55 protein-coding genes (2 of these 55 cut by a window edge) are annotated in these 57,671 nt (G+C 40.9%); 47 read left to right on the forward strand and 8 right to left on the reverse strand.

The genetic code is table 11. From position 1 onward, the window contains the following. The 3 genes from LC091_RS05410 to LC091_RS05420 all read left to right on the forward strand — a co-directional run. Nucleotides 1-179 carry the 3' portion of an STAS domain-containing protein gene (locus LC091_RS05410; RefSeq protein ID WP_226680907.1) on the forward strand. It extends 679 nt beyond the left edge of the window, so the window shows 179 of its 858 coding nt (coding positions 680-858); its start codon lies beyond the left edge, outside the window; its stop codon occupies nt 177-179. Between the two features lie 36 nt (nt 180-215). Further along, nucleotides 216-1,103: a TIGR01777 family oxidoreductase gene (locus LC091_RS05415; protein ID WP_226680908.1), complete on the forward strand. Its 888-nt coding sequence runs from the start codon at nt 216-218 to the stop codon at nt 1,101-1,103. 67 nt (nt 1,104-1,170) lie between these two features. Further along, nucleotides 1,171-1,545, forward strand: a complete 375-nt coding sequence (locus LC091_RS05420; protein WP_226680910.1) for a TraR/DksA family transcriptional regulator — start codon at nt 1,171-1,173, stop codon at nt 1,543-1,545. 139 nt (nt 1,546-1,684) lie between these two features. Here the strand turns inward: LC091_RS05420 and LC091_RS05425 are convergent, their stop codons facing one another. Beyond that, complete coding sequence (locus LC091_RS05425) at nt 1,685-3,046, reverse strand: MFS transporter (protein ID WP_226681322.1); 1,362 nt, start codon at nt 3,044-3,046, stop codon at nt 1,685-1,687. A gap of 20 nt (nt 3,047-3,066) precedes the next feature. After that, a complete protein-coding gene (locus tag LC091_RS05430; RefSeq protein WP_226680911.1) occupies nt 3,067-3,912 on the reverse strand; it encodes a patatin-like phospholipase family protein in 846 nt (281 codons plus the stop codon). 230 nt (nt 3,913-4,142) lie between these two features. On the opposite strand from LC091_RS05430, the gene LC091_RS05435 reads away from it, so the two are divergent. The 13 genes from LC091_RS05435 to LC091_RS05495 all read left to right on the forward strand — a co-directional run bounded on the left by LC091_RS05435 (nt 4,143) and on the right by LC091_RS05495 (nt 20,456). After that, nucleotides 4,143-5,123, forward strand: coding sequence for an ABC transporter substrate-binding protein (locus tag LC091_RS05435; protein ID WP_226680914.1), 981 nt, complete (start codon nt 4,143-4,145; stop codon nt 5,121-5,123). Nucleotides 5,124-5,189: 66 nt separating this feature from the next. After that, nucleotides 5,190-5,984, forward strand: coding sequence for a (2Fe-2S)-binding protein (locus tag LC091_RS05440; protein ID WP_226680916.1), 795 nt, complete (start codon nt 5,190-5,192; stop codon nt 5,982-5,984). 117 nt (nt 5,985-6,101) lie between these two features. Then, a complete protein-coding gene (gene ilvA / locus LC091_RS05445) occupies nt 6,102-7,364 on the forward strand; it encodes a threonine ammonia-lyase IlvA (protein WP_226680918.1) in 1,263 nt (420 codons plus the stop codon). A 530-nt stretch (nt 7,365-7,894) separates the two neighbouring features. Then, nucleotides 7,895-8,839 (forward strand): branched-chain-amino-acid transaminase, encoded by a 945-nt coding sequence (gene ilvE / locus LC091_RS05450; RefSeq protein WP_226680921.1) that lies wholly within the window; start codon nt 7,895-7,897, stop codon nt 8,837-8,839. 149 nt (nt 8,840-8,988) lie between these two features. Further along, entirely contained in the window at nt 8,989-10,656 is a 1,668-nt protein-coding gene (ilvD, locus tag LC091_RS05455) for a dihydroxy-acid dehydratase (RefSeq protein WP_226680923.1), read from the forward strand. A 28-nt stretch (nt 10,657-10,684) separates the two neighbouring features. Then, nucleotides 10,685-12,400 carry an acetolactate synthase large subunit gene (ilvB, locus tag LC091_RS05460; RefSeq protein ID WP_226680925.1) on the forward strand — a complete coding sequence of 572 codons (1,716 nt, stop codon included), beginning with the start codon at nt 10,685-10,687 and terminating at the stop codon, nt 12,398-12,400. Beyond that, on the forward strand, nt 12,397-12,654 hold the full coding sequence (ilvN, locus tag LC091_RS05465) for an acetolactate synthase small subunit (protein ID WP_010192589.1): 258 nt from the start codon (nt 12,397-12,399) through the stop codon (nt 12,652-12,654). The genes ilvB and ilvN overlap by 4 nt, the downstream gene beginning before the upstream one ends. Before the next feature lie 201 nt (nt 12,655-12,855). Beyond that, the gene (gene ilvC / locus LC091_RS05470; RefSeq protein WP_226680927.1) at nt 12,856-13,881 is read left to right on the forward strand and encodes a ketol-acid reductoisomerase; all 1,026 of its coding nucleotides are present in this window, start codon (nt 12,856-12,858) and stop codon (nt 13,879-13,881) included. After that, nucleotides 13,868-15,418: a 2-isopropylmalate synthase gene (locus tag LC091_RS05475; protein WP_226680929.1), complete on the forward strand. Its 1,551-nt coding sequence runs from the start codon at nt 13,868-13,870 to the stop codon at nt 15,416-15,418. Before ilvC ends, LC091_RS05475 begins: the two co-directional genes overlap by 14 nt. After that, nucleotides 15,415-16,506 (forward strand): 3-isopropylmalate dehydrogenase, encoded by a 1,092-nt coding sequence (leuB, locus tag LC091_RS05480; protein ID WP_226680932.1) that lies wholly within the window; start codon nt 15,415-15,417, stop codon nt 16,504-16,506. The genes LC091_RS05475 and leuB overlap by 4 nt, the downstream gene beginning before the upstream one ends. Nucleotides 16,507-16,713: 207 nt before the next feature. Next, nucleotides 16,714-18,135, forward strand: a complete 1,422-nt coding sequence (gene leuC / locus LC091_RS05485; RefSeq protein WP_226680933.1) for a 3-isopropylmalate dehydratase large subunit — start codon at nt 16,714-16,716, stop codon at nt 18,133-18,135. Continuing rightward, nucleotides 18,135-18,725: a 3-isopropylmalate dehydratase small subunit gene (gene leuD, locus LC091_RS05490; protein WP_226680935.1), complete on the forward strand. Its 591-nt coding sequence runs from the start codon at nt 18,135-18,137 to the stop codon at nt 18,723-18,725. The genes leuC and leuD overlap by 1 nt, the downstream gene beginning before the upstream one ends. A 777-nt stretch (nt 18,726-19,502) precedes the next feature. Further along, complete coding sequence (locus LC091_RS05495) at nt 19,503-20,456, forward strand: DUF6612 family protein (RefSeq protein WP_226680937.1); 954 nt, start codon at nt 19,503-19,505, stop codon at nt 20,454-20,456. Nucleotides 20,457-20,499: 43 nt separating this feature from the next. On the opposite strand, the gene LC091_RS05500 is transcribed toward LC091_RS05495, so the two are convergent. Beyond that, entirely contained in the window at nt 20,500-21,054 is a 555-nt protein-coding gene (locus tag LC091_RS05500) for a C40 family peptidase (RefSeq protein WP_226681323.1), read from the reverse strand. A gap of 104 nt (nt 21,055-21,158) precedes the next feature. Here LC091_RS05500 and LC091_RS05505 point away from each other — a divergent pair, with 104 nt between their 5' ends. The 4 genes from LC091_RS05505 (at nt 21,159) to LC091_RS05520 (ending at nt 24,225) form a co-directional block, all read left to right on the forward strand. Then, nucleotides 21,159-22,085, forward strand: a complete 927-nt coding sequence (locus LC091_RS05505; RefSeq protein WP_226680938.1) for a phosphatidate cytidylyltransferase — start codon at nt 21,159-21,161, stop codon at nt 22,083-22,085. A gap of 83 nt (nt 22,086-22,168) precedes the next feature. Next, complete coding sequence (locus tag LC091_RS05510; RefSeq protein ID WP_226680940.1) at nt 22,169-23,101, forward strand: nucleoside hydrolase; 933 nt, start codon at nt 22,169-22,171, stop codon at nt 23,099-23,101. A gap of 35 nt (nt 23,102-23,136) precedes the next feature. After that, nucleotides 23,137-23,700, forward strand: coding sequence for a sugar O-acetyltransferase (locus tag LC091_RS05515; RefSeq protein WP_226680942.1), 564 nt, complete (start codon nt 23,137-23,139; stop codon nt 23,698-23,700). 132 nt (nt 23,701-23,832) lie between these two features. Further along, nucleotides 23,833-24,225, forward strand: coding sequence for a hypothetical protein (locus LC091_RS05520; RefSeq protein ID WP_148986730.1), 393 nt, complete (start codon nt 23,833-23,835; stop codon nt 24,223-24,225). 17 nt (nt 24,226-24,242) lie between these two features. Here LC091_RS05520 and LC091_RS05525 read toward each other — a convergent pair whose 3' ends face one another. Both LC091_RS05525 and LC091_RS05530 read right to left on the reverse strand, forming a co-directional pair. Next, nucleotides 24,243-25,388 (reverse strand): glycosyltransferase, encoded by a 1,146-nt coding sequence (locus LC091_RS05525; protein ID WP_226680943.1) that lies wholly within the window; start codon nt 25,386-25,388, stop codon nt 24,243-24,245. 83 nt (nt 25,389-25,471) lie between these two features. After that, entirely contained in the window at nt 25,472-26,674 is a 1,203-nt protein-coding gene (locus LC091_RS05530) for a GTP-binding protein (RefSeq protein WP_226681324.1), read from the reverse strand. Nucleotides 26,675-27,177: 503 nt separating this feature from the next. On the opposite strand from LC091_RS05530, the gene spoIIP reads away from it, so the two are divergent. The 8 genes from spoIIP to safA all read left to right on the forward strand — a co-directional run bounded on the left by spoIIP (nt 27,178) and on the right by safA (nt 33,361). Beyond that, the gene (gene spoIIP, locus LC091_RS05535) at nt 27,178-28,269 is read left to right on the forward strand and encodes a stage II sporulation protein P (protein WP_226680945.1); all 1,092 of its coding nucleotides are present in this window, start codon (nt 27,178-27,180) and stop codon (nt 28,267-28,269) included. A gap of 7 nt (nt 28,270-28,276) precedes the next feature. Further along, a complete protein-coding gene (locus LC091_RS05540) occupies nt 28,277-28,438 on the forward strand; it encodes a hypothetical protein (RefSeq protein WP_226680947.1) in 162 nt (53 codons plus the stop codon). 278 nt (nt 28,439-28,716) lie between these two features. Then, a complete protein-coding gene (locus tag LC091_RS05545; RefSeq protein WP_226680949.1) occupies nt 28,717-29,553 on the forward strand; it encodes a hypothetical protein in 837 nt (278 codons plus the stop codon). Nucleotides 29,554-29,684: 131 nt separating this feature from the next. Further along, complete coding sequence (locus tag LC091_RS05550) at nt 29,685-30,329, forward strand: SDR family oxidoreductase (RefSeq protein ID WP_226680951.1); 645 nt, start codon at nt 29,685-29,687, stop codon at nt 30,327-30,329. 378 nt (nt 30,330-30,707) lie between these two features. Continuing rightward, nucleotides 30,708-31,286 carry a YdcF family protein gene (locus LC091_RS05555; RefSeq protein WP_226680953.1) on the forward strand — a complete coding sequence of 193 codons (579 nt, stop codon included), beginning with the start codon at nt 30,708-30,710 and terminating at the stop codon, nt 31,284-31,286. A gap of 89 nt (nt 31,287-31,375) precedes the next feature. Next, on the forward strand, nt 31,376-31,843 hold the full coding sequence (locus LC091_RS05560) for a threonine/serine exporter family protein (protein ID WP_226680954.1): 468 nt from the start codon (nt 31,376-31,378) through the stop codon (nt 31,841-31,843). Beyond that, complete coding sequence (locus LC091_RS05565) at nt 31,844-32,599, forward strand: threonine/serine exporter family protein (RefSeq protein ID WP_226680956.1); 756 nt, start codon at nt 31,844-31,846, stop codon at nt 32,597-32,599. Between the two features lie 141 nt (nt 32,600-32,740). After that, nucleotides 32,741-33,361, forward strand: a complete 621-nt coding sequence (gene safA / locus LC091_RS05570) for a SafA/ExsA family spore coat assembly protein (protein ID WP_226680958.1) — start codon at nt 32,741-32,743, stop codon at nt 33,359-33,361. A 52-nt stretch (nt 33,362-33,413) separates the two neighbouring features. Here safA and LC091_RS05575 read toward each other — a convergent pair whose 3' ends face one another. The 3 genes from LC091_RS05575 to nagA are packed head-to-tail and all read right to left on the reverse strand — an operon-like array spanning nt 33,414 to nt 36,091. After that, a complete protein-coding gene (locus LC091_RS05575; RefSeq protein ID WP_226680960.1) occupies nt 33,414-34,139 on the reverse strand; it encodes a GntR family transcriptional regulator in 726 nt (241 codons plus the stop codon). Between the two features lie 19 nt (nt 34,140-34,158). Further along, complete coding sequence (gene nagB / locus LC091_RS05580; RefSeq protein ID WP_226680962.1) at nt 34,159-34,896, reverse strand: glucosamine-6-phosphate deaminase; 738 nt, start codon at nt 34,894-34,896, stop codon at nt 34,159-34,161. A 4-nt stretch (nt 34,897-34,900) separates the two neighbouring features. Further along, nucleotides 34,901-36,091: an N-acetylglucosamine-6-phosphate deacetylase gene (gene nagA / locus LC091_RS05585; protein WP_226680964.1), complete on the reverse strand. Its 1,191-nt coding sequence runs from the start codon at nt 36,089-36,091 to the stop codon at nt 34,901-34,903. A 191-nt stretch (nt 36,092-36,282) separates the two neighbouring features. Between nagA and LC091_RS05590 the strand changes: the two genes are divergently transcribed. The 19 genes from LC091_RS05590 to treC form a co-directional block, all read left to right on the forward strand. Next, a complete protein-coding gene (locus LC091_RS05590) occupies nt 36,283-36,789 on the forward strand; it encodes a GNAT family N-acetyltransferase (RefSeq protein ID WP_226680965.1) in 507 nt (168 codons plus the stop codon). 11 nt (nt 36,790-36,800) lie between these two features. Next, nucleotides 36,801-37,139: a hypothetical protein gene (locus tag LC091_RS05595; protein WP_226680968.1), complete on the forward strand. Its 339-nt coding sequence runs from the start codon at nt 36,801-36,803 to the stop codon at nt 37,137-37,139. Nucleotides 37,140-37,146: 7 nt separating this feature from the next. Continuing rightward, nucleotides 37,147-37,689: a GNAT family N-acetyltransferase gene (locus tag LC091_RS05600; protein WP_226680970.1), complete on the forward strand. Its 543-nt coding sequence runs from the start codon at nt 37,147-37,149 to the stop codon at nt 37,687-37,689. A gap of 560 nt (nt 37,690-38,249) precedes the next feature. Further along, nucleotides 38,250-39,146: a GNAT family N-acetyltransferase gene (locus tag LC091_RS05605; RefSeq protein ID WP_226680972.1), complete on the forward strand. Its 897-nt coding sequence runs from the start codon at nt 38,250-38,252 to the stop codon at nt 39,144-39,146. 50 nt (nt 39,147-39,196) lie between these two features. After that, nucleotides 39,197-40,789 (forward strand): M2 family metallopeptidase, encoded by a 1,593-nt coding sequence (locus LC091_RS05610; RefSeq protein ID WP_226680974.1) that lies wholly within the window; start codon nt 39,197-39,199, stop codon nt 40,787-40,789. A gap of 198 nt (nt 40,790-40,987) precedes the next feature. Further along, complete coding sequence (locus LC091_RS05615; RefSeq protein WP_226680975.1) at nt 40,988-42,232, forward strand: D-alanyl-D-alanine carboxypeptidase family protein; 1,245 nt, start codon at nt 40,988-40,990, stop codon at nt 42,230-42,232. A gap of 144 nt (nt 42,233-42,376) precedes the next feature. After that, entirely contained in the window at nt 42,377-42,823 is a 447-nt protein-coding gene (locus LC091_RS05620; RefSeq protein WP_226680977.1) for a pyridoxamine 5'-phosphate oxidase family protein, read from the forward strand. A gap of 150 nt (nt 42,824-42,973) precedes the next feature. After that, entirely contained in the window at nt 42,974-43,507 is a 534-nt protein-coding gene (locus tag LC091_RS05625) for a DUF6241 domain-containing protein (protein ID WP_226680979.1), read from the forward strand. A gap of 67 nt (nt 43,508-43,574) precedes the next feature. Then, the gene (locus tag LC091_RS05630; protein ID WP_226680981.1) at nt 43,575-44,741 is read left to right on the forward strand and encodes an acyl-CoA dehydrogenase family protein; all 1,167 of its coding nucleotides are present in this window, start codon (nt 43,575-43,577) and stop codon (nt 44,739-44,741) included. A 633-nt stretch (nt 44,742-45,374) separates the two neighbouring features. Continuing rightward, nucleotides 45,375-45,668, forward strand: a complete 294-nt coding sequence (locus LC091_RS05635) for a YhdT family protein (protein WP_226680983.1) — start codon at nt 45,375-45,377, stop codon at nt 45,666-45,668. Further along, entirely contained in the window at nt 45,665-47,128 is a 1,464-nt protein-coding gene (gene panF, locus LC091_RS05640) for a sodium/pantothenate symporter (protein WP_226680985.1), read from the forward strand. Before LC091_RS05635 ends, panF begins: the two co-directional genes overlap by 4 nt. Nucleotides 47,129-47,144: 16 nt before the next feature. Beyond that, nucleotides 47,145-49,352, forward strand: coding sequence for a hypothetical protein (locus LC091_RS05645; protein ID WP_226680987.1), 2,208 nt, complete (start codon nt 47,145-47,147; stop codon nt 49,350-49,352). 74 nt (nt 49,353-49,426) lie between these two features. Beyond that, nucleotides 49,427-50,689 (forward strand): MBL fold metallo-hydrolase, encoded by a 1,263-nt coding sequence (locus LC091_RS05650; protein ID WP_226681325.1) that lies wholly within the window; start codon nt 49,427-49,429, stop codon nt 50,687-50,689. Nucleotides 50,690-50,767: 78 nt separating this feature from the next. Beyond that, on the forward strand, nt 50,768-51,250 hold the full coding sequence (locus tag LC091_RS05655; RefSeq protein ID WP_226680989.1) for a hypothetical protein: 483 nt from the start codon (nt 50,768-50,770) through the stop codon (nt 51,248-51,250). A gap of 883 nt (nt 51,251-52,133) precedes the next feature. Continuing rightward, entirely contained in the window at nt 52,134-52,514 is a 381-nt protein-coding gene (locus tag LC091_RS05660) for a CBO0543 family protein (RefSeq protein ID WP_226680991.1), read from the forward strand. Nucleotides 52,515-52,657: 143 nt separating this feature from the next. Beyond that, on the forward strand, nt 52,658-53,167 hold the full coding sequence (locus LC091_RS05665) for a PTS sugar transporter subunit IIA (protein WP_226680993.1): 510 nt from the start codon (nt 52,658-52,660) through the stop codon (nt 53,165-53,167). Nucleotides 53,168-53,227: 60 nt separating this feature from the next. After that, nucleotides 53,228-54,643, forward strand: a complete 1,416-nt coding sequence (gene treP, locus LC091_RS05670) for a PTS system trehalose-specific EIIBC component (protein ID WP_226680994.1) — start codon at nt 53,228-53,230, stop codon at nt 54,641-54,643. 66 nt (nt 54,644-54,709) lie between these two features. Further along, on the forward strand, nt 54,710-56,389 hold the full coding sequence (locus LC091_RS05675) for a glycoside hydrolase family 13 protein (protein WP_226680996.1): 1,680 nt from the start codon (nt 54,710-54,712) through the stop codon (nt 56,387-56,389). A 34-nt stretch (nt 56,390-56,423) separates the two neighbouring features. After that, nucleotides 56,424-57,671 carry the 5' portion of an alpha,alpha-phosphotrehalase gene (gene treC, locus LC091_RS05680; protein ID WP_226680998.1) on the forward strand. The gene runs 453 nt beyond the window's last position, so only the first 1,248 of its 1,701 coding nucleotides appear in the window; it begins with the start codon at nt 56,424-56,426; its stop codon lies off the right edge, out of view.

Here is a 57,671-nt window from a genome sequence, read left to right on the forward strand (position 1 = left end):
TTATCGTTGTCACCGCTTTAGAGCTCATTGGTGTGAAAAGCATTATTACAGGTGTTCGCCCTGAAGTAGCGCAGACAGCCATCCAACTGGGACTTGATTTCTCCCATATCACTATCTACTCTACTCTTCAAAAAGCACTGGAGAAATGGGAGTTTCGTAAAAAAAGAATTTTAAAATGAGGCCATTTAAATAAGAATTAGAAAAGAGGTACACCCTTGAAGAAAAAAGTTGTCCTCGCAGGAGGAACCGGATTTATTGGGAAATACCTAGAAAAGCAGTTCACTCAACAAAACTATGAAGTTATCATTATTTCAAGACAGCCTCAACACGTTGCCTGGACAGATACGAAGGGAATTGCCGCAGCGGTCGACAATGCAGAGCTGGTCATCAATCTGGCTGGAAAATCGGTTGATTGCCGTTATAATGAAAAAAATAAACAGGAAATTTTTGATTCTAGGACGGATACGACAAGAATTCTTGGGGAAGCAATCGAATCTGCTGTAAACCCTCCTGAACTATGGATCAACTCCAGTACAGCGACAATTTATAGACATGCTGAGGACAGACCGATGACGGAAGCAACTGGTGAAATAGGTGAGGGCTTTTCCGTAGAAGTTGCAAAAGCGTGGGAGAAATCATTTTTTGATTTTAACTTTCCACATACAAGACAGGCTGCATTGCGAATTGCGATTGTACTAGGAAAAGACGGAGGAGTTATGACTCCATTTAAAAATTTGGTCACATTTGGGCTGGGTGGAGTTCAGGGGCCTGGAACTCAAATGTTCAGCTGGGTACATATAGAGGATGTTTATCGAATCATGCTTTTCATTAGAGATAGGAAAGACTTACAGGGGGTGTTCAACTGCTCAGCTCCTAATCCTATCTCTAACAAGCAATTCATGGCTCAGATGAGAGAAAAAATGAATAGAAAGATTGGGTTGCCATCACCAAGATGGATGCTCGAGATTGGGGCTGTCGTCATTCGGACCGAAACAGAGTTAATCTTAAAGAGCAGGTGGGTCATTCCAGAAAGGTTGGAAAAAGAAGGCTATCACTTCAGGTATCCAGAGATAGATGAAGCATTAGCAGATATTTTATCGTAGAAAATTGGTTTGTTTTATTCCGTGTTTCAAAGGGTATACCTTCACTAGATGAAGGGAGTAGATAGAAATGACTTTAACCAAAGACAAGCAGAAAACACTTCAAACCAAACTTGAAAAGATGAAAGAAAGCATAGAGAAAAAGCAGGAAAGCAGTATATTGGACGAGTCCATGCGCGAATCTACAGGAGAAATTACTACGGGAATCGGCAACCACTTGGCTGAAGGCAACGCGGAGAGAGTGGAGCGAGAGCAGGAACAGACCTTTGAACAGATTGATGAGAAATTGCTAGGTGAGATTGACGAAGCATTAGCTAGGATAGAAGAAGGAACATATGGTACTTGTGTCGATACTGGGGAAGAAATTCCTTATGAGAGGCTTGAAGCATTGCCTTATGCAAAGAGAACTGCTCAAGCTCAGGAGAAGTTTGATAAAGGTGAATAAATAATAAAAAGCCAGAAACAAACGCTTTTCAGCGTATGGTTTCTGGCTTTTATTACGATGCCAGACTTGTTCAATACGGAGGAGTTTTGGCACTGGAGAAACGTAACGATACTTGATTTAATTTAGCTAGTGACAATTATCAAGACTGTCTCCCTTTACTTCTTCTATACTGATAAAACACAACAGAAGTCAGTAACAATAACCCTGTAACCCCAAGGAATATATTGCGGTATATCTCTTCTACTGGTAAGTCCCCTTGCCACACAATCAACAATCCAGTCAATGCCACTCCAAAAGCACCGCCGAAGAACTGAACAAGCTGGGCAATCCCCATGCCGGCACCAAGCTCCGACTTATCCAAAATCCTTGATATCTCATTGGAGATGCTTGAAGTGAGTGCTGAAAATCCTGTACTCATGAACATATAGGTAACCAAAATCACATACGGGGAAAGGTTCCCGAGCAGCCCGAATGATAATGTGGAGATGATTAAAAACACCTGACCGAACAAAATCAGTGGCATATTGCCAAAGCGGTCGATGAATCTGCCGATAAATTGAGCGGCGATAGCAGAAAGAATCGCCCCGGGAAAGATAAGCAAGCCAATGGTAGCCGGTTCCTTGTTAAATATCACTGCCAGCATAATCGGCATTAAAAACAATGCCGAGAAATGCGAGATAAATGCACCGAATCCAATACCTAGCAGTTTCACAAACTGCCCATTTTTTAACAGTGCAGGCTGAATGAACGGTGTAGAAACCTTGTGTATATGGCGCCATAGCCACAATAGTGCAGCAATACTGACCAGTAAAATTGGTATCTTAAAAGTGGAAAGGTAAAGTAAAAGTCCTGTTACGCCAATACCAATTAACAGACCACCAAGGTAGTCAAATTTTATTTTCTCTGTTTCTTCGTGTGGCAGTAGTTTTCGAAACAAGGGCAGGAGCAGTAAGACGAATCCTGTTATGACGAAAAGATAATGCCAGCCCAAGTATTGGGTGATTAGTCCCCCGATTACCGGGCCAAGTCCAAATCCAAGGGAGGCTGCAGAAGAGATGAACGCCATCGCTTTTCCTCTTCTTGAAATAGGGATGTATCTACCCGCCAACACCATGGCGAGCCCCGGGACAGCCCCTGCACCTGCCGCTTGTAATAGTCTTGCGGCTAATAACCAGACGAAATCCTGCGAAAAGAAACCGATAATCGAAGAAATGGCCAACAAGCCAAGTCCTATGCTCAGCAACTTTCTAATCGGTAAAAAATCTGACAATCTGCTATAGGTCAAGGTTGAAATCGCGAAAACGATGGAATAGCCAGATACAATCCAAGAAGCGGTGGAAGAGGATAGGCTCAGCTCACTCAATACACTTGGCAAGGCAACATTGAACATGGTCGTATTCATGACAACAAGCCAGACGGTGGCACTCCAGATAAGGATGATTTTATTTTCTTGTATTACGGGTTGTTCTAGATCTTTAAGATCGGCAGCGTGTGATGCCATTTTTCTCACCAGTTTCTATCTTAGTTTTGTAAAAATTCTTGTAGTGCCTTGTAGTTGTTTTTCGCATCCTCATACCCCAGTTCATAAAGGGCTTGAAGACGTTCCCTTTTCCGTTCCATTCTGCCTACAGGTAAAGGCTTGCTCGGCTGGAATACAAAAGTGGAACCAGATTCCTTCGCTTCTTCAACATAGTCCAATGTCTCATTATAAAGCTTGTAACGTGTCTGAAGGCGGTCTGAAATAATTGGAAATTGCTTGTATTTGAAAAGTGAAGAGAATCGGCTAGCTTTCTTTTTGTAACCAACAGGCTTTGTCAAAATCACAACATTTTTTTCAAAGCCGTCTTTCTGAGCTTTTTTTAATGGGATTGGATCAATGATTCCACCGTCTAAAAGCATTCTGTCCTGATAAGCGACACTTGGCGCAACAAATGGAAGGGAACTTGATGCTCGAATTAACTGAAGCATATCTTCTCCATGCTGGTCCATGTTGTAGTAGACAGGTTCGCCTGTCAGACAATCCGTCGTCACGACAACAAACTGCTCCGTTCTGTTCAAAAATGTCTCATAATCATAAGGAACAAGCTTATTCGGAATTTCATCAAATAAGAAGTCCATGTCGAACATCTGCCGTTTTTTCCAAAAGTTACGATAGGAAAGATATCTAGGGTCTCCAACGAAGTCGATGTTGACCTTTTTGTTCCTACCCGGCTGTCTGGATAGATAGGAAGCTGCCATGCAAGCTCCTGCAGAAACACCAATCACATATGGAAAGTATAAGTCCTTTTCCATAAAATATTCTAAAATTCCGGCAGTATATACTCCGCGCATACCTCCGCCTTCCAGTACTAATCCACTGTTCAACAACTTCTATCCCTCATTTCATATCATTAACAATTCCATTCTTTTCATAAAGCATATTGTAACAAACGACTACAGCCTTTGTCCGCAACGGTGCCTGAAAATATCTGTGTGACAAAAAGTCCATGTAAAATGTTCAAAAAGTGCATAGCTTTCCTAGTCTTCGCGACCTATAATAATGAAAATCATTATCAATTATAAAGACTGATCAACAGTCAGAAGAAAGGGAGATATAAATGAGAAAGAACAAAGGGTTTATTCAATTACTGCTTACTTTCAGTTTACTGGCATTAATTTTAGCTGGATGCGGAGCAAATAATACAGGAACAGGTGAAAACAGTTCCAAAAATGATGATGAAGTAAAAACGGAAGAGTTTCCACAATACACGGTTCAACATGCAATGGGAGAAACAACGATGGAAGAAACACCGAAAAAAGTCGTGGTACTGACAAACGAGGGAACAGAAGCTGTATTGGAACTTGGTGTAACACCGGTGGGTGCTGCCAGCCCCGGTATAGGAACAGAGTGGTATGCTCATATCAAAGAAGAAATGCAAAGGGTAACGGAGCTGGGAGAAGAAACAGCACCAAACCTTGAGACGATTGCAAGCCTGCAACCTGACTTGATCATTGGAAACCAGATCCGTCCTGAAGAAATTTATGAACAATTAGAAGCGATTGCACCAACTGTATTCTCTGAAGATTTAGCAGGAGACTGGAAGCAAAACTTTGAATTATATGCAAAAGCATTGAACAAAGAGGCAGAAGGCAAAGAAGCATTGGCAAACTATGATGAGCATGTGGAAGAAGTAAAAGGGAAGCTCGCAGATGAATTGAATATGGAAGTTTCCGTTGTCCGTTTCTTGCCAACAACGGTTCGTATCTATCAAAAAGATACATTTGCAGGAACGATCCTTTCTGACTTAGGGTTTGCATGCCCAGAAGCACAAGATAAAGACAATTTCATGGAAGTCATTACAGAAGAACAGATGAGTAGCATGGATGGAGACGTTATGTTCTATTACAACGCCGACTATGATGAGGAAAAAGGCGGAACCAAAATGCAAGAAGCTTGGATGCAGCATCCTCTATATGAAAAACTGAATGTTGCTCAAACAGATTCTGCTTATAAAGTAGATGAAATCATTTGGAACCTTTCTGGTGGCATTAAAGCGGCAAATCTTCTATTAGAAGACATCGTAAAGTATATGGAATAAATGTAATAGAAAATAAGGAAGGTTGGCATCTGCTGTCAGCCTTCTTTTAGTAAAAGGAGGGAGACTATGGAGCTGCAAAATAAGACGTGGACATGGGAACAGATGGAGAATTTCTTTTATATGACGAACCAAGAGAAAGAGGATGTTGTCTGGGATTGTCGGATAAGGGAGCTGGTGAAACCCGAAATTCTACAAAAGCTCCTAGAACTTTATGGAGAGGGAATCAAGGCAACAACAAAGGACGTTACAGTCATGTATTTTGCAGGCTGGTTTGGATATTTATGTGGAGCAATGCATTTCTTATCTTCAGACGGATGGAAGGTCAACGCTGAAAAAATTAAACTTCAACTATACAAAAATCAGCGTGGAACGATGTTGGTTTCATTTATCGTTCACTCGGAAAACTTCATTAAAATCGAATGCAGTGGGTGGGTAGAGGAATTTTATAAAGCAAACATGAAGCCCGTATTTATGCTGATGCAAGCTATGTCTACTAACAATAACCTTCTACATATTTGGTACCAGGCGAGCCATAGTCTATACTGGATTTCAGATCGAATGAACCATTCAGGTCTTTCTGAAAGGTACATATTGCAATACGAAAAAAATGTGGAGTTGTTTAAAAAGGTAACTCCTTCTTCCTGCATGGGAGTGATGGGGCAACAACATCCCTATGCAAAGAAACTAATATTTATCGAAAATCCATGGGATTTACAAGACCCGATGCCTTTAAAACCTTCATGCTGTCTTGCTTATCAAACAGAAGGAGGACACTTATGTTATACCTGTCCGAGAATGAAAAAGTCGGAACGGCAAGAGAAATTTAATAAAGTTTTAGCAGAGCATTCGACAATGAGTTAAACCTGTCGAATGCTTATTTTAGTGGTCACGCGGAAATTTCATCGTGACTTTTTAAAAGGACTTGTTGTACAATAATTCACAATATTCATTTTTCACCAAAAGAAAGGAGCGGTAAAAGTGGCAAAAGCATTACAAACAAGAGTGACAACTGAAGAAGTGGAACATGCCTATGAGGTACTGAAGGATGTGGTTGTCAGAACCCCGCTTCAGTTGGATAGCATTCTATCAGAGCGATATAACTGTAAGGTGTACCTGAAACGGGAAGATCAACAGATGGTAAGGTCTTTTAAAATTAGAGGAGCGTACTATTCAGTTCATAGTTTAGCAGAGGAACAGCGAGCAAAAGGTGTGGTTTGTGCCAGTGCAGGCAACCATGCCCAAGGAGTTGCCTATGCATGCAAAAAGCTTGGAATAAAAGGAAAGATCTTTATGCCGACGACTACCCCGCGCCAAAAAGTGTCACGCGTAGAATTTTTTGGTGGAGAGTTTACAGAAGTTGTTCTTACGGGCGACACGTACGATGATTCTTATCAGCAGGCGATGAAGGTTTGTGATAAAGAAGGGATGAAGTTTATCCACCCTTTTGACGATCGGTTAACCATTACCGGACAGGCAACAGTTGGCTTGGAAATTTCTGAACAATTGCAAGAGGAATGTTCTCATGTGTTTATGAGCATAGGCGGTGGGGGGCTCATCTCCGGTGTGGGATCTTACTTGAAAGAAAAGCGTCCCAATACAAAATTGATTGGTGTAGAACCGTTCGGGGCTCCAGGTATGAAGCAATCATTGGCTCAAAATGAAGTGGTGCGATTAAATGAGATTGATAGCTTTGTAGATGGAGCGGCTGTAAAGCAGGTGGGGCAGCTGCCGTTTGAGCTTACTAAAGGCCTAGCAGATGATGTGGTATTGGTACCAGAAGGAAAAGTGTGTACCACCATCCTAAATTTGTACAACGAAAACGCCATTATTGCTGAGCCTGCTGGAGCGTTGTCTATTGCTGCACTTGATTTTTATAAGGATGAGATTGCCGGTAAGACAGTAGTCTGTATTGTGAGCGGAGGCAACAATGATTTAGACCGGATGCAGGAAATGAAAGAAAGGTCCTTGATCTATGAAGGGCTTAAACATTACTTTATTGTCAACTTCCCTCAGCGTGCAGGAGCATTGCGGGAATTTATGGAGGATGTGCTGGGCCAGACGGATGATATCACACGTTTTGAGTACACCAAGAAAAACAACCGAGATAAAGGTCCGGTGTTGGTTGGCGTCGAATTACGGAAGCCTAACGATTATTTTGCCATTATTGAACGAATGGAAAAGAAAGGTTTCACGTATATCGAGATTAATAAAGATAAGCAGTTGTTTAATTTATTAATATAATTATAGTTTGTCTAGAGGAAGAGCGGGGTAACCCGTTCTTTTTTTATGTTTTGAGAGAAAAAAAGAAGGGTATGTAAAAAAATTTAACAAACTTATGTAAGCGTTTTCTTTGTTTATAGGACAAAAATGAAAGCGTTTTACTGTTGTCAGTAAAATTAGAATTATCTGAAATTAAGTGTTGACTGCCTGTATAGACGGTATTAAAATAACATCAACTCAAAGAAACATTGATAATTGAAATAACATTTCACATATCAGAAGGGTGTCTAGGGTTCCGGTGATTTCAGGAAAGTAAAGTGGTAGTGCAAGAAAGAAAAAATCTTTGCAATATCATTTCAATTTTCCAATCATGTCTGGTCCGAGCGATACCAGCACGATCTTCATAGATGGTGTACACCGCGAGGAAAAAAGCCTCTACGGATAGGTTCTGATGAACGCTTGACGTTTATTCAACCTGACCAAGGGGCAACTTTTAAACTATTATATGTCAGAATATTCAAACAATAAAAAGTGGAAAGAGGAGATTAGTTATGTGTAGATACATCTATATGAATGGGCAGCTAGTAGAAAAAGAGAAGGCAGTTGTATCTGTATATGATCATGGATTCCTATATGGCGATGGCGTTTTTGAAGGAATCCGAATGTATAACGGTAATGTATTCCGTCTTCGCGAACATCTTGAAAGATTATATGATTCTGCAAGGTCTGTATTATTGGACGTCCCCTATACGATGTCTGAACTAGAGGATATTATCGTTGAGACTCTCAGAAAGAACAAATTGCATGATACGGCCTATATTCGACTGGTCCTATCAAGAGGAGTCGGCGATCTCGGTTTAGATCCCACAAAATGCAAAACTCCAAACCTGATTGTCATTGCTGAGCAACTTTCCTTATTCCCAAAAGAACTGTACGACGTAGGGATTACAATGGTAACCGTTCCTACTCGAAGAAACCGCCCGGATATCTTAAGTCCGAAAGTAAAATCACTTAACTATTTGAACAACATCATGGTAAAAGCAGAAGCAAATATGGCGGGTGCCAATGAGGCACTGACGCTTAACACAGAAGGTTATGTAGCAGAAGGATCAGGACAGAACATTTTCATCCTGAAGGGCAATAAATTATTAACACCTCCGAGTTATGTCGGAGCACTGGAAGGCATCACACGAAACGCCATCATCGATCTCGCTAATGAAATGGGTTATGACGTTCGAGAAGAACCATTTACGAGACATGACGTTTATGTAGCTGACGAAGTATTCCTAACCGGAACCGCAGCAGAGGTGATCCCGGTTATCAGTCTGGATGGCAGAAAAATCGCAGACGGAAAACCAGGCAAAGAAACCCACAAAATCCTAAACCGTTTCCGCCAACTAGTCGTAGAAGACGGCCACAAAGTCTACCCAGAAGAAACCCAAGTAGGATGGGAAATCAACGGCGGAGTGCTGTTGGGTGAAGCGTTGAATCATTAAAGAGATAAAAAACTAAAGAGGGGTCTGACCCTCACCGCGTTAAAGCGTTAAAGAGAGGTCTGACCCTCACCACATTAAAGCATTAAAAAGGGACCCTTGTCATCACGAATAAACCTGTCAAGGTCCCTTCTAAAGGAGTGAAGCAACCGATGAGAAGTAATACGATCAAGAGAGGTATTGATAGAGCACCACATAGAAGTTTGTTGCGTGCAGCTGGGGTAAAGGAGGAGGATATGGATAAGCCGTTTATCGGTGTTTGTAACTCTTATGTGGATATTATCCCGGGTCATATGCATTTAAATAAATTCGCGGAAGTAGTAAAGGAAGCAATCAGGGAAGCGGGAGGAGTACCTTTCGAATTTAATACAATAGGAGTGGATGATGGAATTGCCATGGGTCATATCGGAATGCGTTATTCCCTGCCAAGTCGGGAACTGATTGCAGACTCAGCAGAAACGGTCATCAACGCTCACTGGTTTGACGGCGTCTTTTACATCCCGAACTGTGACAAGATCACACCAGGGATGCTCATGGCAGCAGCCAGAACCAATGTCCCTGCAGTATTCGTATCAGGAGGGCCAATGGAAGCCGGTCGAACAAAGGACGGCAGGCCATTATCCCTTGTTTCCGTCTTTGAAGGAGTAGGCAGCGTCCTTTCCGGAAAAATGTCCCGTGAAGAGCTGCTGGAAATTGAATCTAGTGCCTGTCCGACATGTGGATCCTGCTCGGGAATGTTCACGGCAAACTCCATGAACACCCTTATGGAAATGCTCGGAGTGGCACTGCCTGGTAACGGTACCATGGTGGCAACCTCCAATGAGCGCCACCAATTGATTAAAGATGCAGCCAAGCATCTTATGAGACAAATCGAAGAAGATGTAAGACCAAGAGATATCATCACAAAAGAAGCAATCGACGACGCTTTTGCACTGGACATGGCAATGGGCGGATCGACCAATACCGTTCTACATACACTTGCCATCGCACACGAAGCGGGAATTGAGTACAAATTAGAAGACATTAATAAAATTGCAGAAAGGGTCCCTTATTTATGCAAAGTAAGTCCGGCATCAGACTACTCCATGGAAGATGTTCATGACGCAGGTGGGGTAAGTGCCATCATCAAGGAATTATGTCAAATGGAAGGCGCTATTCACCCAGATAGAATCACCATTTCCGGTCAAACCATTAAGGAAGTGGTGGATCACGCACAAATCGTGAACGACCAAGTTATCCGACGTAAAGATAATCCATACAGTCCCGTAGGTGGGCTAAGTATTCTGTTCGGTAACCTTGCTCCAAACGGAGGAGTTATCAAAGTTGGGGCAGTAGATCCATCCATCAAAACGTTTACAGGAGAAGCCATCATTTTTGAATCCCAAGATGAGGCACAGGAAGGCATTAATAGTGGTAAAGTCCGCGAGGGTCACGTAGTAGTTATCAGGTATGAAGGACCAAAAGGCGGCCCAGGAATGCCAGAGATGCTTGCACCAACATCCTCCATTGCAGGCCGAGGATTATCCACAAAAGTGGCACTCATCACAGATGGAAGATTTTCTGGAGCATCAAGGGGAATCTCCATTGGGCATATCTCCCCGGAAGCGGCAGAAGGCGGACCGATTGCATTCGTGGAAAACGGAGATATCATCCAAATTGATTTGGAAAAACGCTCTATCCATCTCTTAGTAGAGAGTGAAGAATTAGAGGCAAGAAAGCAAAACTGGAAACAACCAGAATCTAAAGTGAAAAGCGGGTACCTTGCAAGGTATGCAGCACTTGTGACTTCAGCAAATACAGGTGGAATCTTAAAAGTATAAGTTTTAAAAATAAGGAGGTGGAGAACGAATGAGTACAGTTGAAGAGAGCGGAACAAAGGTGGCGCAGAAGTTGCTTACAGGTTCAAGGATGATTGTCGAAGCGTTAAAAGAAGAGAAAGTGGAAGTGATATTCGGCTATCCCGGTGGAGCTGTACTAAATATTTATGACGCACTATATGACGGTGGAATCCCTCACCTCCTGACTAGACATGAACAAGGTGCCATCCATGCAGCGGAAGGATACGCCAGGATTACCGGAAGACCTGGGGTGGTCATTGCCACTTCTGGTCCAGGTGCTACCAATATTGTCACTGGTCTTGCTGATGCGATGATTGACTCCCTTCCGCTAGTAGTAATTACTGGTCAGGTTAATTCACAAGTTCTTGGATCAGATGCCTTTCAAGAAGCACCGATTTTAGGGATTTCGATGCCAATTACTAAACATAATTTCCAGGTTCAGGATGTCAAGGAGCTCCCAAGAATATTTAAAGAGGCGTTCCATATTGCATCTACTGGTAGACCAGGACCGGTATTGATTGATATACCGAAAGACATCACCGCCACTTCAGGTATTTACGATTACACAAAAGAAGTGCACCTGCCTGGTTACAAGTTACAGACTGAACCTGATCCACAGGCAGTAAAAAAAGTAGCACAGGCCTTAAAGAAAGCGGAAAAGCCCGTTATTTTAGCTGGCGCAGGCGTTCTCCACAGTAAAGCAACTAATGAATTGAGGGAACTGGTTGCAAAAACAACCATTCCAGTAGCCAATACATTACTAGGACTTGGCAGCTTTCCGGCAGACCACCCTTTATTCCTTGGAATGGCGGGCATGCACGGAACATACACAGCCAATATGGCCCTTTATGAAGCAGACCTGATTATCAACATCGGCGCCCGATTTGATGACAGACTGACAGGCAACTTGCAAGAGTTCGCTAAGTTTGCAAAAGTGGTACATTTTGATATTGATCCATCCGAAATCGGCAAAAATGTCCCGACGGATTATCCAGTAATCGGGGATGCAGCAAAGTCGCTTCAATTACTATTAAAAGAGTTACAAGAAACGGCGGATACAAGTAGTTGGCTCGAACAACTCTTGCAATCTAAAGAAGATTATCCATTATGGTATGTAGAAGATGGCGAGACATTCAAACCTCAAAAGCTTGTAGAACTTGTTCATGAACTAACAAAAGGAGAAGCGATTGTCACGACAGACGTTGGACAGCATCAGATGTGGGCGGCGCAATTCCACGGATTTCAAAAGCCTGATCGCTGGGTAACTTCAGGTGGCCTTGGTACAATGGGCTTCGGTTTACCTGCAGCAATTGGCGCGCAGGTGGCAGAACGGCCATCAACAGTTGTAGCTGTACTTGGGGATGCTGGTTTCCAAATGACACTGCAGGAGCTTGCTGTCCTGAAAGAATACGAACTTCCGGTAAAAGTAGTGCTAGTAAACAATCAATCTATGGGAATGGTACGACAATGGCAGCAACTCTTTTATAAGGAAAGATACTCAGAATCCTTACTGCCAAACCAGCCGGATTACGTTAAACTATCTGATGCATTCGGGATCAAGGCGGCGGTAGTCCAAAATGAAGAAGAATTCCGAGCGGCATTCACTGAAGCACTTGCTACAGATGAGCCATTTTTATTAGATTGCCGGGTGACTCCAACGGAAAATGTGTATCCGATGATTGCTCCAGGAAAAGGAATTCAACAAATGGAAGGTGTGAAGCCATGAAGCGAACATTGTCGCTCCTAGTAAACAACCAGCTTGGAGTTTTGAACAGATTGACCAATCTTTTTCTTAGAAAAGGATTAAACATTGAAAGCCTGGCAGTAGCACCTGTCAATGAATCGTCCATTTCCCTCATGACCATCGTCGTAAACGTGGTAGAGGAACAAGAAGTGGAAAAAATAAAGCTTCAGCTAGACAAACAAATCGACGTCATCCAAATCACCGACATATCCGAGCAAATTGCTCTAACAAATTAACGGAATATTCTTAATAATAATGCAGTTTTACCCGTTGACTGTAGTGTAAGGCGTGAGACTCCAGCGGGGGATAACGGTTGGTTGAGACCCCTGAAGCGTTGTGAGTAGGCTCAAGCACCGTCCCGCGGAAAGCGAACGCCTGGAACGAAAGTCATCGGGAGTTCGTTCAAATACTTATATTTTCCCAAGGAGGAATTACAAATGGCAGCAAACATGTATTATAACGACGACATCTCCCAAGCAGCACTTAACGGAAAAAAGGTAGCAGTAGTAGGCTACGGATCCCAGGGCCATGCCCATGCACAAAACCTACGTGACAGCGGCGTAGAAGTAGTAGTAGGCGTTCGACCCGGCGGCTCATGGGAAAAAGCAAAAGAGGATGGATTCCAAGTATACTCTGTGGGAGAAGCAGTAGCACAAGCAGACGTGGTAATGGTTTTACTACCTGACGAAAGACAACCGGAAGTATACAAACAGGAAATTGAACCACATCTTACTGAAGGAAAAGCATTGGCATTTGCCCATGGCTTCAATGTCCATTTCCATCAAGTGGTTCCTCCAAAAGACGTAGATGTATTCTTAGTCGCACCAAAAGGACCTGGCCATTTAGTAAGACGAGTATATGAAGAAGGTGGCGGTGTACCTGCACTCTTCGCAGTCCATCAAAATGCATCAGGTGAAGCGAAAGAAGTTGCATTGGCCTACAGTAAAGCGGTAGGTGCCGGAAGAGCAGCCGTTATGGAAACAACTTTTAAAGAAGAAACAGAAACAGATTTATTCGGAGAACAAGCGGTTCTATGCGGTGGAACAACAGCCCTTGTAAAAGCTGGATTCGAAACGCTGGTGGAAGCAGGATATCAACCTGAAGTCGCTTACTTCGAATGTCTACATGAACTGAAATTAATTGTAGATCTTTTATATGAAAATGGATTAGAGGGAATGCGCTATTCCATCTCAGACACAGCTCAATGGGGAGATTTTACCGCAGGCCCACGAGTGGTAAATGACGGGACAAAGGATGAAATGAGAAAAATCCTTTCCGAAATTCAATCCGGTCAATTCGCTAAAGGTTGGGTGCTTGAAAACCAGGCAAACCGCCCAATGTTCCACTCTATCAATGAACAAGAAAAACAACACCCACTCGAAGTGGTAGGAAGGGAGCTCCGCGCAAAAATGCCATTCATCCAATCGAAGAAGAAAGGAGTCGTTGGCAGTGCGAAAGGTTGACATATTTGATACAACACTAAGAGACGGTGAACAGTCAGCCGGGGTGAACCTTCATCCCCATGAAAAATTAGAAATAGCGATTCAATTAGAAAAGTTTGGAGTCGATGTAATGGAGGCAGGTTTTCCTGCTTCCTCCTACGGGGATTTCCAAGCAGTCCAGCAAATTGCTAGGACCATAAAAAAGTCAAGAGTGGTTGGTCTTGCCCGATCCGTCAAATCAGATATCGATGCCGTCTATGAAGCGGTGAAGGATGCTGACAAAAACGGCGTTCACGTATTCTTGGCAACCTCCCCCATTCATATGGAATACAAATTAAAGAAAAAGCCGAAAGAAGTAGTGGAAGCAGCCGTTCAGGCAGTCGAATACGCTAAACGTTTTTTTGATCATGTTCAATGGTCTGCTGAAGACGCTACAAGAAGCGAATGGCCTTTCTTGGCTCATATCATTGAAAAGGTCATTGATGCCGGTGCAAATGTCATTAACCTTCCTGACACAGTGGGATATACGACTCCACTTGAATATGCTCAATTAATCACATATATTCGCGAACATGTGCCGAATATCCATAAAGTAAAACTATCAGCCCATTGCCACGATGACCTTGGATTGGCCGTTTCTAATTCTCTCGCAGCCATTCAAAGTGGGGTCGATCAGATTGAAGGGACCATCAATGGAATCGGGGAGCGTGCTGGAAATGCATCCTTGGAAGAAATCATCGTTGCCCTTCAAATAAGAAAAGACGTGTACGAGGTGGAAACAAATATTGATTTAAAACAAACGGTCAGAACAAGCAACCTTGTCAGTAAACTGACCGGCATGATTGTTCCACAAAATAAAGCTGTAGTCGGAGCAAACGCCTTTGCACATGAATCAGGAATCCACCAAGATGGGGTGCTGAAAAACAAGAGTACTTATGAAGTGATCAACCCGGAGATGGTCGGACTTCATTCCAATAAAATGGTTCTTGGCAAGCATTCCGGCAGTCATGCCTTCAAGCAACGATGCGAGGAACTGGGCTTATTTTTGAATGAAGAAGAAGGAAAAAAACTGTTTAAAGCGTTCAAAGATCTTACGGTGAAAAAGAAAGAAGTAACCGAGGACGATATTTTTGCCTTGATGATGGATTCATCCGTTAAAGGGCTTTTCCCTCATTACCGAATGGAGACATTACAAATATCTTATGGTTCCAACATTATTCCGACAACAACCATTGCCATTAAAACAGAAGACGGAGAAGTGCTCCAAGAATCTGCTACAGGAAAAGGAAGCGTGGAATCTGTATACAATACAATCTCTAGAATTCTACAAAAAGAAATTTCGCTGCTTGACTATCGCATTCAATCTACGACAAACGGAAGTGACGCGCTTGCCGAGGTATATGTGAAAATTAGTTGCGAAGGTGAAGTCTCTAGCGGCAGAGGAATAGAACATGATGTGCTAGAAGCTTCAGCAAAAGCTTATCTGGATGCAGTCAATCGCTTATCCATTAAAGAAAAATTTGCAAGATACTCAGCAAAAGGGGTGGAGGTAGGATGAGTCAGTTTACCATCAGTGTCTTGCCTGGTGACGGCATCGGCCCGGAAGTGGTAAGGGAAGCGATACTTGTACTAGAGCAGGTTGCAAAGAATTTTCAACATACATTCACTTTTAACTATGGCAAGATCGGGGGAGTTGCTGTCGATGAGACAGGGACTCCTCTTCCACAAGAAACGGTCGAATTATGTAAAAACAGCCACGCAATTCTTTTAGGAGCGGTTGGCGGACCAAAATGGGATGAAGAAACACCTGAGAGAAGGCCGGAAGCTGGTTTACTAGGAATCCGCAAAGCGTTGAAGCTTTACGCCAATCTCCGTCCTGTCACATTGTTTGAATCGCTTATCCATGCTTCTCCACTAAAAAGAGAAGTAGTGCTAGATACTGATATTTTAATAGTGAGGGAACTGACAGGCGGTATTTATTTTGGCTCTCCACGTGAGAGAAGACAAGGTAAGGACGGACTAGAGGTAATAGACACGCTTCACTATACGGAAAAAGAAATGGATCAAATCATCCGTAAAGGTTTTGATGTCGCGCAAGGAAGGAAGAAAAAAATCACCTCTGTTGATAAGGCTAATGTATTAGAAAGCAGCAGGCTTTGGAGGGAAACGGCCAACCGGATCGCCAAGGAATACCCAGATGTCCAATTAGACCACATGCTAGTGGACAATGCGGCAATGCAATTAGTCAGAAACCCAAGTCAATTTGATGTAATCGTAACAGAAAATATGTTTGGAGACATTTTAAGCGATGAAGCCTCGATGCTGACAGGCTCCCTTGGCATGTTGCCGTCTGCAAGTCTCGGGTTAGACGGTCCAGGCCTGTACGAACCTATCCACGGTTCTGCACCAGATATTGCCGGCAAGAATGTAGCCAATCCAATAGCTACCATCCTTTCAACCGCCATGCTTCTAAGGCACTCCCTAGGCTTAGAAGAAGAAGCGGCCTCTGTCGAACGTGCAGTAGACCTTGCACTAGAAGAAGGCTACCGCACCCAAGACATCGGCTCCGAATGGGAACGCCTCCTCGGCACCGCCCAAATGGGAGAAGCAGTAAGAAGCTATCTAAGAGCACCGATAAAAAATTGATAGATAATGTAGTTACTATGAAAGTACGATATTTACCTGTAGATTGAAGTGTAAGGTGTGAGACTCCAGCGGGGGAGTAACGGTAGGTTGAGACCCCAAAGGCGAAGACGAGGAGGCTCAAGCACCGTCCCGCGGAAAGCGAACACCTGGAACGGAAATCGAAAGGAGTTAAACAGAGATAATGATGAAAAACGGAAGGTGAGTGACATGCAGCCAAGAACACTATTCGAAAAAATATGGGAACGTCATACAGTAGTAAAAGAGGAGAACAAACCAAGCCTGTTGTACATCGACCTCCACTTGGTGCACGAAGTCACCTCTCCTCAAGCATTTGAGGGACTCCGTCTATCAAGAAGAAAAGTAAGACAACCAGACCTAACCTTTGCAACCATGGACCACAATGTCCCAACCATCAACCCATTCCATGTGACAGACGAAATCGCCTCCAAACAAATGACCACACTGGAAGCAAACTGCAAAGAATTCGGTATAAGGCTCGCAGACCTCCACAGCGCTGAACAAGGTATTGTCCATGTAATCGGTCCTGAACTCGGGCTGACTTTACCAGGCAAAACGATCGTTTGCGGTGACAGCCATACCTCCACCCACGGAGCATTTGGTGCCTTAGCATTTGGAATTGGAACAAGCGAAGTGGAGCATGTCCTTGCGACACAATGCTTGTGGCAGTCAAAGCCCAAGACGTTAAAAGTAGATTTCACAGGACTGAGGCCACTAGGAGTCTCTGCCAAAGATCTCATCTTAGCTGTGATTGCAACATACGGAACAGATTTCGGCACAGGATACGTGCTTGAATTTACCGGAAAAGTGATTGAGGACATGTCTATGGAAGAACGCATGACCATCTGTAATATGGCTATTGAAGCTGGTGCCCGTGCAGGACTAGTCGCACCGGATGAAACGACTTTTTCCTATTTAAAAGGAAGAAAATATGCCCCTGTTGGAGAGGAACGTGATAAGGCAGAAGTGGATTGGTACTCCCTTCGCTCAGATGATGGTGCGGTTTATGATAAAGAAATCGAATTTGATATTACTAATCTCGAACCTCAAGTAACATGGGGAACGAATCCATCCATGGGCACAAGTATCAGCGGCAGGGTGCCAGATCCTGCAACCATTGAACATGAAGGAGAAAGAAAATCTGTCGCCCAAGCAATCGACTATATGGGTCTGACCCCAGGTATGAAAATATCTGATATTGCCATTGATTATGTTTTCATCGGATCCTGTACCAATTCCCGTATTGAAGATCTGCGAAAAGCTGCTGAAGTGGTAAAAGGAAGGTCCGTTTCACCACAAGTTACTGCACTTGTCGTGCCAGGTTCCAAGCAAGTGAAAAAACAGGCGGAAGAAGAAGGCCTTCATGAAGTATTTTTAGAGGCAGGGTTTGAATGGAGAGAGGCAGGCTGCAGCATGTGTCTTAGCATGAACCCAGATGTTGTCCCAGCAGGGAAAAGATGTGCCTCCACCTCCAACCGCAACTTTGAAGGCAGACAAGGGAGAGGAGCTAGAACTCATCTTGTCAGTCCTGCCATGGCCGCCGCCGCTGCAATTAGCGGCCGATTTGTTAATGTAAATGAATGGGGATATGAAAAAGAGGAGGTCGTCTAATGGAAGCACTTATCAATCATATCGGAAAAGTAATTCCCTTGGATAAGGCCAACGTTGATACAGATCAAATTATTCCGAAGCAATTTTTGAAAAGAATTGAACGAACAGGATTTGGTCAATTTCTCTTTTATGATTGGCGCTTTGAAGCAAATGGAGTTAAGAATGATTCCTTTATCATGAATGACGCGAAGTTCGAAGGTGCATCCATTCTATTGGCCAGAAAGAATTTTGGTTGTGGTTCCTCTCGTGAACACGCACCATGGGCACTCAAGGACTATGGAATCAAAGTGGTCATTGCGCCATCTTTTGCAGATATTTTTTATAACAACTGCTTTAAAAACGGGATTTTACCGGTTGTTTTAAAAGAAGAAGAGGTAGAGGAGCTTTTCGAAAAATCTTCCAATCAGACTCTGGAATTGGAGGTAGATCTTGAGTTCCAGGAGGTTTGTGTTGGAAATGACTTAAAGTATCATTTTGAAGCAGATGAGTATCGGAAGCAGATGCTGTTGAAAGGACTAGACGATATCGGCCTGACGGAAATGTATACCGATGAGATTTATGAATATGAACAAACAAGAAAAGTTTACTAGATTAGTGAAGACCATCGCCTTTTGAGTATAGGTGATGGTTTTTTCATTGAAAGATAAGAAAATATATAATTCAGTTGATTTCCGTTCCAGGCGCTTCGCTTATCCGAAGGGCGGTCCGTGAGCCTCCTCAGGCTTCGCCTTCCGGGGTCTCACCTGTCCCTTCCTCCCGCGGGCGTCTGCGCGCCTTCCACTCTAATCAACAAGGTGGTTCCATTCACCTCACCTAAGGGATTAAGAAAGGCACCTAACCGAGTTAACTTAAAATGAAGTAACCTATCGTTCAAGTAACTTCTAGCTGTGGATTGGAGCTAATGGCGAAGACTCCTACGGGGGAGTAGCGGCAATGTTGAGACCCCACAGGCTTGCTTAGGAGGCTCAAGGTCGCCCTGTTGAAAGGAACAGTGATGATTATCCAAGTTTTATAAGGCTGGGAGTTTCATGCCCGTCTTTTTTTTTGAATTTATTATGTTAGGTAGAATCTAAACACGCGAAGCCCCTCCTAAAGAGGGGGAAATGTCTAATAGAAGCGGTCTAAATGCCCGAAGCCTGGTCTAAAGAGAAGGAAAAGTCTATTAGAAGAAATCTATCTAGGCATATTTTACTGATTATCCCTAATTTTGAAACCAACTAGCCTTCCCTCTCGTATTTAAAGATGAGAAACAAAGAGTTTACTAGAAAATATTTACTTATAAACTTTTTGTTAATACTGTTATTTTTATCCTTTATAAGGGTAAAAGAAAATAGTCTATAAAACAATTGGGAACAGGAGAGGATTATGTGAAATCTTTGAAAATGATGTTGGTGGGAATACTGGCTGTTATGTTACTTACAGCTTGCGGTAATTCCTCCAATGGGGCTAGTGGGAATGCAGAAGCGGAAGAGACGACTACTGAGGAAACAACTAACAGCACTACTGAGGTAGAGGAAGTGGATGCATCAGAAGAAGCAGTAGAACAAGAAGAATTGACCGCAGAAGAAGTGCTACAAAAATCCACAGAAGCGATGGCAGCACTTTCTAGCTATTCCATGGAAATGATCTCGGATCAAGAAATTACCATGGCAGGGGAAGACACAATTAAAATGGTTACCACTACCACTACAGATATGTCATTAAACCCAATGGCAATGTATCAGGTTACTTCTATTGAGGATGCTGATGGAATGATGGAGGGCATGGAAAATGAATCGTATTTCTCAGAAGACGGTTTCTTCATGTACGATTCCATGGCTGAGCAATGGTTTAAAATGCCTGAAGAATTTACTGCACAGTTAAACGCAATGTCCGAAATGCAAGGAAGTCCTGCAGAACAGTTGGAGATGCTTAAAGACTACACCGATAAGATTACTATGACAGAAGAAGAAGGCCACTATGTGTTGAACTTTGAAGGATCTGGAGAACAATTTAATGAAATGGCAGGCATGATTGGCGGTATGATGGGAGACGGCATGGGAGAAATGATGCAAGAGATGCTCTCCATGATGACAGTTAATCAATTAAGTTATTTGGTTCATATTGATAAAGAAAGCTTTTATCAAACAAAGGTTTTATTAAATATGGATATGGAAATGGATGTTGACGGGGAAAAAGTGTCAAGCATCCAGGTGATGGATTCCACACTAACGAACTTTGATGAGGTTGGGGAAATTACAGTTCCTCAAGAAGTCATTGACAGTGCACAGGAAATTACCCAAGAAGATCTTGAACAAATGGAACAGCAAGGCAGCTACTAAATAAGTAAGGGAGGAGCCATTATTAAAGGTTCCTCCCTTCTTTTTACGTTATTCGTAATCTTACAGGTTTATAGTCATACAGCTTTCCTTCGTATACCCATTCCAACCGTTCGCTTTGCCTGAAATCATCAGGTGTGACAAGCGAGGGGAGTTTATCCCATAACTTTATACCTGAGCGATGAAGCACATCTGAAACAAACTGAGAACAGAAATAACTAGAATCAATTTCGACTGGTTCATTTATGGAAACGCCGATAACGCCCAGCAAATTATAGAACCATTTCGTTTCTTTTTTTTGAAATACCCCTATAATTCTCCTCATTTTTTCAACTTCCCGTTTAGTAACCTTCATTTTATATAACACACAAGTGGTGCCTGGATATTTTCTATATGTTCCATTCTCTACATCTTCCCGAACAAAGCCGCCATTAAAAGGGTTGCTGGGTCGTTTCCTACCAAAACTGTATAACTCCTTTAACTCACTGTCAAAGGAAATAGAGACGTGATTATAAGGGGCTTTCGTGTATTTTTTTATAGATTTGGTAAATAAGGTACCTGTATCAGTAAGTAATATGTAAACATATGTATCTTCCATCATTCCAACACCTTTTTTAAAAATAATTTCTATTATTATATTATATAATTTCTCTTGACCAAAATTAACCATTAATTTCATAATAATAGGTAGATAGGGGGATTTTTATGTTTATTTTCGAGATAGAGGCAGTCATAACTTTATTAGTCATAGCTTTTGGATTAAGTCTATTTAGTATTATTTTTTACATAGTGAAGAGGAATACAACTTCAAAGGACTTTTCGGATTTAACAGTACGGGTGAAGACGTGGTGGGGAATGCTCGCAGTATTTAGTATCGCCACCTTGTTTCATCCGCTTGTATCCTTATTTGCTCTCATGTTTTTATGTTTTTTTTCTTTAAAAGAATATTTCTCAATTTTGCGAACCCGTAAGGTCGACAGACAATTATTTTTGTGGGCATATCTCTCCATTCCCATCCAGTTTTATTGGATTTACATCGGGTGGTATGGCATGTTCATCGTATTTATTCCAGTCTATGTATTTCTATTCTTACCTTTGCCGAGGATCCTTGGGAAAGGAACGGTCGGATTTCTTCGTTCCGTCAGCTCCACCCAATGGGGTTTGATGCTGATGGTTTTCGGACTGAGTCATCTGGCTTTTTACCAAGTTGCAACTCCTGAGTATGGTGCAAACCTTGTGTTATATTTAGTTGTTCTGACTCAATTGCATGATGTAATTCAATATTTGATTTCCCTATATATCGGAAAAAAGAAGGTCATCCCTTCATCCAACCCGAACATCACGTGGGAGGGGTTTTTGATCTCCACTTTTGTGACAACAGGAGTTTCCTATAATCTATTTGCCTACTTAACTCCATTAAATGAATTGTTCGGCTTATTATCGGGGCTGATTATAAGTGTGGCTTGTTTTGGAGGAAGTTTGGCGGTATCTGTTTTGAAACGTGACCTTTTAGTCGGTGATGACGAAAAGGCGTCTGTATTGAAGAAAAGCTATTTGACAAGAGTGGATAGTCTTGCATATTCCGCTCCAATATTCTTTCACGTGATTCGTTATTACTTTGATTTTATGTAAGAAAACAAATACATCTTTCGAATCACATATTTTTACACTAATCCTAATAATTTACAATAATAGGTTATTAGGAGGATTGATGTATGAAGCTGCTTATTTTTTGTGATCCAGGAATTGATGATGCAATGGCTTTAATTTATGCGCTACTTCATCCTAACATAGAAGTTCTGGGACTTGTTTGTAGCTACGGAAATGTAGATAAGATTACTGCCGCTAATAATGCAGCGTATATTTTACAATTGGCTGGCAGGATGGATATCCCGATATTTAATGGTGCGGAGATGCCGGTCTCCGGAGAACTTGCCAATTATTATCCGGAGATACATGGAGAAGATGGTATCGGCCCTATAAAAGTGAAAAAGGGCACCTACCAGTTTAAAATTCATAACCTTGGTGAGGTATTTGATATTATTAAACAAAATAAAGATTTAGTTATTGCGGACCTTGGAAGATCGACCACCTTGGCTGCATGTTTCTTATTAAACAGGGAAGTGATGGGTGAGGTAAAAGAACTGCATATAATGGGTGGAGCTTTCATGGTACCAGGGAATGTTACCCCTGTTGCAGAAGCAAATTTCTATGGTGATCCGACTTCAGCCAATTTACTATTAGCTCATGGGAAAAAAGTTTTCCTTACCCCTCTAAATGTCACTCAAAAGGCAATCATTACGAATGATTATGCAGAAGCTCTGGAGTACTATAGTAAAAATAAATTTAGAGATATATACGTCCCGATTGTAAAATATTATGCAAAGGCTTATTCAAGGCTTGTGCCTGGAATGGTGGGTGCCCCTTTTCATGATTTGTTAACGGTCTATTCTACTGCCCATCAAGAAAGATTGCAGTACTTGGCTAAGAAGGTACATGTCGTGGTAGAAGGAAAAACAAGGGGAAAATCGTATGCAGACTTCCGACATATGGACTCGGATGATGAGAGTAAACATCACATTGCGTTAGGTTTCGACTACGAGCACTTTTTGCAAGAAGTTTTTCATGTATTAACAAGGCCACTATAATAAGAGAAGCTTCGCTAATTGAAGGAGGAAAAAAAGTGCCTACAGAAAAAGAAAAAATGCTCGCTGGAGAATTGTACAAACCTTGGGACCCACAGTTAATGGAGGAGAGAGTCAACGCAAGAAGGTTGAGTCGACTAATTAACGAAACCACGGAAACAGAAGGGGATAGAAGAGTAGAACTCCTAAAGGAACTTTTCGGGTCTACTGGGAAAAACGTTTACCTCGAACCAAACTTCCGTTGCGACTATGGATACAATATTCATGTAGGAGAAAACTTCTTCGCAAACTTTGATTGCTGCATCCTTGATGTGTGCAAAGTAGAGTTTGGAGATAACTGTATGCTAGCACCTGGCGTACATATTTATACGGCAACACACCCGATTGATTCTGGGGAAAGAAACAAAGGGCCAGAATACGGGATCCCGGTAAAAATCGGTCATAATGTCTGGATTGGAGGCAGTGCCGTCATTAATCCAGGAGTTACAATCGGTGATAACGTGGTGGTGGCATCTGGTGCCGTTGTGACAAAAGACGTTCCTCCAAATGTAGTAGTTGGAGGAAACCCAGCGCGAGTCATAAAAGAAATCGAAGTAAAATAAAGAATCTATCATTTTTTCTAGCAATCGTTGCATATAATGTAACGATTCTTCTTTTGTTTATCTATATTTTTCAGTGGTTCTAGTTTAGCTGCGGAACTGTACATACTAGTGTATTTGGTGGGAGGGACGGTTTTGGAAAAAGAAGAGCATTCTTTATTTGATCAACCAATAATAGCCTTTGGCTTGCCGATACTTATTATGCTGTTTGGTGTGTTTTTGCTAGTGGAAGCCCATAATTCTGGGAAATTGAAGTACATCCCAGTTGTTTTCATTCTACTTGGTTTGTCGGAAATTATCCGAGCTGTGATGAGACGACATTATCGTCCTACAAAGAGAAAACGTGCTGAAATTAATCAGAAAAGTGGACATGTTGCATACATTCTCATGGCTACAAGTGTGGTATGTTCGGTTCTGCTTTTAATTATGGAGCGAATTTCCGTGGAGATGGTTTTATATGTACAGTTGTCGATGGCGATTGTAGTATATCCGTTGTTGAAATTGATTTTGCTTGTGCGGCATTACTAAAGTGACGGGGTGTCCCGTCACTTTTTTAGTTGTTTAATGGAATAGAAAGTGCCTCTCCAAATAATACCGCCTCTGTGAATAGTGAGGATGGTTGCCCGCGCAATACTATAGATGAAAAGTAAAACAGTAATAGGAAATACAGTTAGGTAAATATTTGCGCCTTTTGCCATTTTGTTTGCGGTTGCGTTGTAAGCAAGGAATAACATCAATATGCTTAACAGGAAAATTAGTTGAGTGGTTCCACTCGTCACAAACAAGGCGATAAAAGGGAAGAGTTGAGATAGAAACAATCCAGTAATAGCAAACAAAACCATGAAGTAACTATAAAAGAGTCCTGCAAAGGTGTTCTTTTCTAATCCAACAAGTGCCGAACGCAGGTCAGGATACCATTCTACTTCCAGGTGGGTGAGCGCGAGAGCCAAGTGTTGTTTCTTTCCGGCCTCTTTGATCTGCCTCCCAAGCATCAAGTCATCATCTGGCCTCATTTTGATATTTTTATGCGTCCCGATTTTCTCATAGGCATCTCTAGTCAGAAGGTTGAAAGCTCCAATCCCAATAGCAGATTTACTTTTGGAATCATTGGATTTCCAAGGCCTTTTAAAATAACCAAATCCGAAAAGGAAAAAGGATACGAACGCATTCGTCCAGAAACTGCTTCCCTTTAAGTTTGGCGCAAGTGTTAAATGGTCGAGTTTTTGGTTCTGAAAATATGACACTGCTTTTGAGACAGTATCTTTCTTGAATATGATGTCTGCGTCTGTAAAAAGGATATATTCGCCTTTGCTTTGAAGGTAGCCTTTATACAATGCGTGATTTTTCCCAAGCCAACCTTCATCTAGATGTTCTATATGGATGCATTTCATTCTTGGTTCGATTGTTGTCAATTGATCAATTATGGTGCCAGTCCGGTCAGTGGAGCGGTCGTTCACGACAATCCATTCAATATTGTGATAGGTTTGTTGAAATTGAGATACCAGGCTAGCTTCTATATGCTTTTCTTCATCTTTGGCTGCGACGATGATGGAAAGAAGGGGACCGCTATTATGGAAGTTGGTATCTTCTTGCACATTTTCTATTTTTGTAATTTTTCTCATCCCAATCTTCGCATCAAGCCAGACAGCAAACCAGAATAGAAAAGTAAACATTCCTAAATAGAGCATCATGGAACCTCCAGTAGTTGATTATTGTATTTTACCAGAAGGGTAATTGAAAAAGCACCTCATGAGGTGCTTTCAGCTTGTAGATGTTATACGGTTTGCTTGTTAACTGTCCATGGAAAAGGATCAGGAAATGAAGACCAATCTTGATCAAATTCTTCAGGAGTCAATAGACAGCTGTCCAGCTCTCTTGTCAGCTCCCCACGGTCCATATCCACTCCAATTAGGACTAGCTTTGTCATTCTATCTCCGAATTCAGGATCCCATTCATCTAACAAGTGTGGATTTTCCTTTATCACGGCTTCTTGTTCCAATTTGGGAAGAGATGCTACCCAGTAGGAAACCGGTTGTAGTTGAACTGATGGCCCTGCTTGAGAAAAGAGAAGCGCTACATTATTTCTAGTGGCACACCACACAATCCCTTTGGCTCTTACAACTTCTTCTGGAAGAGCCGCATACCACTCACTGAAACGCTCAGAAGAGAATGGTAGCTTGCGCTGATAAACAAAAGAGGAGATTCCATATTCTTCAGTTTCTGGAGTGTGCTGTTGATGACCAGCTTGGAGCTCCTTCAACCAGCCAGCAGATGCACTTGCCTTGTCAAAATCAAATTTCCCAGTGTTCAATATAGAATAAGGAGAGACATTGGAATTTGTTGATCTAATAATTGTTGCCTCAGGTTGGAGTGTTTTAAGTACTTTCTCCAGTTTTACTAGTTCTTCTTCCGAAACTAGATCGCATTTGTTTAAGATGAGAACATCACAAAACTCAATTTGGTCTATTAATAAATCCGCAATCTCTCTTGTATCTTCCTCACTCATTGCCTCTTTTCTGTCCAAAAGGCTATCTCCAGATTCAAAATCATGCCAGAAACGATATGAATCCACTACCGTCACCATCGTATCAAGTCTGCAAAACTTGGTTAAATCAATACCAAGCTCTTCATCAATATAAGAAAAAGTTTGCGCAACCGGAACCGGTTCACTTATCCCTGTGGATTCAATCAGAATGTAATCAATATCTCCGGCAGTAGCCAGTTTCTCCACTTCTACAAGCAAGTCCTCACGAAGGGTACAGCAAATGCATCCATTAGACATCTCCACCAGTTTTTCGTCTGTGCGAGAAAGGCTTCCACCCTGCCTTACCAAGCCAGCATCAATATTTACTTCACTCATGTCATTCACAATGACTGCTACTTTCAATCCATCTCTATTATGTAATACATGATTTAAAAGAGTCGTTTTACCGGCACCTAAATAACCACTAAGAACTGTCACAGGTATTTTTTTTATTGTCATTTTTGGAAATCTCCTTTAATCTATAAATAGTAATCATTACGATTTATATACTAACTTAGTATGGTTGCTATGTAAAGAGATTTTATGGTTCTTTAAATTTTGATATGGTAGAATATAGTAATGAAGCTTAAAAGGTTGTGTTAGGGATGATCTGGGTATTTTTTATTAGCTTTACTGTACTTGTCGCTGTTTTCTTCTATTTTCTAAATCTATCATTAAAAAAACATCATGAAATCTATGGCAGCAAATTCGTACGCCCCTCCATGTGTGTGTCATGCGGCAGGGAATACTTTAATAGTGCATCTAATTTCTGCGATGGTTGCAAGAGTAGGGGATAAGTAAGAGGAGATGAGCCGGTTAGTAGGTTCATCTTTTTTCTTTTTCACCTTCTAATTTCTATCAAGGAAGCATACAAATTAGATAGAAAGGAGGAGGGAAAGATAGAGTCTACAAAACGAACAAGTTTTTTTCTATTCATTAATAACACCGTAATATTCATGGTGATCTTATTTATCGTCATTTCCACCATTACTAGCGTCTTATCTACTAAACTCTCCTCTGAATATGTTGGTAATATATTAAGAAAGGTGCAGTCAACAGAACTGTATTTGAACATTATTCAGACACAAAATCACTATTTGACTGGCAAGGATGTCGAGGTTCCAAAGCTCCCAATCATGGAATTAACATTTGAACTGGCAACCAACCTGAAACCTTATGATATTAGAAGTTTTTTGGGAAATGAAATTCCTGGATTTTTTGCATATGATACACAGTTTTATGTCGCGGGAAAAGGAACCGACTATACTGATATCCCATTTGAATCCTCGGCCCCTATGGAAGTGCTCCTAAAAGAGCGTGAGATAGCAGAGGAAATGCTGCTTGTCGATGAAAAAGAGGAGGAACCGAACACTGCCCCAGAGAAGGCTATGGATGAGACAATTGTGCATATCTATCAATCTCATAGTTGGGAATCTTACCTGCCACTTTTAAGGGGAGTAAGTGAACCGGATGATGCAACGAGCAATAACCCTGAGGTTAATGTAATAGCAGTTGGAAAGATGCTTAAAAATGAACTTGCCGATAAAGGAATAAAAGCGAATCATGATACAAGAAATGTCCCGAAGGATCTTGCTGCAAGAGGTTGGAATTACAACCACTCTTACCAATATTCTAGGGAAACCGTAGAAGCAGCTATGACGTTTAATAGTGATGTGGAATATTTAATTGATATTCACCGTGACGCTTTACGAAAAGAAAAGACAACCGAAGTGATAGATGGAAAAAGCTACGCTAGGCTTTTGTTTGTAGTGGGGACAGCTCATAAAGACTTTGAAAAAAATCTAGAATTTGCCGAGCGTATTCATCATGCTATTGAGAAAAAGTACCCTGGCCTGAGCAGAGGAGTCATTCCTAAAGGAAAGTCAACTGGTAATGGGTTGTATAATCAAGACCTCTCAAACCGAGCCATTCTTTTAGAAGTTGGAGGGGTGGACAACAACTTGGAAGAAGCGCGAAACTCCATTAAGGCATTTGCAGATATTTATAGTGAAATCGTATGGGAAGAACGTGAAGCTGGAGAGTTTTGATAAAGGAGTGAGCAGGATTAAATATACATTTTTTTGGCTGATAGTTATGTTTGTAGCTATAGTTATTTCGTTTAATTACTTTCATTGGATTGCTACTTTGGCTTCCTTGTTTGCAGGAGTGATTGTAGTTTCTATTTCATTGTTTGAGGATTTTTATATGGCGAAATGAAGGGGGCAGGATATTATTGTGCTCTTTTTTTCGAGGATTGGGGAAAATTGTGAGGGTGGTTAACGTAATTCAGGATGGTTCTGCAATTTATTCATGTCCTTCTACCATTAACTTTTGACCTTCTACATTTCCCGGACTAGCTTCTACATTTCCCAGTCGAGGTTCAACCGTTAAATTTATATCTTCTACCTTTCTGAATTCCTTATCTTTTGAAGGAAATTAACATACTTTCATAGAAATAGTAGAACTACAAACAGTTAGGAGATGATTAAAAATGTGTGGGATTTTTAACTAAACATAAACAAAGAGATGCTAGCTTACCTGCAGAAAGGCAGAAGATTAGAGAGGTCATCTACAAGGACTTAGTCCAGGACCCTAACATTCTAGCATTCTTCTATGGAGGTTCTCTTGCGAAAGGAAACGAGGATCTCTACTCCGATCTAGACCTGCGTATAGTAGTAAAAGATGAAGCATTCGAGACATATCGTTCAAAGAAAAAAGAACGGGCAACAAACTGGGGAGATGTTTTGTATTATGAAGATTTCCCATCTGCCACATACTCCATTGCTCACTACCGTTCTTTTATAAAAGTCGACACTTTTTATTATCGCCAATCAGATTTGCACCCTTCCGTATATTTAAAGCACCTGTTGATTGAGCATGATCCACATGGAATTCTGCATCAATTAAGAGACAAGTCGCAGTCACTTACCTATCTATTTTCGGAGCAAGAATTTGAGGTGTGGCGAGGCAAGTTCTTTGCTTATCTGCATGAAGTTTATCGCCGGGTTCAACGAGGGGAGTATAATTACGCTTTTCAAATGGTGGATTCTCTGAGCTATTCCATTGTTATTGGTTGGTATGTGGAAATGGGGGAAGTCCCAAATTCATTTGGTGACTGGTCGAAAGTTGAAGGGCCGAGGAGTCCTTTGAGTGAAGAACAACAGCGTCTACTGGAACAATGGGATACTAAAAATCGAGATGCCAAAGAATTGTTTACGATTTCAAGAAGTCAGAAAGCAGAGTTTATCCGGATCCACAGTACTCTTGCTGAAAGGATAGGGATACCTGTAAATCAAGCCTGGATAAATGAAATTATTGATATGGTTTTATAAATAAAAAGCAGCATGTGCTCAAACATGTTGCTTTTTCTATTTTTCAGGGAATAGTAAACGTGAGCAGTTCATTTGCTATCATTTTATGCATTTGTCATAATGCACACAAAAGAAAAGGGAGAGTGTTATCAATGAAAGTAACAGTAGTTGGAGCAAACGGTCAGATTGGAAAACAACTTGTGCATTTCTTAAAAGATGAAGAAGGATACACTCCTATCGCAATGGTGCGTAAAGAAGAGCAAGCAGATAGTTTTGCTAAAGATGGGATTGAATCCGTATTGGCGGATTTAGAAGGTTCGGTGGAAGATCTAGCCAATGCTTTTAAAGGCAGTGATGCAGTGGTATTCACAGCTGGTTCTGGAGGAAACACTGGTTCAGACATGACATTATTAATTGATTTGGATGGAGCAGCGAAAACAGTGGAAGCGGCGGAAAAGGCCGGTATCTCCCGTTATGTGATGGTTAGTGCGTTCCAAGCGGACAATCGCAAAAATTGGAACGACGACCTTCGTCCATACTATGTAGCAAAACATTATGCAGATAAGGTTTTAATGGCAAGCGGCTTGGATTACACGATTGTGCGACCAGGTGGTTTAGTAAATGAATCAGGTACTGGCAAGGTGAAAATCGGGGACAATATTGAACCTGGATCAATTGCTAGGGAAGATGTTGCCAAAGTATTGCTAGCAGTAATAGGGGCTAAAAATACGTATGGCGCTGCGTTTGACGTAGTTGCTGGTGAAGAAAGTGTAGAGAAAGCTGTGAGTAAGATATAATTAGGGAAGGCTAGACTGTCTCTTAAGAGGAGGCAGTCTTTTTATTTGCCTGTTTTTAAGTTATTTTCCAAACAGCGAATTTTATTTTCCGTTAGAGAAATTTACGAACCGTTTGATATTCACTCTTGATATTGGTCTACCAACTATTCATCTTTCCATCTTCGTTTTAGTTTGTACAATTTAGTCCTAACCTTCTACCATAAAAAGACGCCCTTCTACATTTCCCGGACTAGCTTCTACATTTCCCAAGCCCACTTCGACATCTAAAACCTAATGTTCTACAATTCAACCATCAAAATAAATAAACCTGAAACCAATCCCACCTCCATTTCGTTATAGTAGTAATAGAAAAAACAAAACCAGATAAGGAAAAACAAAATGATAACTAAAAAGCGAGTAAAAACGTTAACGAAAATCGTAATGGTTCCACTACTAATCTACCTGATCATCGTCCACTCTCTCATCTATCAGACTGCTAAACAGGAACCTCCCAAAGATGTGGATTACCTAATCGTCCTTGGCGCACGAGTAAAGGGGGAAGTGATGACGAAAGCACTGCTATTCAGGGTTGAGGCAGCGCTAGAGTACTTGAAAAATAATCCGAATACCAAAGTCATCGCATCAGGCGGACAAGGGCCAGGAGAGGATATTACGGAAGCTGAGGCAATGAGAAGATATTTTGTGTCACATGGCATTAGTGAGGATAGAATCATATTGGAAGACCAATCGACTACTACGTTTGAAAACCTCTCCTTTTCAAAATCTTTAATGGAAGACGGTGCCTCTGTTACGATTGTGAGCAATGATTTTCATGTGTATCGGGCTTCTGTTATTGGGAAGAGACTTGATTTTGCCGAGGTTCATACACTTGCAGGGAAGACTCCGACAATAGCAATTTTCAAATTATGGTCACGGGAGTATTTTGCGGTAGCGAAAACATGGTTCGTAGATAAGTAATGGAATGATGAAACCTCCTGCCAATAGGAGGTTTTTTCTATCCCCACTTTCCTATATAATAAGCAGTACTAGAAAAATGAGGTGACAGCATGCTATATATTCTTTCGCAGTTAGTGTTCAGCTTCATAGCGGCAGCTGGTTTTGGAGTCCTGTTTAATGCACCGAGAAGGGCATTGATTCATTGCGGCACGGTTGGGATGATCGGGTGGATTTTTTACATAGTTTTGGCCGATGCCGGTGTGGATTCGGTGGTGGCTTCGTTTGTTGGCGCATTTATGGTGGCGCTTGTGGGTCATATTATGGCGAAGCGTTTCAGGATGCCGATGATTATATTCAGTGTGGCAGGAATCATCCCGCTTGTACCGGGTGGTTTGGCGTATAATACGATGCGGCAAATTGCGGAGAATGATTATCTTGCTGCCATTCCATTAGCGGCAAAGGCATTTATGATATCAGGCGCCATCGCAATGGGGCTAGTGTTTGCTGAGGTTATCATGCAGGTTATCATGAATATCATAAAGCGGGCGTCTACTAATGTTAAGCGTGAGGTGAGTTAGGTGACAAAAGAAATGACAGAGCGGGAAACGGAGAAAATTCTGGAGGTCTGCCTGCTTGCCGGAAGAATTATGATGGAAGGGGGAGCGGAAACATACCGGGTGGAGGATACGATGACAAGGATTGCAGCATCGTACGGTATTACAGAAACACACAGTTTTGTTACTCCTACAGGAATCATTGTATCGCTTCAAGGAGATAACCCTACCCGTCTAGTGAGAATTAATTCTAGAACCACAGATTTAGAAAAGGTCGCACAAGTTAATCAGATTTCTCGTAAAATTGCTGCAGGGGAGCTTTCTGTGCAAGGTGCTCATCAATCATTAATCAAATTAGAAGAATCGCATCTTCTTTTTCCAATAAGTTATCAGATTCTAGCTGCGGCCTTTGTAAGCGGCTCTTTCCTAATTATGTTCAAAGGTGTATGGACGGATTTCCTACCGGCAATGATAGCTGGGGGTATGGGGTATTCGGGTCTTCTACTGATCCAACATTACACGAGGGTTAAGTTTTTTGCAGAGTTTTTCGCATCCTTAATCATTGGTCTTGTCTCGCTGGCGATGGTAACCTTTGGATTTGGGATGGAGCTGGATAAAATAATCATTGGTTCTGTTATGCCATTGGTTCCTGGCCTGCTTATCACCAATGCGGTACGAGACCTGATGGTGGGACATTTCGTTTCAGGTTTATCCAAAGGAGCAGAGGCGCTTTTTACAGCCTTTGCCATTGGAGCAGGCGTGGCGGTTGTCTTCCTTTGAACTGCCATCCGCCAAACCGTCCCCGCCTTAACGTTGGAAGATATTTCTCATTACAGTCATGACAGGCAATTAACAGTATATTTCGTTATTTTACAATAATTACTTGTTTTCAATGAGTGGAAATCATATTAGATTAATAGTATGAAAACTTTACAGAAAGTCCTCATAACTTTGTCGGTTGTCGCACTAGTCTTAGGTGGAAATACAGCTGCCCTGGCAGCTACTACTCACACTGTTCAATCCGGTGATACGATGTGGAAGATCGCGGTGAAATATCAGGTTGGAGTATCTGAATTGATTGCAGCGAATTCATCCATCAATAACCCTGACTTAATCTATCCAGGTCAAAGAATTACTATTCCAGAAAAAGGGGAGGGGCAAACACAAGAAGAGCAGGTTGCTAAATTAGTAAACCAGGAACGTGCTAAATACGGGTTAAAGCCTTTGAAACTGAACTGGGAGTTATCTAGAGTTGCAAGATATAAATCTCAGGATATGATTGATAAAAGGTATTTCAGCCACACGTCGCCAACATATGGATCTCCATTCGATATGATTCGTAACTTTGGTATTTCTTACCGATCAGCAGGTGAAAACATTGCTGCTGGGCAACAAACACCACAAGAGGTCATGAATGCTTGGATGAACAGTGAAGGGCATCGCAAAAATATTTTATCAAACCAATATACGGAAATTGGAGTGGGCTATGCGAAAGGTGGCCAATATGGTCATTACTGGACGCAAATGTTCATCTCAAGATAAAACGAAAGGCGGTACCTCACCAAGAGGATACCGCCTTTCGTTATGAAAACGTCTAATTTCTCTCCATTTTGATCTGAAACTTATATCGGTCTCCTCTATAAACGGATTTAACAAGTTCTAGAGGAGTTCCATCATGGAGAAAGGTGTTGCGTTGAATATATAACATCGGATGATCTTTCTCAATATACAATAGTTTTTCATGTTCTTCTGAGGCCCTAACTGATTCTATCAATTGTTCCGCATGGGTTATTCGTAAACCCAGTTTCTCTTCTACATAGGAATATATAGAGGCCTTGACCTCCTCTTCTGTGAGGCCTTTTACCAAGTTCGCAGAAAGGTAGTTCGTTTCAAGGGCCATTGGCTCCCCATCAGCAAGGCGGATTCTCTTTATTTCATATACAGGTGCGTATTCTCTTATTTTCAATTCATTAGCGATAAAACTGTTTGCCGGAATGATTTCAAAGTGGATCAATTTACTGGTTGGAGTCATGCCGCGTTTTTTCATATCTTCTGTAAAGCTAGTCAAACCTTGAAGAGGCTGCTCGATCTTTTTTTCAGAGACAAAAGTGCCACTTCCTTTTTTTCTGTATAGAAGACCTTCATTAACAAGGGAATTTATAGCCTGTCTTACTGTCATTCGGCTGATTCCATAGCTCTCGGCATATTCTCTTTCCGATGGGATATTTTCACCAGGCAAGATGTATCCCGATTCAATTTGGTTTTTTATAAAAGATTCCAATTGATAATAAATTGGAATAGGTGATGTTTTATCAATCATTTAGGGTATTTCGCTCCTTTCAAGCAATAATGCTGGAAGTGTCGAGTACAGATTGGTCTGCCAAGATTTTCACACATGGGTGCTTTTTCAAAATAGAAGCGGGGAAGTCCTCTGATATCTCGCCATATAACAATTGCTCATATGCTTGTCTTTTGTTGGCGCCGGCTACGAGCAGAAGGATTTCTTTGGCATCCATAATAGAGTTGATGCCCATTGTAATGGCATGTGTTGGTACATCTTCTATGTTTTCAAAGAATCGTGAATTCGCCTTTCTGGTGGAATCCGTCAACTCCACAATATGTGTCCTACTTGAAAAAGAAGTGCCAGGTTCGTTAAAACCAATATGCCCGTTAGCTCCAAGTCCCAAGATTTGAAGGTCAATTGGTCCATGCTTCTTTAATTTCTCCTCGTAAAGGCTGCATTCATGTTGTGGGTGAGGGCTCATTCCATCGGGAATAAATGTGTATTCATGTTGAATGTCTATATGCTGAAAAAGATGTTTTTCCATAAAAGCATAATAGCTGTTTGAATTTTTTTTGCTCATCCCCACATACTCATCCAGATTAAATGTAGTAACATTCCGATAGCATGTTCCCATTGTTATATGATCCTTTATTAACTGTTCATACATCCCGGTCGGAGTGCTTCCGGTGGCAAGCCCGAGAACAATATGAGGATTTTCTTGCACTTTTCTTGAAACATACGACGCTGCTTCTTTACTTAACGCCTCATAAGAAGTTGTAGTGATGATATCCATGCTTTTACTCTCCTTTATACGACAGAATCCCTTTGCAGAAGGTCATTTTCACATGCATTTCTTCATCTAAAATAACAATATCTGCATCCTTGCCGATCGCTATGCTACCTTTTCGATCCCAGACGCAAAGTCGTTTGGCAGGATTGACTGATGCCATTCGAATTGCTTCCTGCATCGTGCAATCGGTGAATTTCTTCATATTCCTAACCGCGTCATTCATTTTCAATACACTTCCGGCCAGAGTTCCATCTTCAAGAAGGGCGGTCTGATTCTCCACCATCACTTTCTGGCCTCCAAGCTCATACTCTCCATCTTCCAACCATTTTGCTCTCATGGAATCGGTTATTAATAGAATGTTATCCACACCTTTAGCAAGAAATGTTGTTTTTACCATGGCAGGATGAACATGTATCCCGTCAGCAATCATTTCCAAAAAGAGTTCAGGATGGGCCAAGCCAGCACCTGCTACGCCTGGTTCACGGTGATGACTTCCGCGCATTCCGTTGAAAAAGTGGGTAATATGTTCAGCACCCGCTTCCATTGCTTCTACTACCTCAGTATATAAAGCATCGGAATGCCCGATGGAGGCGATGACTCCTGTATCGGAAAGAAATTTGACCAGTTCCAAACCATTTTTACCTTCAGGTGCCAACGTAACCAACTTAATGTGATTGCCAGACTCAGACTGGAATTGGCAAAATGTTTCCACTGATGGTTCTAAAATAAAGGCAGGTGGCTGTGCACCAGCGCGTTTTTTATTGATAAAAGGTCCCTCAAGATGCACTCCCAATGCTTCGCTTCCAACATGATTCTGTTTTTGATTAGAAATGAAAGAATTAACATTCTGCAATGCTCTTTCTAGTTCCGATTTTTCTTGCGTTATGGTGGTCGCTAAAAAACTAGTGGTTCCCTCTTTTGGTAGAGTCGTTGCCATCGTTTCGATACAATCCTTTTTTGCATCCATCACATCGGCTCCATTTAATCCGTGGATGTGTATGTCAATAAAGCCTGGAGAGGCATATAAGCTTTCCGATATATGGATTTCCGTCAGATTTTCATCGTTGTTGTAATTTTCTATGGGACCAAAGTCAGCGATTTTCCCCTCTTTAATCATGACATATCCATTTTGGATTACTTCCTCTTCCGTAACGATCTTCATGGAGAGGAGAGAATAACTATTTGGTTGAGAAGCCATATAGAAGTCACCTTTTTCTATTTATTATATGTATAGTTTAGCAAAAATATGTCTAGTTGTATATACCAATTTACTTATTGGTATATACAAATTTCGTCGCGCAAATTCCAAAATTATTCTATCCAATTTTCTTATGAAATAATATACTATTAACAGAATAGAAGCATAGAATACTAGAAAGGTGACTCATCATGAATAACTTGACTATCGATATAAGAAATGCTGTTATAGAAGACTTACCCGAAATAGTTTCGATCTATAATTCCACTATAGAAAGCAGGATGGTGACTGCTGATACTTCTCCAGTCACAGTGGAAAGTAGAAAGGAATGGTTTGATAAACATAATAAAAATAGACCCTTAAAGGTAGTGGAACTGAATAATCAGATTTGTGCCTGGATAAGTTTTCAAAATTTTTACGGTCGTCCTGCCTATCAGGCAACAGCAGAGGTAAGTATTTACCTTAGCGAAGAAATTAGAGGGAAGGGACTCGGGGCAAAGATATTAGAAAAAGCAATGGAAGAATGTCCAGCTCTTCAAATCGAGAATTTATTGGCATTCATTTTTGCACATAATGTCCCAAGTATTCGCTTGTTTGAGAAATATGGATTTGAAAAATGGGGATATCTCCCTGGTGTCGCGGAACTTGATTCTGTAAAAAGGGATTTGATTATCTTGGGGAGAAAAATAGTAGAGTAGGAGGAAGTAGAATGAAATGGAAATGGGGGCTCATCATTTTCACAGGCATACTACTAGTGACAGGAACACTACTTGCATTCAATGAAGAGGTAAGGGGAGCAGCAAAGTTAGCCTTGACCGGTTCACCTGTTGTAACACTTTCCGCAGAAGAAGATTCAAAAACAGTCATGGCAAAAATGAACGAAGGCACAGGATTACAGGATGTACTTTCCCATGTTGAAGAAAACGGTTGGGTATTTGAAGAACAATTAGGTTCTACCTTTCTTTTTTCAAGAGGGGATGAGAGTCTCGTTATCATGTTAAAGATGTGGACAAACCAATATATTGTAGCAGAGATGACAGAGGGGTAGGGAGATCATGCTAAAGCCAGTACCAATGCTCAGAACGGAGAGACTTCAGTTAAGAAGTCTTACGTTAAGAGATTCAGATGTTATTTTTTCTTATTTTTCCCAACCGGAGATGACCAAATTCTACGGGATGGAGCCTTTTCAGACAAAAATAGAGGCTGATAAATTCATTAAAGACTTTATTGATGACTATACAACTCTTTATAGATGGGGAATCGTCGAGAAGGAAACAAATACTCTCATAGGGACATGCGGTTTTCATGCAATATCTGAAAAACATCAGCGTGCAGAAATAGGGTATGAAATAGATATTCCTTATTGGGGAAAAGGTTATGCAACAGAGGCCATTGGGGCATTGGTCCACTTTGGGTTCGAGGCGATGAACTTACACCGTATAGGAGCAAATGTCTATCCTGAGAATGTAGGGTCGAGAAAGGTTTTAGAGAAATTAGGGTTTACTCATGAAGGTCTTTTAAGAGGATATTTATATCAAGGTGGAAAATTTCATGATGCAAACGTCTTTTCCATACTCAGAGAAGATATGAATAAATAAACGATTTAAATTACAGGCCGGAAAACACTTTCCACCCTGTAATTTTTTTTGAAAAGCTTTTGAAAGCTTGTTAATCCGTTGATTTCCGTTCCAGGCGCTTCGCTTATCCGAAGGGCGGTCCGTGAGCCTCCTCAGGCTTCGCCTTCTGGGGTCTCACCTGTCCCTTCCTCCCGCGGGCGTCTGCGCGCCTTCCACTCCAATCAACAAGAGGTCTTTATTTCATTCTAGGAATTAAAAAGGCATCTTAATGAGATTAATGAATAAGTATTAACCTATCGTTCACGTGATTTTCAGCTGTGAATTGGAGCAAATGGCGTAGACTCCAGCGGGGGAGTAACGGTAGGTTGAGACCCCACAGGCGAAGCCGAGGAGGCTCAAGCACCGTCCCGCGGAAAGCGAAGCCATTTGCGGAAAGGAACAGCGACGATTAACCAATCAACAAAAATTTTATTTCAGAAAAAATGTATTTAACAGAATATACTGTAAGTTTCTCTGTTATTATTATAAGATAGTAATTAGATTGTCTTCATTTAAAAGCAAGGGTATTAGGAGGCATTTTTATGTATCAAATAAAACGGTTGAGTGAGTGTACGTTAAATCAAGCACTTGAAGCATGGAACAAGGGTTTTGAAGGGTATTTTTTTGATGCAACCATGGATGTGGACCGATTTGCTGCTAGATTGGGTCAGGAAAATATATCTGCTGACCTTTCCATCATTGCATTTGACGGTGAAAACCCTATAGGACTCTTATTAAGCGGATATAAAAAGATTGGGGATAATCTCGTTGCATGGAATGGAGGCACAGGGGTAGCTGCAACTCACCGCAGAAAAGGCATTGGGAAACTGTTGGTAGAAAAAGCATGTGAACTCTATAAAGAAAAAGGGATTCATACATCTACTCTGGAAGCTATCTCTAAAAACAACCAAGCAATATCCTTATACGAATCTAAAGGTTACAAGGTTGTGGATCATGTGGTACACCTTTCCCTTGAGACCTCTGTGGAATTTAATGACTCACTGGAATTTTACCCTGTATACACATCAGCACATGATGCTCAGTATTTATCAAGCTATCGTCATGACACGCCATGGCAAAGTCAATGGTGGTGCATGAAAGATGGATTAACTTTGCAACTAATTGGTACGGATGGCGAGACTGCTGCTTATGCCATGTTTAAAAGACAATATAGTCCTCAGGGCACCTTGAAGGCTATCGTAGTTACACACTGCTTTGTTAATGAAGAACAAAAAGACCCGGAAATAGTAATGGATGCTTTATTCTCGCATCTTTTTCCGCCAACTGTAGCTCCTTACCAGTGTACGGTAGCATTTTTTCAAACGTCCAATAAAAGTGTCTATGACTATCTTATCGACAAAGGATTTTCAATGAAAGTGGACCAGGTTTGGATGAAGAAGGCTATAGCAACAGGTGTGGATCTTGGGCAATTAAGATAGAAAACTGTAGTCAAATTACATATATTATTTCTAATTTTGGAGGGATCGTTATGATGGTTGAAAAGTTTTTAGAAGAACAAAATGAGCAGTTTCAAAAACTATTAAAAAAATCGACGCACGCCGGCTGGATGGCACAGACGACTGGAGAAAAGAAATGGGCAGAGGAAGCCGGTAAAGCTTCTAGTGAATTTAGCCTTTTTTATGCCAATAAAGATCGCTATAACCAGGTCAAGACTTACCTGCAAGATCCAGAACTTACGATGGAACAGAAAAGACAACTAGAAATCCTCGAGTATGGGATGAAGGAAAATCAATTAGATAAGGAAACGATCGAAGAAATGTCTTCTATGTCCTCTGAGTTGAATTACCTTTTCAATACATACTTGCCTGAAGTGAATGGGAAAAAATTATCCGCCAATGATATTAGAAATGTATTATTGAATAGTACAGACAGCAAGGAACGGGAAGAGGCTTGGAAGGCAAGTAAAGAAGTAGGTAAGGTAGTGTCGGATAAACTATTGACACTAGTGAAAAAACGAAATGAAGCGGCACGGAAATTAGGTTATAGGAACTATTATGAGATGTCGTTTGCGAATCAGGAACTAGATTTAGAAGAAGTTTTTTCTATGTTTGACGATCTTGTGGAGCAGTCGGACACTACCTATCGCAGGTTAAAAGGGGAATTAGATAATGAACTAGCCAAAAAGTTTGGAGTGAAAGTGGAAGAGTTAAGACCTTGGCATTACGTAGATCCTTTCTTCCAGGAGGCACCTGCAAACGAACAAACGAATCTTGATCAATTTTTCAAAGGGCAAGATCTTGAAAGATTGACTGCAGAAACGTTCGATTCCATGGATATGCCAATTGAAGGGTTATATGCTTCCTCCGATTTAAATCCACGTGAAGGAAAGAACCCTACAGCGTTTTGTATGGATATGAACCGTGAGGGAGATATTCGTGTACTGTGCAACAACGTTGATAATACATATTGGATGGGAACCATGCTACATGAATTTGGCCATGCAGCGTACAACAAATATGTAAATCGTGACCTTCCCTATTTATTGAGAAGCTTCGCCCATATCTTAACAACAGAATCCATTGCGATGTTATTCGGAAAAATGACGGAAAATAAAGAATGGCTTTCTAAGTTTTTGAAGATAGACGATGCGAAACTTGATACATTAATGCCGTCACTTGAAAAGCATGAACAATTGAAAATGCTGATTTCAGCAAGATGGATTATTACATTTGTTTTCTTTGAAAGAAAGTTATATGAAAATCCTGATCAGGACCTTAATGCTCTTTGGTGGGAAACGGTGGAAAAGATTCAATTGCTTCATCCTCCAGAAGATCGAAGCAATCCGGATTGGGCGGCAAAAATTCATTTTACTCTTGCTCCAGTTTATTATCAGAACTACTTGCTCGGTGAATTGACAGCTGCACAACTCTATCAGCATATTAAAAACAACGTATCTGACGAATTCTTTTCTCTTAAGGTAGGGGCATTTATCCGTGATGAATTCCTAGCACCCGGAGCAACCTATCACTGGAATAAAAAGATTGAAAAAGTAACAGGAGAGCCACTAAACCCTGATTACTTTATAAAAGCCTATTGTGACTACCAAAAAGTGAATAACTAAAAAGTAGTACAGGGTAAGTAGAGCGTTCCTCTATTTACCCTTTTTTTGTTAAGTTTTAATGACTTTTCTAACAAATCCTTAATTTTGCATGATAATCTATTGAAATTAATATAAACTAATAGATAGTGAGATTTTTCGAGTTTTTATGACAGAACACTACACTGAGAATAGATACAGTAGAAAGGTATGTCTTCTTTTATGATAAAAAAACTACAACTTTGTATAATCATCCCATTACTTCTTATGGTTTTTGGGAATTCAATAGCAGTACAAGCAGAAGACCCTGGGGACTTATTTAGTGAGTCCGTTATTTTAATAGATGCTAAATCTGGTAATACGCTTTACGAAAAAGATAGTAAGCGAGAGATGTATCCGGCAAGTATCACTAAAATCGTGACTGCCATCATTGCGATTGAAGAGGGAGATTTGCAAGATATCGTAACCGTTAGTAAAAATGCGAGAGATCAAGATGGTTCACGGGTATATTTACTTGAAGGGGAAAAAATAACCCTTAAAAAGTTGGTACAAGGATTGATGATTAACTCAGGGAATGACGCAGGCACCGCCATTGCAGAGCATTTTGACGGCAGTGAAAAAGCATTTGCAAAACGGATGAATACATTCGTGAAAGAAAAAGTTGGAGTGAAGAACACGAATTTCACTAACCCGCATGGTTTATATCATCCTGACCATGTGACAACTGCGCACGATATGGCAAAGATTGCACAATATGCCATGAAGAATGAAACATTTAGGGAGATTGTTGGAACAAAGGAAATGGAGTGGGTAGGTGAAGGGTGGGAGACCACATTGTTTAACCATCACCGCTTATTGTGGGATTATGAAGGAACAACCGGGGTGAAAAATGGGTATGTTCCGGAATCTGGTCATACGTTGGTCACTTCTGCCGAAAGGGATGGAATGGATCTTATCGTGGTAACCATGAAGGCAGCGTCTAAGTATTACATCTATAAAGACACGATGTCCCTATTAGATTATGGGTTCGCCAATTTCACTACAGATGAAATCAAAAAAGGTGAAATGGTCACAGATGCTGCAGGGAGAGAATACATGCTTGCGAAAAACGTGCATGTAGCAAAGCAAGAAGAGGAAACGGTTAACTTGCGGGTAAACAAGGACAAGGATTTGGTTGTGAAAATTGGCAACCGGGAACATGTCGAAGAAAACGTATTAGTTGAGCAAGAACGAAATGACCTAACACCTGCTCCTACAGCATCTTCATCAGATTCGGCTAATTCATCAGGAGTAAATGGAGATACAAGAACAAAAAGCAGTTTGGTACCTACCATTTTTATATTCCTCTCACTATTAATCTTCTTTTTTCTTATGAATGTGCTCCAGAGGAGAAGAAGGAGAAAGAAAATGCAACAACGATACTCAGATTCTCTCGTTTATTCTAGAAGAAGCAGCTATTATAGGTAGTATTGACAGCGGAACCTCCTGTGAGAATATCAGGAGGTTCCGCTGTTTTGTATTAAAATAGTGGGGTAGGTTATTAATAAGGGTTTGGCGAGTTGTCCAAAGATTGTATATAATGGAGATATGTAGATAATAGGAGGTAGGAAAATGCCGAGAAAAGAGAGTACGCTTAATGAGCATCTGATTGAATTATTGCAAGGGGAGAAAATTGTATCCCTGATCACAACAGACAAAGATACGCAAAAACCGAACTTAAGCATCGTGTCATGGTTAGTTGCACATGAAGATGGGAAAACCATTAAATTTGCTTTAGGTCATAAAGCGGAGAGTGCGTTTAATATTCAAGAGAACCCTAATTTGATTTTAGGTGTTGTAGGTGCAGGAAGCTGTTATTCCATTAACGGTAAAGGGTCCGTATCCGAAGTTATTGATAAAACAATGAAGTACCGTGTAGTAACTGTGGAAGTGGAGTCAGTGGAAGATGTTATATTCTATGGTGGAAAAGTTACGCAAGAACCTGACTATGTGAAAACATATGACGAAGAACTTGCCAAAAAATTAGATGAAGAAGTTTATGAGCTATTGAAAGGCTGATTTCTCGATAAATGGGGCTGTCCAAATAATGAGGGCAGCCTTTTCTATTTGTCTTGAATTATCTCTCCATTTTAATAGAAACATGGAAAAGTCATACATTTCCATATATAATAATAGAATACTAATTTTTTCTAAATGAAAGGGGTTTCTATGAAAAGTTGGTTTAAATCGAACAAGAGAAAACTGCTTCCATTTGTGGCTGTTTTTCTTTTGGCAGGAGCACTTATTACTTATTATTTGTACACGTCACCATTTCAGGGGGCAGGAGGGCTAGGGACTCAGAGTAATCAAGCTTCTTCCACATTATCCACATCAAGAAATATCCAAGTTGAACAAGAGAATCCATTCGATCATAAAAAGAAATTAAATGAGGTTCATGTGGTTAATTACATTCACTGGATGTCCCATCAAAAAGTGAAAGCGGAAAGCAAGTGGACACACTATAAGATGACGCCCGAAAGAATTGAGTGGCTACTAGAAAAAGTGCAAGAAGCCGAGTTCGAACATGAGGAAGTGTATGTGGAAATCCTGACAAAGTGGCAAAAAGGTGACTTTGCAACAGCACACATAGATCATAATAGAGTTTGGTCCTTACTTAATGGGACTGTTGGGAAAGCTACGGGCGTTATGACCGAAGAAGAAGAAAAAGATTACTTAGAGAACCCGAATATTAAGTTTAAATAATGGCTCCTACATCACCTTGTGGTAAAATGATGGGTAATTCAAACAGTCCAAAGGTGGTATATGTCAGATGAACAGAATTAAAAGTTTTGCAAGAACAGTAGAGCAAGAACATCTTGTCACTAAAGCATCTTCATTGGCATCGGATTTTTATACCCGTGCTGCTCATTATGATCGTAATGCTATCTTTCCATTTGAGAATTTCAAAGCTCTTAAAGAGGCAGGGGTTATCGATCTTACCATCCCAAAGGAATATGGTGGAATAGGAGCAGGACTTTATGATTTTGTTTTACTGCAGGAAACCATTGCACAAGGTGATGCTCCTACTGCACTGAGTCTCGGTTGGCATTTAGGTATTATGATGAACGAAGGAATTAATCGATCTTGGCCTCAGGAAATTTATGAAATGGTTTGTCGAGATATTATTAAGCACAAAAAATTAATTAACAGTGCACATAGCGAAAGAAAAACAGGCAGCCCAGCTAGAGGAGGGAAACCTGAAACCGTTGCAAAAAAGCTTTCCAACGGAGATTGGGTAATTAATGGGAGAAAAAACTTCACTTCTCTTGCCCCTGTCTTGGATTATTTCATCATATCAGCTAGCATAGAAGGAACGGAAGATGTAGGAGAGTTTTTACTTCCGCGTGAACTAAAGGGAATCTCTATAGAAGAAACGTGGAACTCTATGAGCATGAGAGCCACAAGAAGTGACGATTTGGTTCTATCAGAAGTCATGGCAGATAAAGAAGCACTTCTGTATATAAAAAAGAAAAAAGCACCGAAACCACAAGGATGGCTACTACATATACCCTCTTGTTACTTAGGCATAGCTATAGCAGCAAGAAACGAAGCTGTATCATTCGCAGATTCGTATCATCCAAACAGCCTGCCTCATCCGATACGAGAAGTGCCTAAAGTAAGAGAACGGGTAGCAAAAATGGATGTGGAATTGACTGCAGCCCGTCATTTATTGTACAGCGTGGCAAGACTGTGGGATGAAGAGCCGGATAAGCGTAATGAACTGGTTGGTGAGCTTGCGACAGCTAAGTTGGTTGCAACAAATAGCGCCATTTCCATTGTGGATGAAGCGATGCGGATTGTCGGCGCACAAAGTCTGCATGCAGAACATCCCCTTCAACGCCATTATCGTGACGTCCGGGCAGGCCTTCACAACCCCCCAGCTGATGAAATCACGCTGGAAACCCTGGCAAAGCAGGCTTTTATAAAAGAAAGTTAAGAAAGTGGTATACTCGTTGATTTCCGTTCCAGGCACTTCGCTTATCCGAAGGGCGGTCCGTGAGGCTCACGTGGTGTAGGCCACTGAAGAAGTGTGTAATTTTACAAATTATGTAACACCGCTGTGTATTTCCGCAAATGGCTTCGCTTTCCTAGGGGCGCTGCTGGAGCCTCCTCGGCAAGCCTGCGGGGTCTCCACCTAGCGCTATCTCCCTCAGGAGTCTTCGCCTTTTGCTTCAATACACAGCTGTAAATCTTTACTTAAATTATAAACTTTTTCTCAGTGACCTACTTCGTTGGTCTCACCTGTCCCTTCCTCCCGCGGGCGTCTGCGCGCCTTCCACTGCAATCAACAAGGTGGCTTCATTTACTTAAGGACTAGAGAGAATTTATCTAAAGGAGTTAACTGGAAAAGTACAAACATTTGGTTGTCTTAGTTTCTAGCTGTGGATTGGAGCAAATGGCGGAGACTCCAGCGGGGGAGTAACGGTAGGTTGAGACCCCTGAAGCGTTGTGAGGAGGCTCAAGGCACCGTCCCACGGAAAGCGAAGCCATTTGAGGAAAGGAACAGCGAGGCAATCCAGTAACTATGGCTTTTAAGAAGTACAGACTGAATTAAAAAGAGAGTGATTTTATGCACGAGAATTTCAACAAGCGAAAAGGAGACTGGCGCTATCCCTTTGCACATAGAGAAGCATGGATTGGGATTGCGCTTGTTCTTTTCCATTTTGCTTGGTGGTACGGCTTTGCTTACGGTTTTGGATCAAAGCCGGTCGAATCATATACATATATTTTGGGCTTTCCCGCTTGGTTTTTTTATAGTTGTATCCTAGGCTTTATCATCATCATTGCACTCGTCATTCTAGTTGTTCGATTCTTGTTTAAAGATCTTCCTTTAGAGTCAGATGAAGAAGGTGATCGCCCATGAACCTTCATGTGATCATTCCCTTGTTGATATTTCTCATTATTATTTTTCTAATTGGAGTTTTTGCTTCCAGGAAATTAAGTAATACCTCCTCTTTTGTGCAGGATTACTTCCTTGGAGGAAGAGAGCTTGGAGGCCTATTGCTTGCAATGACAATGGTCGCGACGTATGGAAGTGCCTCAAGCTTCATTGGAGGGCCGGGAATTGCTTATAAGACAGGACTTGGTTGGGTCCTACTGGCCATGATACAAGTGGTGACGGGGTATTTTGTGTTAACGATTTTAGGTAAGAAGTTCGCCATTATGGCAAGAAAAATGAAAGCCATCACACTGATTGACTTTTTAAAAGAAAGATATCAGAGTAAGTGGGTTGTTTTATTATCTGCAAGTAGTATCATTCTTTTCCTTTTTTCCGCGATGGCAGCGCAATGGATAGGCGGAGCAAGGCTGATTGAGTCGATAACGGGTCTCTCTTATACATCAGCATTATTTGTATTTGCTGCTTCGGTATTGGTCTATGTGATCATTGGCGGATTCCGTGCTGTGGCCATTACAGATGGAGTGCAGGGAATTATCATGGTGGTAGGTACCGTTGTCATATTGGCAGGGACCATCATTGCCGGTGGTGGTATCCCTGCCATTATGAGTGATTTGATGGCGGAAAATCCTAATCTCATTACCCCGTTTGGAGCTGATGGATCACTGACGCCATTATATGTTTCTTCTTTTTGGATTCTAGTGGGTGTAGGGGTAGTAGGCCTTCCTCAAGTGGCTGTCAGAGCAATGTCGTACAAGAACTCAAAAGCTATGCACGCAGCATTAATTATTGGGACCATCGTCGTTGGATTTATCATGCTAGGCATGCACTTGGCAGGTGTATTTGGAAGAGCGGTATTGCCTGGCTTAGACACTCCAGATACAGTGATGCCACTATTGGCCCTGCATGTCTTGCCAGGATGGCTAGCTGGGGTTGTATTGGCAGCACCAATGGCCGCCATAATGTCCACGGTTGACTCCCTTTTGCTAATCGTGAGTTCTTCCATTGTAAAAGACGTATATTTAAATTATATTCGTCCTGATGCACCAGAAAAGAATATCAAAAGGATAAGCATAGGAGTAACGGCAGTCGTAGGTGTACTGGTGTTTTTTATGGCTATTGATCCGCCAGCATTTCTTATTACCTTAAACCTCTTTGCCTTTGGTGGATTGGAAGCGGCCTTTATCTGGCCGGTTGTCTTGGGTCTTTATTGGAAAGGTGGCAATGCTGTAGGTGCTTTAGCTTCGATATTTACAGGGGTACTTACCTATATAGGAATAACGATATATTTTCCTGATGCTTTTGGAATGCATAGTGTCGTAATGCCAGTGATGCTTTCCCTTTTAGCATATGTAGTGTGTAGCATTGTAGGAAAAAATCGAAAAAGGAAGGAACACCAGGAAATAATAAATAAATACTTGCTTTAAAGAGTAGGAGTTTAAAATGAACAAGCTAAAACAGCTTTATGATAACAGTATAGAAAAAGCTAATAGCTTTATAAGGGAAAGCAAAAGTCATCTTGTTATTAGCCTTCTGCTTTATATATCAGTTTTTGTTTTCGTATTAAGTTATTTCTTCTTTACGGGTGCAGGAAAGTGGTTTGATATCCTATTAATTGCAGGGACAGGTGCTTTGGCATTAGTCTTAGGCCTAGGAATAACTTTAGTCCTCTTGAACATTTTAGAGGAATTACCAAGAATTCTGGTGGCTGTCATTGTTGCTTGTATTGTGGTGATATATAGTGTTGGAGCGTTTATGGGCCCGTTTTTCCGATTAATGGGATTTACCGTCCTAGTCCTGGCAATATTTTTAGGAATTACAGTTTTCTTTTATCGTAACAAGAAAAAAGCCCTTTTTCTTTTTTTTAGTTTCATAACGGTAGGCTTGCACATAGGAGCTGTCTACTTAGCAGTTACAGATGGGAAAGAAGGTCCTTGGTCACTTGAAATAAACAGCAATGAAACACCTTTAACAAACCCAGCTGACAGTGGAGGAGCCAAGGTTCAGTATTTTACATATGGAAGTGGCAAGGATGAACGCAGAGAAGAATATAGAGATGTAAAATACAAATCGCCTACTGTCAATATGTCGTCGTTTGTTGCCCAGCCTAAAGGGTTGAATAAATGGTACCGAGAATGGTTTTGGGGATTTGATTTATACAATGCACCTTTGAATGGTCGAGTTTGGATGCCGGAAAAAGAAGAAGAAGGAGCATATCCTCTCGTTTTAATCGTCCATGGCAATCATAATATGGCTGACTTTTCCGATGGAGGTTATGCATATCTTGGTGAAATGCTCGCTAGTAAAGGGTATGTCGTTGCGTCGGTGGATGAGAACTTTATCAACTCCGGTAAAACAGGTCATATCGGTTGGGATAACGCCGGGAGGGCATGGTTGTTACTGAAACATCTGGAGTTGTGGCAGTATTGGAACAATGACAGTACACATGCGCTATACAACAAAGTGGACATGGATAATATTGCTCTCATCGGCCACTCCAGGGGAGGAGAAGCGGTCAGCATTGCTAAGCTCTTCAATGATCTCGATCGGTTTCCAAATAACGCAAAAGTAAGTCTAAACTTTGATTTTTCCATTAAGTCATTAGTAGGGTTATCGCCTGGTGATGGCCGTTTCAAACCGGGAGATCAGCCAGTAAAACTACAAGATGTTAACTACCTTACCCTTCAAGGTGGAAATGATACGGACCATACGAATTACCTTGGTATGAGACAATTTCAACGTGTTTCTTTTTCAGATGATTTTGATGGGTTCAAAAGCAGTATCTATATAAATGGTGCCAACCATGGTCAATTTAATTCTGATTGGGAAGTGGATCAACCAAGTCCGTATTGGTGGTTTATGAATCGCAAAGAGATAATGGATCCAGAAATGCAAAGAGAAATCACCAAGGTATATGTTTCTGCCTTTCTTGACACCACTCTAAAAGGGAAACGGGAATATCGCGAAGTTTTTTCAAATAAGGAGATTGCTTCGTCATGGGTTCCAACCGATCCGCTTAGAGTGCGCTATGAGGATCATGATTTTCAATCTATCGCTTCTTTCGAGGAAGATGCGGATGTAACCAAAACTACCGAAGAGGGAGTACGGTTACAAGGATACAATCTCCGTGTATGGAAGGAGATAAATTTACTTCAAAGAAATAAAGAACAACAAAATAATCAGGTAGTAAAACTTGGTTGGACGAATAAAAACAGTCGATATACCATCACATTGCCTGAAGGGGTTGCCGAAAACCTCTCAGAAGACACTATATTAAGGTTTGATGCAGCCCAGGCACATCCAATTAGATATGATTTTTATTCAATTGACCTACCTGAAGGATATGAAAATAAAGCAATTCCTATATCAGTAAGTGTCAAAACAAAGGGAATGGCGGATTTTGATGGCAGAGTAAGAAAAACCATTTACGTCGAACCTACTTATACTACTACCTTGTACCGTTTTGATTGGTGGAATGATCGTTACGGCAATCAATATGAACATATGCTTCAAACATACGGTATCCCTTTGAATTATCTAAAAGAGAATTTTCCTGATATAGATTTTACACAGATAGAAGAGGTTACGTTTGAATTCAACCAGACAGATAGCGGGTTGATTTTCTTAGATAACATTGGCTTTAACAACTAATCAATGCATAAAAAAACCAACTCTCCCTCATAGTAAATATAGAATCATCATACAAGGGGGAGAGTAGGTTGAACATGAAAAAAATCATCATATTGCTGCTTCTCGCTATTCTTCTTCAGCCACTGAATGCTCCTGAGTCAAGTACGCTGACACCACTGTCCATTAATCAAAATGGTTCGGCATCATTTCTCTATGAAATAGAGAAACCAAAGGACACCAACATAGTTTCTCTCCCTTTACTTGTTCATTTTATTGATGTGGGGCAAGGGGACGCAATCCTCCTTCAAACCCCTAATGGTTCTAATGTACTTGTAGATACCGGCCCTAAAGATTCATCTAAAAAACTGCTTGCTTATTTAAAAAAATTAAACGTATTGTCCATTGATTTGTTAGTCATCACTCATCCGGACTTTGACCATATTGGAGGCATTCCTTCCCTACTGGAAAAGTTACCTGTCAAGAAAATATTAGACAGCGGGAAGGCACATACAACCTTAACATTCATTCAATACAAACAATATGTATGGAACAATATCGTCCCTGTACAATATGCAAAAGAAAAAATGAAGTTGGACATTGATCCTGAATTAAAAATCAAGGTGTTAAACAGTGGTTCTGAAGAGAAAGAAACAAACAATGCATCCATTGTCCTTCATATTACATACGGAGAGATGAAATTTTTATTAATGGGTGATACGGAGGAAGAAGAAGAAAAGAGAATGAGCAGGAAATATAAACTTGAATCGACCATCTTGAAGGTTGCCCATCATGGTTCTAACAGTTCCTCGACCGCTTCGTTTTTAAAGGATGTTCAGCCCAAAATCGCAGTAATATCCGCCGGGAAGGATAATGACTTCCATCATCCGCATTTGCCTGTATTAAACAGATTAATTGAGAGTGGTGCAGATATTTACAATACTGCGGAGTCTGGGAGCATTGTTTTTTCAACAGATGGGAAGCTCTTATTTGTCAACAATCGTCCATGGCTCTATGCTAATCAGCAAAAGCAAGAAACAAATAATTCGATTGTCATCACCGGTTTGGATGTAAAAGAAGAAATGGTGACATTAGAAAATAAAAGCGCTGAAACAGTTGATATGTCCTATTGGAAGCTGGTAAGTAAAAAAGGATATCAAACATTTGATTTCCCTGAAAATTATAAGCTCCAACCTGGCGAAACCATTTACATTGCTTCAGGCGCACATAAACAACATTTTAAAAAATATATCCATTGGTTAAGTGATCATTTGTGGAATAATAATGGTGATAAAGCTCAACTTTATGATGATCAAGGAGATTTAGTGGATGAATATGAAGCAGTACTGAAGGACGAATAGGTTTTAAATCTTTCGAATGGTGTTATGTAAGTAGATAAGAACCTTTATCAAAAAGCCAATGCGAGGAGCCTTAAACCATTGAAAAAACTAAAAAAACCAGTTCGTCTGACACTAGCACTTATAATGAGTCTATTTTTATTTATGCTGTACATCCACAATACCAAGGAAGAAGTTATAGCATCAGCCATAAAAGAATCAAATCAAAATGGTGTATCATTAAGTCTGCAAAATCCTTATGTCATGCCAATCAAAGTTTACAGAGCTTCCATGATTGACGGCAAAGAAAATGAGCTTCCCATCACCGCCTACAGCATTAAACTCAATGGGGTATATACTGGTGGAGACTCCAGCCTAGATGGATCATTCATGTCTACACAAACGGAGGAGTTTGAGGAATTGAAGGAGGTTACGATTCCAAGCGACACTTCAAAAAATGAAGATATTTATAGCATCTATATTACAGACGAGAAAATGGAAGGAAGCGTAGAAGCAGCAGAAAAAGTCAAAATCACTTTCAAAATATTTTCCTTCCTCCCAATAACGACCACCATATCACTCTAAACACTGCGTACCCTGCAGTGTTTTTTATGTTTATAAGACAGTTGATTTCCGTTCCAGGCGCTTCGCTTGCCTGCGGGCGTCTGCGCGCCTGCTCGGCTTGCAGCGACGCCACTGAAAAAGTCTATAAATTTAGATGTAGTTTAGACCCCGCTGTTGATTTACGAAAAAGGCTTCGCTTTCCTAGGGGCGCTGCTGGAGCCTCCTCGGCTACGCCTGCGGGGTCTCCACCTAGCGCTATCTCCCTCAGGAGTCTCCGCCTTTTTCTCCAATCACCAGCTAGAAATCATTTAAGTACATGAGATTTCAGATTTTCAGTGGCTTCGCTTGCAGCCTGTGGGGTCTCACCTGTCGCTTCCTACCGCGGGCGTCTGCGTGCCTTCCACTTCAATCAACAAGGTGACTTCATTCACTCAAATTTTTAAAAAGCTATTTTACGCTTAAATTGAAAACCATTAACGTTTCGTCCTCCCAATTTCGAGCTGTGGATTGGAGCAAATGGCGTAGACTCCAGCGGGGGAGTAACGGTAGGGTGAGACCCCTAAAGCGGAGTGAGGAGGCTCAAGCACCGTCCCGCGGAAAGCGAAGCCATTTGCGGAAATCCACAGCGGCGCTTAAGCAGCAGTTGTTGCCTGATTTTTCTCATTGTACAATCAGCCAACAGAGTATTTTAAAAGCATTAGGGGAAAATAAAACAACTTATGACTGTTTATAAAGGTGTTTAAGGTGATAAAGAGAGGGAATGTACATAATGGAGATTGTCAATTATAACTCCCTATACAATTGGATAGTTCTAAGCTCAATAGCCGATCCCCGCTGGTGGCTACTATTCGCATCCATTTTTTTCCCTTGGTTGTTGTGGTGGCGGATAGTAGAAAGATCCAGGATGTTTGAGATACTGGCCTTTGGTCTCTTTTGGGCAGCAATGGCAACGTGGCTGGATATACTAGGTACAGAATATGGAAAGTGGAGTTACCCCTTTAGATTAAACAATGACATTCAAACACTACTTCCCGCAGATTCAGCGGTTATTCCTGTCTTGTATATGCTCCTATATCAATATACGTCTACGTGGAAATCATTCGTCATTGGCAGTGTGCTACTTGCAGGGGTCCTTTCTTTTATATTTGAACCACTCTTTCTGATGCTTGATATGTTGGATTTGAAAGAATGGTCCCACACGAAATCATTTTTATCTTTTATTTTTTTGGCAATTGCCACAAGAACTCTTTTCTTTTTTATAAAAAAGAAGCAGACTACTTTTTAGTTGACTAACATGTATATACAAGTTAGACTAGTTTACACCGACATGTATATACAAGTTGTCGTACAAATGTAAGCGTTTTTTCAGTGAGTTCGTAATTCATCATATAAAGAAAAAATATATCTAATTATTTTGGAGGGATTATTATGTTCAAAAAACTTTTCGGAATGAAAGAAACCACCCAAATTCCTACTGAGGAAACAATCCTTGCACCTTTGAGCGGAAGAGTAACAGAGCTAAGCGAGGTTCCAGATCCGACGTTTTCACAGAAAATGATGGGGGATGGGTTGGCGATCGTTCCATCTGAAGGAGAAGTGGTTTCCCCTGTTGATGGAGAGATTGTTCAGTTCTTCCATACAAAACATGCAATTGGCATTCGTTCACTTTCCGGAGCGGAAATACTGATCCATGTTGGACTTGAAACAGTATCCATGAATGGGGAAGGCTTTGAAGGACATGTAAAAGAAGGCGATAAAGTAAAAGCTGGAGACAAATTGATTACTTTTAACATCGATCTTATTAAAGAGAAGGCTGCTGATATCATCACGCCAATCGTTATTACGAATGGGGAAAATGTCGAGAGCCTCGATAAGTTATCCATGGTGGACGCTGTTAAAGGTCAAACAGAATTATTTCAGCTTAAAATGAAAAATTAAGTAGCAATTAAATATAAGAGATTCTAAACAAATAGAGAAGAAATACAGGAGGAAACTCAAATGGACATAAGAAAACAGACGGAAGAAATTGTCCAAGCCTTAGGGGGAAAAGAAAACGTTAGTGCTGCCACACATTGTGTGACTCGTCTCCGTTTGGCTTTGCATGATGAAAGTAAGGTAGATCAAAAAGCACTAGAAGGCATTGATGTCGTGAAAGGTTCTTTTTCCACTAATGGTCAATTTCAAGTTGTTATTGGACAAGGAACTGTCAATAAGGTTTACAAAGAGTTTGTTGAAATTACCGGTGTGGGAGAATCTTCAAAGGATGAAGTGAAGAAAGCTGCTGAATCAAACTTGAATCCCCTGCAGCGTGCCATAAAAACACTAGCGGATATTTTTATTCCCATATTGCCCGCCATTGTTACAGCTGGTCTACTGATGGGGATAAACAATTTGTTAACAGGGCCGGGTATTTTTTATGATGAACAATCTGTTATTGATGTTCATACAGAATGGGCAGATATTGCAAGTATCATTAACTTGATAGCCAATACGGCCTTTGTCTTTTTACCAGGGCTTATTGGTTGGTCTGCTGCAAAACGATTTGGCGGCAGTGAACTGTTAGGGATTGTGCTTGGACTAATGCTTGTACATCCTGATCTACTTAATGCATGGGGATATGCAGAAGCTCAACAAGACGGAGCGGTTGAAACCTGGAAGTTTTTTGGATTAGAGATTGAAAAAGTAGGATATCAAGGACAAGTATTGCCTGTTCTTGTGGCGGCGTTTGTACTGGCTAAAGTAGAGCAATTCTTATCCAAACGGGTAAGTGACGCGTTTCATATGCTTATCGTCCCACCCATTACCTTATTATTGACAGGATTCGTAACGTTTGTAGCAATTGGACCTGTTACATTTGCTATAGGTAATTTCCTGACGAACGGATTTGTAGGGATTTTTGATGCTGTTCCTGCATTAGGTGGACTTATTTATGGTGGTCTATATGCACCATTAGTAATCACAGGGATGCATCACACATTCCTTGCAGTAGATTTCCAACTGATTGCAACAATTGGTGGAACATTCTTATGGCCGATGGTTGCCCTGTCAAACATTGCACAAGGTTCAGCTGCATTTGCCATGATGCTTGCGACGAAAGATGAGAAGTTGAAAGGTCTAGCATTAACATCTTCCATTTCTGCGTGGTTGGGAATTACAGAACCAGCAATGTTTGGTGTTAACTTACGTTTCCGCTATCCCTTTTTTGCAGCAATGATTGGTTCTGCCATTGCAGGGATTATTATAACCATTGCTGGTGTTAAGGCTCCGTCCATTGGGGTGGGTGGAATACCTGCATTCTTCTCCATTATGGCAGAATACTGGCCAATTTTCTTCCTTGGAATGGGAATAGTGCTTGTCGTACCATTTGTCATTACTTTCTTAATAGCAAAAGTGAAAATGAGAAAAGAAGCGTAAAGATTGTAAAAAGGGGTCTGTCCCCTTTTTGCAATTTTTTTCAATTATGAAGGGAGAGGTTGATAGATGAAGCATTCTTGGTGGAAGGAAAGTGTCGTGTATCAAATTTATCCTCGAAGTTTTATGGATTCCAACGGCGATGGCATTGGTGATATTCAGGGGATTATCATGAAGCTGGATTACCTGAAGGAACTTGGTATCGATACCATATGGCTATCTCCAGTATACGAATCACCAAATGATGATAATGGGTACGACGTTAGTAATTACATGAAAATAATGGACGAGTTCGGATCAATGGAAGATTGGGAAGAGCTGTTACAACAGATACATATAAGGGATATGAAATTGATTATGGACCTTGTAATCAATCATACTTCTGATGAGCACGAGTGGTTTGTGCAGGCGAAAACATCCAGGGAAAATCCATACCGTGACTATTATATTTGGAGGGACGCAAAAGACGGCAAGGAGCCTAACAACTGGGCATCTAATTTTGGAGGGTCTGCTTGGGAATATAATGAAGAGACAAAAGATTTTTACTTGCATTTATTCTCTAAAAAACAGCCTGACCTAAACTGGCAAAACGAAAAGCTTCGGGAAGAAGTGTATCACATGATGAAATGGTGGCTGGATAAAGGTGTCGACGGATTTAGGATGGATGTTATCAACTTTATTTCCAAAGTAGATAACTTGCCTGACGGAGAGATGAAACCTGGGAAAAAATTTGCTTCTGGAAGCAAATTCTACCGTAACGGACCAAAGATTCATGATTACTTAAAAGAAATGAATGAGAAGGTTTTGTCTCATTATGATGTTATGACGGTCGGAGGGATGCCTGGCGTTACTCCTGATCAAGCAAAAGACTACACAGGTGAAGAACAAAATGAACTGAACATGGTTTTCCAATTTGAACATATGGGATTGGATAATGGACCGAATGGGAAATGGGACTTGCAGGAACTTGATTTATTTGATCTTAAACAGAGTTTATCAAGGTGGCAGTATGCTCTATCAGAAAGCGGCTGGAATAGTCTTTACTTGAATAACCATGACCAACCAAGGTCCGTCTCAAGATTTGGAAACGATGAGAAATACCGAGTAGAATCCGCAAAAATGCTGGCTACGCTTCTTCATATGATGAAAGGTACTCCATATGTCTATCAAGGAGAAGAGATTGGTATGACAAATGTACGATTTGATTCAATCGAATCCTACAAAGATATTGAGTCACTTCAAGCTTATTCCGACTTAAAAGAGCAGGGGTGGAGTGAGCAGAAAGTAATGGAAAGCCTATTCCAGAAAAGCAGGGACAATGCCAGAACACCGATGCAATGGAACAATGAGGAGCACGGTGGCTTTTCTACAGGGGAACCATGGTTAGCGGTAAACCCGAATTACAAATCTATCAACGTAGAAGCCGAAAGAAATAATGAAGATTCTATTTTTAACTATTACAAACGATTGATTCAATTACGAAAGCAAAATGATCTGATTGTTTATGGAGATTACGAATTGATTCTTGAGGATGATTCAGAGATTTACGCCTATGTTAGAAGCTATCAAAACAAAAGGCTGCTTGTAATCTGCAACTTCTATGACAAGGAGCCAACATTCAGATTACCAAGAAATATTAATTTTATGACCAAACAACTATTATTAAGTAACTATTCGGTAGAAGAACAAAGTAATATTGCTGAATTCACCTTGCAACCATATGAAGCGCGGGTTTATTTATTGAATTAATATCTACTATTTTAATTAAAAGAGGTGCGTGAAAATGAGTAAAATAAAACAAGAACCATGGTGGAAGAGGTCTGTTGTTTATCAAATCTATCCAAAAAGCTTCAATGATACAACAGGAAACGGCGTAGGGGATATCCAAGGTATTATTGAGAAGCTTGATTACTTAAAAGAACTAGGAGTCGATGTTATTTGGCTCACTCCTATATACAAATCACCTCAAAAAGATAATGGTTACGATATCAGTGATTATTTTTCCATTCATGAAGAATATGGAACGATGGAAGACTTTGATCAGCTTTTATCCCAAGCGCATGATAGAGGAATTAAAGTCATCATGGACATTGTGGTGAATCATACATCCACAGAACATGAATGGTTCCAAAAATCCAAAGTACAGAAAGACAATAACCCATATCGTGATTTTTATATTTGGAAAGACAGCAAACAAGATGGCAGCGAACCGACAAACTGGGAATCCAAATTTGGCGGGAACGCTTGGCAATATGATGAGAAAACAGGTCAGTGGTATTTGCATCTATTTGATGTGACCCAAGCTGACTTGAATTGGGAGAATGAAGAAGTTCGCAAACAAGTTTATGATATGATGACGTTTTGGTTTGAAAAGGGAGTAGATGGTTTTAGGCTAGATGTAATAAACCTCATTTCCAAAGACCAGAGTTTTCCGGATGATGACGGCTCTGTGCCTCCAGGCGATGGTCGTAAATTTTACACAGACGGACCACGAGTTCATGAATATATGAATGAAATGTACGAAAAAGTGTTTTCTAAATATGACAGCATGACGGTAGGGGAAATGTCCTCAACGACAATTGATCATTGTATAAAATACACTCGACCTGATCGAAACGAGCTCAGCATGACATTTAACTTCCATCATTTAAAAGTGGATTATCCGAATGGAGAAAAATGGTCTGTTGCAGATTTTGATTTCCAACAATTGAAGGATATTTTATCCACATGGCAGATTGAAATGGAAAAAGGCGGCGGTTGGAATGCTCTGTTCTGGTGCAACCATGATCAACCGCGTGTCGTATCTCGATATGGGGATGATGGAAAATTTCACAATAAATCAGCAAAAATGCTTGCTACAAGCATGCATATGATGAGGGGTACTCCTTACATTTATCAAGGGGAAGAGTTCGGAATGACCAACCCAGGATTTGTGAAAATAAGTGACTATCGGGACGTAGAATCTTTAAATATTTTCAACTTAAAGAAGGAAGCTGGAATGAGTGAGGAAGAAATACTCGAGATCCTCCGT

The sequence above is a fragment of the Sutcliffiella horikoshii genome, assembly GCF_020524325.1.
GTDB classification, from domain to species: domain Bacteria; phylum Bacillota; class Bacilli; order Bacillales; family Bacillaceae_I; genus Sutcliffiella_A; species Sutcliffiella_A horikoshii_D.

Bases quoted from the DNA above. Each gene is read 5' to 3' on its own strand.
- LC091_RS05420 (WP_226680910.1), top strand. From the start codon at position 1,171: ATGACTTTAACCAAAGACAAGCAGAAAACACTTCAAACCAAACTTGAA.
- LC091_RS05425 (WP_226681322.1), bottom strand. From the start codon at position 3,046: ATGGCATCACACGCTGCCGATCTTAAAGATCTAGAACAACCCGTAATA.
- LC091_RS05435 (WP_226680914.1), top strand. From the start codon at position 4,143: ATGAGAAAGAACAAAGGGTTTATTCAATTACTGCTTACTTTCAGTTTA.
- LC091_RS05440 (WP_226680916.1), top strand. From the start codon at position 5,190: ATGGAGCTGCAAAATAAGACGTGGACATGGGAACAGATGGAGAATTTC.
- ilvE (WP_226680921.1), top strand. From the start codon at position 7,895: ATGTGTAGATACATCTATATGAATGGGCAGCTAGTAGAAAAAGAGAAG.
- ilvD (WP_226680923.1), top strand. From the start codon at position 8,989: ATGAGAAGTAATACGATCAAGAGAGGTATTGATAGAGCACCACATAGA.
- ilvB (WP_226680925.1), top strand. From the start codon at position 10,685: ATGAGTACAGTTGAAGAGAGCGGAACAAAGGTGGCGCAGAAGTTGCTT.
- ilvN (WP_010192589.1), top strand. From the start codon at position 12,397: ATGAAGCGAACATTGTCGCTCCTAGTAAACAACCAGCTTGGAGTTTTG.
- ilvC (WP_226680927.1), top strand. From the start codon at position 12,856: ATGGCAGCAAACATGTATTATAACGACGACATCTCCCAAGCAGCACTT.
- leuB (WP_226680932.1), top strand. From the start codon at position 15,415: ATGAGTCAGTTTACCATCAGTGTCTTGCCTGGTGACGGCATCGGCCCG.
- leuC (WP_226680933.1), top strand. From the start codon at position 16,714: ATGCAGCCAAGAACACTATTCGAAAAAATATGGGAACGTCATACAGTA.
- leuD (WP_226680935.1), top strand. From the start codon at position 18,135: ATGGAAGCACTTATCAATCATATCGGAAAAGTAATTCCCTTGGATAAG.
- LC091_RS05500 (WP_226681323.1), bottom strand. From the start codon at position 21,054: ATGATGGAAGATACATATGTTTACATATTACTTACTGATACAGGTACC.
- LC091_RS05505 (WP_226680938.1), top strand. From the start codon at position 21,159: ATGTTTATTTTCGAGATAGAGGCAGTCATAACTTTATTAGTCATAGCT.
- LC091_RS05510 (WP_226680940.1), top strand. From the start codon at position 22,169: ATGAAGCTGCTTATTTTTTGTGATCCAGGAATTGATGATGCAATGGCT.
- LC091_RS05525 (WP_226680943.1), bottom strand. From the start codon at position 25,388: ATGATGCTCTATTTAGGAATGTTTACTTTTCTATTCTGGTTTGCTGTC.
- spoIIP (WP_226680945.1), top strand. From the start codon at position 27,178: ATGGTGATCTTATTTATCGTCATTTCCACCATTACTAGCGTCTTATCT.
- LC091_RS05550 (WP_226680951.1), top strand. From the start codon at position 29,685: ATGAAAGTAACAGTAGTTGGAGCAAACGGTCAGATTGGAAAACAACTT.
- LC091_RS05555 (WP_226680953.1), top strand. From the start codon at position 30,708: ATGATAACTAAAAAGCGAGTAAAAACGTTAACGAAAATCGTAATGGTT.
- LC091_RS05560 (WP_226680954.1), top strand. From the start codon at position 31,376: ATGCTATATATTCTTTCGCAGTTAGTGTTCAGCTTCATAGCGGCAGCT.
- safA (WP_226680958.1), top strand. From the start codon at position 32,741: ATGAAAACTTTACAGAAAGTCCTCATAACTTTGTCGGTTGTCGCACTA.
- LC091_RS05575 (WP_226680960.1), bottom strand. From the start codon at position 34,139: ATGATTGATAAAACATCACCTATTCCAATTTATTATCAATTGGAATCT.
- nagB (WP_226680962.1), bottom strand. From the start codon at position 34,896: ATGGATATCATCACTACAACTTCTTATGAGGCGTTAAGTAAAGAAGCA.
- nagA (WP_226680964.1), bottom strand. From the start codon at position 36,091: ATGGCTTCTCAACCAAATAGTTATTCTCTCCTCTCCATGAAGATCGTT.
- LC091_RS05590 (WP_226680965.1), top strand. From the start codon at position 36,283: ATGAATAACTTGACTATCGATATAAGAAATGCTGTTATAGAAGACTTA.
- LC091_RS05595 (WP_226680968.1), top strand. From the start codon at position 36,801: ATGAAATGGAAATGGGGGCTCATCATTTTCACAGGCATACTACTAGTG.
- LC091_RS05600 (WP_226680970.1), top strand. From the start codon at position 37,147: ATGCTAAAGCCAGTACCAATGCTCAGAACGGAGAGACTTCAGTTAAGA.
- LC091_RS05605 (WP_226680972.1), top strand. From the start codon at position 38,250: ATGTATCAAATAAAACGGTTGAGTGAGTGTACGTTAAATCAAGCACTT.
- LC091_RS05610 (WP_226680974.1), top strand. From the start codon at position 39,197: ATGATGGTTGAAAAGTTTTTAGAAGAACAAAATGAGCAGTTTCAAAAA.
- LC091_RS05615 (WP_226680975.1), top strand. From the start codon at position 40,988: ATGATAAAAAAACTACAACTTTGTATAATCATCCCATTACTTCTTATG.
- LC091_RS05620 (WP_226680977.1), top strand. From the start codon at position 42,377: ATGCCGAGAAAAGAGAGTACGCTTAATGAGCATCTGATTGAATTATTG.
- LC091_RS05625 (WP_226680979.1), top strand. From the start codon at position 42,974: ATGAAAAGTTGGTTTAAATCGAACAAGAGAAAACTGCTTCCATTTGTG.
- LC091_RS05630 (WP_226680981.1), top strand. From the start codon at position 43,575: ATGAACAGAATTAAAAGTTTTGCAAGAACAGTAGAGCAAGAACATCTT.
- LC091_RS05635 (WP_226680983.1), top strand. From the start codon at position 45,375: ATGCACGAGAATTTCAACAAGCGAAAAGGAGACTGGCGCTATCCCTTT.
- panF (WP_226680985.1), top strand. From the start codon at position 45,665: ATGAACCTTCATGTGATCATTCCCTTGTTGATATTTCTCATTATTATT.
- LC091_RS05645 (WP_226680987.1), top strand. From the start codon at position 47,145: ATGAACAAGCTAAAACAGCTTTATGATAACAGTATAGAAAAAGCTAAT.
- LC091_RS05650 (WP_226681325.1), top strand. From the start codon at position 49,427: ATGAAAAAAATCATCATATTGCTGCTTCTCGCTATTCTTCTTCAGCCA.
- LC091_RS05660 (WP_226680991.1), top strand. From the start codon at position 52,134: ATGTTTGAGATACTGGCCTTTGGTCTCTTTTGGGCAGCAATGGCAACG.
- LC091_RS05665 (WP_226680993.1), top strand. From the start codon at position 52,658: ATGTTCAAAAAACTTTTCGGAATGAAAGAAACCACCCAAATTCCTACT.
- treP (WP_226680994.1), top strand. From the start codon at position 53,228: ATGGACATAAGAAAACAGACGGAAGAAATTGTCCAAGCCTTAGGGGGA.
- LC091_RS05675 (WP_226680996.1), top strand. From the start codon at position 54,710: ATGAAGCATTCTTGGTGGAAGGAAAGTGTCGTGTATCAAATTTATCCT.